Source organism: Sediminibacterium sp. (assembly GCF_051861365.1).
In the GTDB taxonomy this organism is placed as follows: Bacteria; Bacteroidota; Bacteroidia; order Chitinophagales; family Chitinophagaceae; genus Sediminibacterium.
This window is the reverse complement of record NZ_JBHYCW010000022.1, coordinates 1-57,209: the sequence shown is the minus strand read 5'-3', so window position 1 is coordinate 57,209 and position 57,209 is coordinate 1. Positions and strand designations below refer to the sequence as shown.

At 39.2% G+C, this 57,209-nt stretch carries 58 protein-coding genes, 1 tRNA gene and 1 other RNA gene (1 of these 60 running past the window's edge); 37 read left to right on the top strand and 23 right to left on the bottom strand.

Features of this window, described 5'->3' with window-relative positions; genetic code table 11:
• The 4 genes from ACTIEV_RS11015 to ACTIEV_RS11000 all read left to right on the top strand — a co-directional run.
• Positions 1-695, top strand: partial view of an endonuclease/exonuclease/phosphatase family protein gene (locus ACTIEV_RS11015; protein ID WP_178886827.1) — the 3' portion only. It extends 145 nt beyond the left edge of the window; the window shows 695 of its 840 coding nt (coding positions 146-840); the start codon falls outside the window, past its left edge; its stop codon occupies positions 693-695.
• Between the two features lie 80 nt (positions 696-775).
• The gene (locus tag ACTIEV_RS11010) at positions 776-1,702 is read left to right on the top strand and encodes an SPFH domain-containing protein (protein WP_439516464.1); all 927 of its coding nucleotides are present in this window, start codon (positions 776-778) and stop codon (positions 1,700-1,702) included.
• Positions 1,703-1,893: 191 nt separating this feature from the next.
• Positions 1,894-2,577 (top strand): MotA/TolQ/ExbB proton channel family protein, encoded by a 684-nt coding sequence (locus ACTIEV_RS11005; protein ID WP_250686139.1) that lies wholly within the window; start codon positions 1,894-1,896, stop codon positions 2,575-2,577.
• A 24-nt stretch (positions 2,578-2,601) separates the two neighbouring features.
• Entirely contained in the window at positions 2,602-3,003 is a 402-nt protein-coding gene (locus tag ACTIEV_RS11000) for an ExbD/TolR family protein (protein WP_178886824.1), read from the top strand.
• 1 nt (position 3,004) lies between these two features.
• Here ACTIEV_RS11000 and prmC read toward each other — a convergent pair whose 3' ends face one another.
• Positions 3,005-3,856, bottom strand: a complete 852-nt coding sequence (gene prmC / locus ACTIEV_RS10995; protein ID WP_439516463.1) for a peptide chain release factor N(5)-glutamine methyltransferase — start codon at positions 3,854-3,856, stop codon at positions 3,005-3,007.
• 67 nt (positions 3,857-3,923) lie between these two features.
• On the opposite strand from prmC, the gene ribD reads away from it, so the two are divergent.
• The 3 genes from ribD to ACTIEV_RS10980 are packed head-to-tail and all read left to right on the top strand — an operon-like array spanning position 3,924 to position 6,453.
• On the top strand, positions 3,924-4,961 hold the full coding sequence (gene ribD, locus ACTIEV_RS10990) for a bifunctional diaminohydroxyphosphoribosylaminopyrimidine deaminase/5-amino-6-(5-phosphoribosylamino)uracil reductase RibD (protein ID WP_416194687.1): 1,038 nt from the start codon (positions 3,924-3,926) through the stop codon (positions 4,959-4,961).
• Positions 4,958-5,842 (top strand): EamA family transporter, encoded by an 885-nt coding sequence (locus tag ACTIEV_RS10985; protein ID WP_322196789.1) that lies wholly within the window; start codon positions 4,958-4,960, stop codon positions 5,840-5,842. Before ribD ends, ACTIEV_RS10985 begins: the two co-directional genes overlap by 4 nt.
• A complete protein-coding gene (locus tag ACTIEV_RS10980; protein ID WP_439516462.1) occupies positions 5,839-6,453 on the top strand; it encodes an IMPACT family protein in 615 nt (204 codons plus the stop codon). The genes ACTIEV_RS10985 and ACTIEV_RS10980 overlap by 4 nt, the downstream gene beginning before the upstream one ends.
• On the opposite strand, the gene ACTIEV_RS10975 is transcribed toward ACTIEV_RS10980, so the two are convergent.
• The 3 genes from ACTIEV_RS10975 to ACTIEV_RS10965 form a co-directional block, all read right to left on the bottom strand.
• Entirely contained in the window at positions 6,454-7,212 is a 759-nt protein-coding gene (locus ACTIEV_RS10975; RefSeq protein ID WP_322196787.1) for a YdcF family protein, read from the bottom strand.
• Between the two features lie 50 nt (positions 7,213-7,262).
• Positions 7,263-8,159, bottom strand: coding sequence for a 3-hydroxybutyryl-CoA dehydrogenase (locus ACTIEV_RS10970; RefSeq protein WP_322196786.1), 897 nt, complete (start codon positions 8,157-8,159; stop codon positions 7,263-7,265).
• A gap of 89 nt (positions 8,160-8,248) precedes the next feature.
• Positions 8,249-8,896: a carboxypeptidase-like regulatory domain-containing protein gene (locus ACTIEV_RS10965; RefSeq protein ID WP_250686132.1), complete on the bottom strand. Its 648-nt coding sequence runs from the start codon at positions 8,894-8,896 to the stop codon at positions 8,249-8,251.
• Positions 8,897-9,039: 143 nt separating this feature from the next.
• Between ACTIEV_RS10965 and ACTIEV_RS10960 the strand changes: the two genes are divergently transcribed.
• The 7 genes from ACTIEV_RS10960 to ACTIEV_RS10930 all read left to right on the top strand — a co-directional run bounded on the left by ACTIEV_RS10960 (position 9,040) and on the right by ACTIEV_RS10930 (position 15,753).
• Positions 9,040-10,134, top strand: coding sequence for an Mrp/NBP35 family ATP-binding protein (locus ACTIEV_RS10960; RefSeq protein WP_322196785.1), 1,095 nt, complete (start codon positions 9,040-9,042; stop codon positions 10,132-10,134).
• Positions 10,135-10,221: 87 nt separating this feature from the next.
• Positions 10,222-10,854 carry an FMN-binding negative transcriptional regulator gene (locus tag ACTIEV_RS10955; RefSeq protein WP_322196784.1) on the top strand — a complete coding sequence of 211 codons (633 nt, stop codon included), beginning with the start codon at positions 10,222-10,224 and terminating at the stop codon, positions 10,852-10,854.
• A complete protein-coding gene (locus ACTIEV_RS10950) occupies positions 10,851-11,732 on the top strand; it encodes a glycerophosphodiester phosphodiesterase family protein (protein ID WP_439516461.1) in 882 nt (293 codons plus the stop codon). The genes ACTIEV_RS10955 and ACTIEV_RS10950 overlap by 4 nt, the downstream gene beginning before the upstream one ends.
• A 55-nt stretch (positions 11,733-11,787) precedes the next feature.
• Positions 11,788-12,354, top strand: coding sequence for a fasciclin domain-containing protein (locus ACTIEV_RS10945; protein WP_439516460.1), 567 nt, complete (start codon positions 11,788-11,790; stop codon positions 12,352-12,354).
• 122 nt (positions 12,355-12,476) lie between these two features.
• The gene (locus ACTIEV_RS10940; RefSeq protein WP_439516459.1) at positions 12,477-13,022 is read left to right on the top strand and encodes a fasciclin domain-containing protein; all 546 of its coding nucleotides are present in this window, start codon (positions 12,477-12,479) and stop codon (positions 13,020-13,022) included.
• Positions 13,023-13,212: 190 nt separating this feature from the next.
• The gene (gene cmk / locus ACTIEV_RS10935; protein WP_322196781.1) at positions 13,213-13,893 is read left to right on the top strand and encodes a (d)CMP kinase; all 681 of its coding nucleotides are present in this window, start codon (positions 13,213-13,215) and stop codon (positions 13,891-13,893) included.
• 309 nt (positions 13,894-14,202) lie between these two features.
• Positions 14,203-15,753 carry a hypothetical protein gene (locus tag ACTIEV_RS10930; RefSeq protein WP_322196780.1) on the top strand — a complete coding sequence of 517 codons (1,551 nt, stop codon included), beginning with the start codon at positions 14,203-14,205 and terminating at the stop codon, positions 15,751-15,753.
• Positions 15,754-15,755: 2 nt separating this feature from the next.
• Here the strand turns inward: ACTIEV_RS10930 and ACTIEV_RS10925 are convergent, their stop codons facing one another.
• From ACTIEV_RS10925 to ACTIEV_RS10905, 5 genes are all read right to left on the bottom strand, one after another.
• Positions 15,756-16,955, bottom strand: coding sequence for a hypothetical protein (locus ACTIEV_RS10925; RefSeq protein ID WP_322196779.1), 1,200 nt, complete (start codon positions 16,953-16,955; stop codon positions 15,756-15,758).
• A gap of 75 nt (positions 16,956-17,030) precedes the next feature.
• Positions 17,031-17,876, bottom strand: coding sequence for a type 1 glutamine amidotransferase (locus ACTIEV_RS10920; RefSeq protein WP_322196778.1), 846 nt, complete (start codon positions 17,874-17,876; stop codon positions 17,031-17,033).
• A gap of 86 nt (positions 17,877-17,962) precedes the next feature.
• Positions 17,963-19,084 carry a M42 family metallopeptidase gene (locus ACTIEV_RS10915; RefSeq protein WP_322196777.1) on the bottom strand — a complete coding sequence of 374 codons (1,122 nt, stop codon included), beginning with the start codon at positions 19,082-19,084 and terminating at the stop codon, positions 17,963-17,965.
• 30 nt (positions 19,085-19,114) lie between these two features.
• Positions 19,115-20,074, bottom strand: a complete 960-nt coding sequence (locus tag ACTIEV_RS10910) for a hypothetical protein (RefSeq protein ID WP_322196776.1) — start codon at positions 20,072-20,074, stop codon at positions 19,115-19,117.
• Positions 20,071-20,529 (bottom strand): hypothetical protein, encoded by a 459-nt coding sequence (locus ACTIEV_RS10905; protein ID WP_322196775.1) that lies wholly within the window; start codon positions 20,527-20,529, stop codon positions 20,071-20,073. The genes ACTIEV_RS10910 and ACTIEV_RS10905 overlap by 4 nt, the downstream gene beginning before the upstream one ends.
• A gap of 28 nt (positions 20,530-20,557) precedes the next feature.
• Between ACTIEV_RS10905 and ACTIEV_RS10900 the strand changes: the two genes are divergently transcribed.
• From ACTIEV_RS10900 to ACTIEV_RS10875, 6 genes are all read left to right on the top strand, one after another.
• The gene (locus ACTIEV_RS10900; RefSeq protein WP_322196774.1) at positions 20,558-21,541 is read left to right on the top strand and encodes an acyl transferase; all 984 of its coding nucleotides are present in this window, start codon (positions 20,558-20,560) and stop codon (positions 21,539-21,541) included.
• A 101-nt stretch (positions 21,542-21,642) separates the two neighbouring features.
• A tRNA-Leu gene (locus ACTIEV_RS10895) sits at positions 21,643-21,726 on the top strand.
• Positions 21,727-21,836: 110 nt separating this feature from the next.
• A complete protein-coding gene (locus ACTIEV_RS10890; protein WP_439516458.1) occupies positions 21,837-24,080 on the top strand; it encodes an ABC transporter substrate-binding protein in 2,244 nt (747 codons plus the stop codon).
• Positions 24,073-24,477: a response regulator gene (locus ACTIEV_RS10885; RefSeq protein ID WP_322196772.1), complete on the top strand. Its 405-nt coding sequence runs from the start codon at positions 24,073-24,075 to the stop codon at positions 24,475-24,477. Before ACTIEV_RS10890 ends, ACTIEV_RS10885 begins: the two co-directional genes overlap by 8 nt.
• Positions 24,478-25,074: 597 nt before the next feature.
• Positions 25,075-25,701: a response regulator transcription factor gene (locus tag ACTIEV_RS10880; protein ID WP_322196771.1), complete on the top strand. Its 627-nt coding sequence runs from the start codon at positions 25,075-25,077 to the stop codon at positions 25,699-25,701.
• Between the two features lie 273 nt (positions 25,702-25,974).
• Positions 25,975-26,394 (top strand): response regulator, encoded by a 420-nt coding sequence (locus ACTIEV_RS10875; RefSeq protein ID WP_322196770.1) that lies wholly within the window; start codon positions 25,975-25,977, stop codon positions 26,392-26,394.
• Between the two features lie 8 nt (positions 26,395-26,402).
• Here the strand turns inward: ACTIEV_RS10875 and ACTIEV_RS10870 are convergent, their stop codons facing one another.
• The 6 genes from ACTIEV_RS10870 to ACTIEV_RS10845 form a co-directional block, all read right to left on the bottom strand.
• Positions 26,403-27,140: a LytR/AlgR family response regulator transcription factor gene (locus tag ACTIEV_RS10870; protein WP_322196769.1), complete on the bottom strand. Its 738-nt coding sequence runs from the start codon at positions 27,138-27,140 to the stop codon at positions 26,403-26,405.
• A complete protein-coding gene (locus ACTIEV_RS10865; RefSeq protein WP_322196768.1) occupies positions 27,121-28,182 on the bottom strand; it encodes a sensor histidine kinase in 1,062 nt (353 codons plus the stop codon). The genes ACTIEV_RS10870 and ACTIEV_RS10865 overlap by 20 nt, the downstream gene beginning before the upstream one ends.
• 3 nt (positions 28,183-28,185) lie before the next feature.
• Positions 28,186-28,545 carry a DUF4288 domain-containing protein gene (locus ACTIEV_RS10860; RefSeq protein WP_322196767.1) on the bottom strand — a complete coding sequence of 120 codons (360 nt, stop codon included), beginning with the start codon at positions 28,543-28,545 and terminating at the stop codon, positions 28,186-28,188.
• 18 nt (positions 28,546-28,563) lie between these two features.
• Positions 28,564-29,322 (bottom strand): LiaF transmembrane domain-containing protein, encoded by a 759-nt coding sequence (locus ACTIEV_RS10855; protein ID WP_322196766.1) that lies wholly within the window; start codon positions 29,320-29,322, stop codon positions 28,564-28,566.
• A 117-nt stretch (positions 29,323-29,439) separates the two neighbouring features.
• Positions 29,440-30,369: a DMT family transporter gene (locus ACTIEV_RS10850; RefSeq protein ID WP_322196765.1), complete on the bottom strand. Its 930-nt coding sequence runs from the start codon at positions 30,367-30,369 to the stop codon at positions 29,440-29,442.
• A gap of 83 nt (positions 30,370-30,452) precedes the next feature.
• Positions 30,453-31,265 (bottom strand): 2,3,4,5-tetrahydropyridine-2,6-dicarboxylate N-succinyltransferase, encoded by an 813-nt coding sequence (locus ACTIEV_RS10845; protein ID WP_322196764.1) that lies wholly within the window; start codon positions 31,263-31,265, stop codon positions 30,453-30,455.
• 82 nt (positions 31,266-31,347) lie between these two features.
• Between ACTIEV_RS10845 and ACTIEV_RS10840 the strand changes: the two genes are divergently transcribed.
• The 6 genes from ACTIEV_RS10840 to miaA all read left to right on the top strand — a co-directional run bounded on the left by ACTIEV_RS10840 (position 31,348) and on the right by miaA (position 36,373).
• Positions 31,348-31,926 carry an L-threonylcarbamoyladenylate synthase gene (locus ACTIEV_RS10840; RefSeq protein WP_322196763.1) on the top strand — a complete coding sequence of 193 codons (579 nt, stop codon included), beginning with the start codon at positions 31,348-31,350 and terminating at the stop codon, positions 31,924-31,926.
• Positions 31,927-32,077: 151 nt separating this feature from the next.
• Entirely contained in the window at positions 32,078-32,293 is a 216-nt protein-coding gene (locus ACTIEV_RS10835; RefSeq protein WP_322196762.1) for a hypothetical protein, read from the top strand.
• Between the two features lie 37 nt (positions 32,294-32,330).
• On the top strand, positions 32,331-33,326 hold the full coding sequence (locus ACTIEV_RS10830) for a glycosyltransferase family 9 protein (protein ID WP_322196761.1): 996 nt from the start codon (positions 32,331-32,333) through the stop codon (positions 33,324-33,326).
• A 31-nt stretch (positions 33,327-33,357) separates the two neighbouring features.
• Positions 33,358-34,776, top strand: coding sequence for a CCA tRNA nucleotidyltransferase (locus tag ACTIEV_RS10825; RefSeq protein ID WP_322196760.1), 1,419 nt, complete (start codon positions 33,358-33,360; stop codon positions 34,774-34,776).
• A gap of 73 nt (positions 34,777-34,849) precedes the next feature.
• The gene (locus ACTIEV_RS10820; RefSeq protein ID WP_322196759.1) at positions 34,850-35,413 is read left to right on the top strand and encodes an IS1096 element passenger TnpR family protein; all 564 of its coding nucleotides are present in this window, start codon (positions 34,850-34,852) and stop codon (positions 35,411-35,413) included.
• Positions 35,414-35,458: 45 nt separating this feature from the next.
• On the top strand, positions 35,459-36,373 hold the full coding sequence (gene miaA, locus ACTIEV_RS10815) for a tRNA (adenosine(37)-N6)-dimethylallyltransferase MiaA (RefSeq protein WP_439516457.1): 915 nt from the start codon (positions 35,459-35,461) through the stop codon (positions 36,371-36,373).
• Between the two features lie 5 nt (positions 36,374-36,378).
• On the opposite strand, the gene ACTIEV_RS10810 is transcribed toward miaA, so the two are convergent.
• Both ACTIEV_RS10810 and ACTIEV_RS10805 read right to left on the bottom strand, forming a co-directional pair.
• Positions 36,379-37,908: an OmpP1/FadL family transporter gene (locus tag ACTIEV_RS10810; protein WP_322196757.1), complete on the bottom strand. Its 1,530-nt coding sequence runs from the start codon at positions 37,906-37,908 to the stop codon at positions 36,379-36,381.
• A 75-nt stretch (positions 37,909-37,983) separates the two neighbouring features.
• Positions 37,984-38,757 (bottom strand): hypothetical protein, encoded by a 774-nt coding sequence (locus ACTIEV_RS10805; protein WP_322196756.1) that lies wholly within the window; start codon positions 38,755-38,757, stop codon positions 37,984-37,986.
• A 139-nt stretch (positions 38,758-38,896) separates the two neighbouring features.
• On the opposite strand from ACTIEV_RS10805, the gene proS reads away from it, so the two are divergent.
• Both proS and truB read left to right on the top strand, forming a co-directional pair.
• Positions 38,897-40,375, top strand: a complete 1,479-nt coding sequence (gene proS, locus ACTIEV_RS10800; protein ID WP_322196755.1) for a proline--tRNA ligase — start codon at positions 38,897-38,899, stop codon at positions 40,373-40,375.
• Between the two features lie 36 nt (positions 40,376-40,411).
• Positions 40,412-41,125, top strand: a complete 714-nt coding sequence (truB, locus tag ACTIEV_RS10795) for a tRNA pseudouridine(55) synthase TruB (protein ID WP_322196754.1) — start codon at positions 40,412-40,414, stop codon at positions 41,123-41,125.
• Here truB and ACTIEV_RS10790 read toward each other — a convergent pair.
• Positions 41,114-43,504: a translocation and assembly module lipoprotein TamL gene (locus tag ACTIEV_RS10790; RefSeq protein WP_322196753.1), complete on the bottom strand. Its 2,391-nt coding sequence runs from the start codon at positions 43,502-43,504 to the stop codon at positions 41,114-41,116. The two genes, truB and ACTIEV_RS10790, sit on opposite strands and share 12 nt — an antisense overlap.
• 5 nt (positions 43,505-43,509) lie before the next feature.
• Between ACTIEV_RS10790 and ACTIEV_RS10785 the strand changes: the two genes are divergently transcribed.
• Positions 43,510-44,235 (top strand): TrmH family RNA methyltransferase, encoded by a 726-nt coding sequence (locus ACTIEV_RS10785; protein ID WP_439516456.1) that lies wholly within the window; start codon positions 43,510-43,512, stop codon positions 44,233-44,235.
• Here ACTIEV_RS10785 and ACTIEV_RS10780 read toward each other — a convergent pair whose 3' ends face one another.
• On the bottom strand, positions 44,236-45,513 hold the full coding sequence (locus ACTIEV_RS10780; RefSeq protein WP_439516455.1) for an ABC transporter permease: 1,278 nt from the start codon (positions 45,511-45,513) through the stop codon (positions 44,236-44,238).
• Between the two features lie 53 nt (positions 45,514-45,566).
• Here ACTIEV_RS10780 and ACTIEV_RS10775 point away from each other — a divergent pair, with 53 nt between their 5' ends.
• The 3 genes from ACTIEV_RS10775 (at position 45,567) to fsa (ending at position 47,706) form a co-directional block, all read left to right on the top strand.
• A complete protein-coding gene (locus tag ACTIEV_RS10775) occupies positions 45,567-46,850 on the top strand; it encodes a DUF5103 domain-containing protein (RefSeq protein ID WP_439516454.1) in 1,284 nt (427 codons plus the stop codon).
• 59 nt (positions 46,851-46,909) lie between these two features.
• Positions 46,910-47,009, top strand: an RNA gene (gene ffs / locus ACTIEV_RS10770) — signal recognition particle sRNA small type.
• A gap of 46 nt (positions 47,010-47,055) precedes the next feature.
• Positions 47,056-47,706, top strand: a complete 651-nt coding sequence (gene fsa, locus ACTIEV_RS10765) for a fructose-6-phosphate aldolase (RefSeq protein ID WP_439516453.1) — start codon at positions 47,056-47,058, stop codon at positions 47,704-47,706.
• A 154-nt stretch (positions 47,707-47,860) separates the two neighbouring features.
• Here fsa and ACTIEV_RS10760 read toward each other — a convergent pair whose 3' ends face one another.
• Entirely contained in the window at positions 47,861-48,904 is a 1,044-nt protein-coding gene (locus ACTIEV_RS10760; RefSeq protein ID WP_439516452.1) for a Gfo/Idh/MocA family oxidoreductase, read from the bottom strand.
• Positions 48,905-49,054: 150 nt separating this feature from the next.
• Here ACTIEV_RS10760 and ACTIEV_RS10755 point away from each other — a divergent pair, with 150 nt between their 5' ends.
• The 3 genes from ACTIEV_RS10755 (at position 49,055) to ACTIEV_RS10745 (ending at position 52,024) form a co-directional block, all read left to right on the top strand.
• Complete coding sequence (locus tag ACTIEV_RS10755; RefSeq protein ID WP_439516451.1) at positions 49,055-49,744, top strand: response regulator transcription factor; 690 nt, start codon at positions 49,055-49,057, stop codon at positions 49,742-49,744.
• Positions 49,741-51,105 carry a sensor histidine kinase gene (locus tag ACTIEV_RS10750; protein ID WP_439516450.1) on the top strand — a complete coding sequence of 455 codons (1,365 nt, stop codon included), beginning with the start codon at positions 49,741-49,743 and terminating at the stop codon, positions 51,103-51,105. The genes ACTIEV_RS10755 and ACTIEV_RS10750 overlap by 4 nt, the downstream gene beginning before the upstream one ends.
• A 193-nt stretch (positions 51,106-51,298) precedes the next feature.
• The gene (locus ACTIEV_RS10745; protein ID WP_439516449.1) at positions 51,299-52,024 is read left to right on the top strand and encodes a hypothetical protein; all 726 of its coding nucleotides are present in this window, start codon (positions 51,299-51,301) and stop codon (positions 52,022-52,024) included.
• 91 nt (positions 52,025-52,115) lie between these two features.
• Here ACTIEV_RS10745 and ACTIEV_RS10740 read toward each other — a convergent pair whose 3' ends face one another.
• Positions 52,116-52,604, bottom strand: coding sequence for a hypothetical protein (locus tag ACTIEV_RS10740; protein ID WP_439516448.1), 489 nt, complete (start codon positions 52,602-52,604; stop codon positions 52,116-52,118).
• Between the two features lie 148 nt (positions 52,605-52,752).
• On the opposite strand from ACTIEV_RS10740, the gene ACTIEV_RS10735 reads away from it, so the two are divergent.
• On the top strand, positions 52,753-53,181 hold the full coding sequence (locus ACTIEV_RS10735) for a hypothetical protein (RefSeq protein WP_322196747.1): 429 nt from the start codon (positions 52,753-52,755) through the stop codon (positions 53,179-53,181).
• Between the two features lie 73 nt (positions 53,182-53,254).
• Here the strand turns inward: ACTIEV_RS10735 and ACTIEV_RS10730 are convergent, their stop codons facing one another.
• Entirely contained in the window at positions 53,255-55,522 is a 2,268-nt protein-coding gene (locus ACTIEV_RS10730; RefSeq protein ID WP_322196746.1) for an aconitate hydratase, read from the bottom strand.
• 267 nt (positions 55,523-55,789) lie between these two features.
• Here ACTIEV_RS10730 and ACTIEV_RS10725 point away from each other — a divergent pair, with 267 nt between their 5' ends.
• Positions 55,790-56,011 carry a PspC domain-containing protein gene (locus ACTIEV_RS10725; protein WP_178886775.1) on the top strand — a complete coding sequence of 74 codons (222 nt, stop codon included), beginning with the start codon at positions 55,790-55,792 and terminating at the stop codon, positions 56,009-56,011.
• A gap of 132 nt (positions 56,012-56,143) precedes the next feature.
• Here the strand turns inward: ACTIEV_RS10725 and kdsA are convergent, their stop codons facing one another.
• On the bottom strand, positions 56,144-56,968 hold the full coding sequence (kdsA, locus tag ACTIEV_RS10720; protein ID WP_322196745.1) for a 3-deoxy-8-phosphooctulonate synthase: 825 nt from the start codon (positions 56,966-56,968) through the stop codon (positions 56,144-56,146).
• Positions 56,969-57,209: the final 241 nt, after the last annotated feature.

Genomic DNA, 57,209 nt, shown 5'->3' with positions numbered 1-57,209 from the left:
TTGCCTCTCTCATTCGTTTTCATGATTTTGATGTTTTCGGTACACAGGAAGGATTGAAACACCAACTGGATGACATACAACAACAGTTGCCCCAGTATGAACGATATGGTATTGGGAGAGATGATGGAGCAACCCAGGGAGAGTATTCAGCTATTTTTTATAAGAAAGATAAATATCAACTGATCAAAAGCGGTGATTTCTGGTTATCTGAAACACCCGATAAACCCGGCTTTGGATGGGATGCACGCATCAATCGTATTTGCTCATGGGTGCAGCTGAAAGACAAAGCAAGCGGACAATCTTTTTTCTGCTTCAATGTTCATTTTGATCATCAGGGTGTGGTAGCAAGAAAGGAGAGTAGTAAATTATTATTGTCAAAGATGCAATCAATCAGTGGTAAAGAACCTGTCATTATAACCGGCGACTTTAATGGTGATCATACCACTGAATGGTATCAAACCCTTGCCAACTCGGGAATCATAAGAGATAGTTTTCGTGAGGTGCAATATCCATATGTGAATAATGGTAGTTTTCAGAATTTCGGTCGAAATTTTAATACCAATGATATCATCGATCATATTTTCATCTCCTCTCATTTCAATACTAAACGATGGGGTGTATTGACGGATTCTTATTCCGGTAAGTTTCCTTCGGATCATTTTCCCATACTGACCGAATTACACTGGAAAAAATAAATCAACCTTTTCCATGTAATAAAGCGTCCAAACGCACTACTAATTGATTACATTAGTTGTGAAATCAAAATTGCTGAATTATGGAATTTCTTACCAATTACGGATGGATCATTGTAGTGATCCTTTTAGGATTTTTATCGCTGGTAACTGTTAATCAGGGTACCATCGCTGTACTTACCATGTTTGGTAAATACAGAAGAATACTGAGACCCGGTTTGAATATCAAAATACCGATTCTTGAACAGGTATTCAAAACAGTAAGTATCCAGAACCGTTCTGTTGAACTGGAGTTCCAGGCAGTAACCATTGATCAGGCAAATGTGAATTTCAAAAGCATGTTACTGTATTCTGTATTGAACCAGGATGAAGAAACCATCAAAAATGTGGCTTTCAAATTCATCAGTGATCGAGACCTGATGCAAGCTTTGATTAGAACTGTAGAAGGTAGTATTCGTTCTTATGTAGCTACCAAACGTCAGGCTGAAATATTATTACTCCGTAGAGAAATCGTGGAATTCGTAAAAGAACAGATTGATATTTCACTCGAAGATTGGGGTTATCATTTACAGGATCTTCAAATCAATGATATCACTTTTGATGCGCGTATCATGGAGAGTATGAGTAAAGTAGTAGCGAGTAATAACCTCAAGGCCGCAGCCGAAAATGAAGGTCAGGCTTTATTGATCACCAAAACCAAAGCTGCCGAGGCAGAAGGTAATGCCATTAAAATTGCAGCTGAAGCCGAAAGAGAAGCGGCTCGTCTCCGTGGTCAGGGTGTGGCATTGTTCAGACAAGAAGTAGCAAGGGGTATGAGTCAGGCCGCAGAACAAATGAAACAAGCCAATCTGGATACCAATGTCATTCTCTTCAGCATGTGGACAGAAGCTGTTAAAAACTTTGCTGAATATGGCAAAGGAAACGTCATCTTCCTCGATGGCAGCGCCAACGGTATGGACAGAACCATGCAACAGATCATGGCGATGATGAAGATGAAAGAGAGTTCTTAGTCAGTAGACCATAGTCCATAGACCATGGTCCATGGACTATGGTCTATTGTTAATGCCTCGTGAAATCAACCGCTTCGCCCTCACTGATGTGCAAAAGCTTTCCTAAAAAGCGCGAGAGAATTAATTTTATTCACATGCACACCTTTCTTTTGTGTTAGGGTCTAATTTTAGCCTAACCCAAATCATTAGGTATGTTCTATTTTCTGCAGATTGATAGTTTACAACAGGCAGCAGGTACGGTAGCAGCAGCAGCGGAAAAAATATCCATGTGGAGTTTATTACAGAAAGGCGGTTGGATCATGTATCCACTGTATGGCTTGCTGGTAGCAGCCATTTTTGTATTTGTAGAAAGACTCATGGCTATTCGCAAAGCTTCACGTATTGAACCCAATTTCATGAATATTATCCGTGACAATATCATGTCGGGTAATGTGCAGGCTGCCAGAAATCTTGCGAAGAATACCAATAATCCGGTTGCTAGGATGATCGATAAAGGAATTCAGCGTATTGGCAAACCGTTGGATGCTATCGAAAAGAGCATGGAAAACGTAGGTAAGCTCGAAATGTATAGCATGGAGCGCAACCTGAATATTTTGTCTTTGATTGCTGGTATTGCACCTATGTTTGGTTTCTTGGGAACCATTGTAGGGATGGTTCAACTGTTTTATGGCATTGCTTCTACCGGAGAATATACACTGAATACCATCGCCGGTGGTATCTATACCAAGATGATCACTTCAGCCACAGGTTTGATTATTGGATTGATTGCTTATGTGGGACATAATTTCCTGAGTACACAGATCGATAAAACAGCCAATAAAATGGAAGCTGCCAGTGCAGAATTCATCGACATTCTTCAGGAGCCTACACGTTAATTTGAACATCGGTAAAGTCAGTATATGAACATCAGAAAAAGATTAAGAACACATCCCGAAATGCATACAGGTGCACTGAATGATATCCTGTTCATTCTGTTATTGTTCTTTCTGATCGTTTCCACACTTGCCAATCCGAATGTGATCAAAGTTTCTAACCCTAAAGCCAAGAGCGATACCAAGTCTAAGCAAACGGTAGTCATCACCGTTGATAAAGATCAGAATCTGTATATCGGTTCTCAAAGAACAACTTTGGAACAACTAGAGCCTGAGTTGAAAGCCTTTTTATCTAAGGAGACAGAAAAACCTTCTGTAGTCATCAATGGCGATAGCACTTCGCATTTGGGTACAGCTATTAAAGTCATGCAAGTGATCAAAAAATTGGGTGCAACGCCGGTAATGGCCGTGGATAATTCCGGACAGTAATCTATTGTACTAAAGTTGCCATGATCATGCGATCATTGCCATGTAGATCCTTTCTTAAAATAGGTTGATATCCCATTTCTTCTAATAACGTACATACTTCTTTTCCGAGTAGTTGATTGATTTCAAAGAATAGTTGACCATTCTTTTTTAGATGTGAAAGTCCAAATGATGCAATTTTCCGATAAAAAATCAATGCATCTTCATCCGGAACAAACAAAGCAACATGTGGTTCGTGATCTACTACGTTCGCCGACATGCTGTCCTTTTCTGATTTTTTGATATAAGGTGGATTGCTAATAATGATATGGTAGTCTGGTAGATTAGACCACAATGATTCATTCAAAAAATCCATCCTCATAAATTCAATAGCTACCTGATTCAACGTAGCATTTTGTTGGGCTACTTCTAACGTATCATCACTCACATCAATTGCTGTTAGCTGCCAAAGTGGAAACTCTTTTTTCAAAGTGATGGGAATACAAGCGCTACCTGTTCCAATATCTAGGACTTTTTGAGGCTCGGGGTTGGCAGTAGCTTTGATCCATTCAATAAGTTCTTCGGTTTCCGGACGGGGTATGAGGGTGTGTTCATTCACGATAAACTTCATTCCCCCAAACCAGGCTTCCCCTAATGCATATTGAATAGGTCTATTATTCAGTAATGAAGTGACCATGCTCAAAAGACGATCTTCTTGCTCAACAGAAAGTTCTTGATGTTTATGAATCATCCTATCCGTCTTATTCATACCCGTAAGATGCTCTAACACCATATGAGTGATGCTGGCAGCTTCCCTTGGCTCATACAGCGCAGCCAATTGCTGAATAAGTTGATCTTTGGCCGATTCAATGGTCATGCTGCAATGTTAAGCACCATTTGGCTATTTTTGTCTATTCCTTATGTCTGATCTTCATCAAGAGTACATGTTTCGTTGTCTGGAGTTGGCTCGCCATGGTGCCGGCTTTGTATCACCGAATCCAATGGTTGGGGCCGTACTCGTGTACCAGAACAGGATCATAGGTGAAGGCTGGCATCAAATCTATGGAGGTCCTCATGCCGAAGTCAATTGTATTCGTTCCGTAAACCAAGCAGATGAATACCTCATACCCGACTCAACACTCTATGTGTCTTTAGAACCTTGTGCTCATTTTGGTAAAACACCACCCTGTAGCCACCTGATCATTGAAAAAAAGATCCGTAAAGTAGTGGTGGCCTGTAGTGATCCTTTTGAAGCGGTAAATGGAAAAGGGATTCAGTTACTACAACAAGCCGGTATTGAAGTGTTGACCGGTGTATTGGAAAAAGAAGCAATGGATTTGAACAATCGATTTTTTTGTTTCCATCAACGAAAACGTCCTTATATCATTCTGAAGTGGGCGCAAAGCAGCGATGGTTTTATCGCCGGCATTTCAGATGATCGATTATTGATAACCCATGAACAAACCAATCGTCTTGTTCATCGATGGAGAAGCGAAGAAGCTGCTATTTTAATTGGTACAGAAACAGCGATCAAGGATAACCCTTCACTTACCAACAGGTATTGGTTAGGTAGATCACCTTTGCGATTGGTTATTGACAAACATTTACGATTACCTGATAATCTTATCATGTTTCGTGATGGTAATCCGGTGATTATTTTCAATGAGCAAAAGAATGATCAACAAGGGGAGCTTAGATTTGTGAAAATCAATACTGATCAGTCTTTTATTGATCAACTATTTGTTTACTGTTATCAAAACGGTATTCAAAGTATTTTAGTTGAAGGTGGAGCAAAGTTGTTACAATCATTTATAGATGCAGATCAATGGGACGAAGCTCGTATCATTACGAATACAACTTTACAAGTAGGTTCCGGGCTGGCAGCTCCAATGATCAAAAACCCTACTATGTTCCATTCTTTTAGAAGTATGACCGATCAGATCAATATGTTTATCCACCCAAAAAACAAGAAAACGAAATGATCTATTTGATCGGAAGTATAGTGTTAACCAGTTATCTCACGCTTTCCTTTAAAGCTTGTGAAAAATATGGGGTGAATGTTTTTCAAGCCATTGTATTCAATTATATCACTTGTGTGATTACAGGGAGTATCATAAATGGGGCTTTTCCTATACATATGGAAAATATACAAACCCCTTGGTTTGGTTGGGCCATGATTATGGGAGTGATGTTTGTGAGCATATTTAATATTGTGGCCATCACTGCACAAAAAAATGGAGTGGCTGTGGCTTCTGTAGCCAATAAACTGTCGCTTATTATCCCCGTAATCTTATCGGTATATCTTTACCAAGAAACCGTAGCGGGCTGGAAAGCAGTGGGAGTGGGGCTTGCATTAGTAGCAGTAGTATTGACCTGTTATACAAATGCTGAAAAGGGGCATACTGCTCAAAAAAATAAATGGGTGTACTTGCTTCCATTGGTATTATTCATCAGTAGTGGTTTATTGGATGCATTGATCAATCATGTTCAATTGACTTATGTGACTGCAGAAAATAATAATGACTACCTAGTCAGTTCTTTCTTCTCAGCAGCTACGATTGGATCATTGCTTTTACTCATCCAGTTGATTCGAAGAAAGCAAGTATTTGTTTGGAAAAATCTGCTAGCCGGAATGCTGATTGGTATACCCAATTATTTTTCTATCTGGTGTTTGGTTCATTTTTTACAAGAAAGTCCTTGGCAAACCAGTGCCAGTATTCCAGTCAACAACATGGGTATTGTATTGTTTAGTGCAGTGGTTGCTTGGATTTTATTTAAAGAACGATTGACAAAGATCAACTGGTTAGGAATATTATTATCATTAGTGGCTATTTATTTAATTGCATTTGGAGATCAGTTATGACAATGATGGAAAACGAATATTATCAAACCATTGATAGACAAGGATTCGCTGAGTTCAAGGATCGTGGCAGCCGTTTCCTGGCTTATGCTTTTCCCATGAGTACGCCGGATGATTTTAAACAACAATTGCAATTACTGAAAAAAGAACATCCCAAAGCCGTACATCATTGTTTTGCTTATCGATTGGGGTTAGATGGTAATCAGTTCAGGGTAAGTGATGATGGTGAACCCTCCGGCTCTGCGGGAAAACCTATTTTAGGTCAAATCGATAGTAAAGAATTAACAGATACGGGGGTTATTGTGGTGAGGTATTTTGGAGGTACTTTATTGGGTGTGCCCGGACTCATCAATGCTTACAAATCGTCGGCTTCCATGGCTTTGCAGATGATTCCGGTGATACAAAAGCCCATTGAAATCATCTATGATGTGAATTTTGATTATACGACCATGAATGAAGTCATGATGGTTGTCAAACAATTCAATTGTACTGTGATTCATCAGGAGATGCAGTTGTTTTGTTTACTCAAAATCGGGATACCGAAAAGTAGATTGGAAGAAGTGTTATACAGATTTAAAGAGCTGCATACGGTAACAATACAACAATCAAAATAGTCAGGCTTTTCCTGTTAATTGATAGACCCAAAGCCCTATTACTTCTTTGATTAAGTGAGTCCAATCTTTTAAAAGTTTGGCATCAGGAATCAATGTATCGTCAATTGAAAAATACTCATCTACTACTTTAAAGTCGGCAGCGTAACTATCAAACCGGATCCCCGCTTTTTTAAATACAGCCTCAGATCTTCTCATGTGTAAGGCAGATGTGATAAGTAATGAAGGAGTGCTTATGTTTAAGGAATCTACTATTCGTTTACTGAATATCGCATTCTCATAAGTATTTCTGGAATCAGGCTCCACGATGATATCCTGCTCAGGAATATTATTATTAACCAGCATTTCTTTTAAGAATACCGCTTCGGGTTTGTAGGTATGCAGCAATGATCCACTACCTCCGGTCACAAGAATTTTTTTGATTTTTCCGGTATGATAAAGTGTTGCAGTTTGTATGAATCGATCTGCTGCTGATCCAAAGAAACCTTGATCTCTAGTATCAAAATTGACCATACCGGTTAGAAGAATACCCAATTCATAATTTTTCATTTGTGATAACGCTTTGGAGTCTGCTTGCCAGCATTTGTTGGCTTTTTTATACAACCATGGATTGCTAAAGACCAAAGTAATCAAAACAGTCATCAAGATTAATCTGCGTTTGAGTCTTGCTGATTTCACAAAATAAATACTGATCAATAAGAGGATGATCCAATTGAAGGGTATTAAAAGAAAATAAAGCAGTTTCGAGAGGATGAAAAACATAGGCAACATTAAAAGACCGATTGAGGAATATCAATCGGTCTTTATTTCGTTTATTTTTTAAAACGATCACTAACGATCAGTTCCTTGCTTCCGGTTGTGTATTTGTAAAATCCTTCTCCGGATTTTACGCCTAGTTTACCTGCAGTCACCATATTCACCAAAAGTGGACAAGGTGCATATTTCGGATTGCCGAATCCTTCATGCAGTACCTGAAGAATGCTTAAGCAAACATCTAATCCAATAAAGTCTGCGAGTTGTAGAGGTCCCATTGGATGTGCCATTCCTAGTTTCATGATGGTATCAATGGCTTCTACATCTGCAATGCCTTCATACAAACTACAGATTGCTTCATTGATCATGGGCATTAAAATCTTGTTGGCGATAAATCCCGGATAATCATTCACCACACAAGGAACTTTACCCAATGTTTTACTAAGTGTTACAATCGTATCCGTGATATCTGTTGTAGTAGCATAACCGTTAATGATCTCTACCAATTTCATCACCGGAACAGGATTCATAAAATGCATTCCGATTACCTTTTCGGGTCTCTTAGTAACAGCAGCAATTTTGGTAATAGAGATAGAAGAAGTATTGGATGCAAGAATGGTATGTGCAGGAGCTGCTTCATCAATCATTTTGAAAATATTCAGTTTCAATTCCACATTTTCGGTAGCGGCTTCTACTACCAGATCAGCTTGTGAAACTCCTTTTTTCAAATCTGTTGCTGTTTGAAGTCTTGCTAGTGTTGCTGTCTTTTGTTCTTCCGTTAAAGTGCCCTTAGCGATTTGGCGGTCTAGATTCTTTGAAATGGTTTGTACTGCTTTTTCCAATTGAGCTGCATTCACATCGATGAGCTGAACAGAAAACCCATTTTGAGCAAATACGTGCGCTATTCCATTACCCATGGTTCCGGCACCGATCACACTAACATTCGTAACTGGCATATTCAATCGTTTTAAGTATGCGCAAAAGTAAAGCCGCTATCCGTAACGAAAGAAAATCTGTTGAAAAAACAAGCAATAAAGCTGAAATATTAGTCTTTGCGTTTAAAATCCCCTCTTTTCCAGGCCTTAATAAAATCAGCCCAAGCCGCAGGATTTAGGATATTCATCGGAGGTAATTGTCCGGAATAGTAGTATTTATTCGCCTGCTGTCTCAATTGGTAATTGATGGCTTCTCTTCCATCGGCAGGCAAGCTATTGATCAGAATTCGACGTTGAGCCTCATCCGTATTCTTTCTGGCGATCTCATATGCGTCGTCAGCGATCTTCATGTTCACAAAATCACGTTCAAATTGCTCTCTGGTGGGGCGAGGTTTTAGGATGGTTGCAGGCAAATAAGCCGTATCACTCACCAATAATTGGATCACACTGTACTGATTATCGGGCAGATCGCGGGGAATCTCAATGCTTCTATTCTTGAATCCAACACAGGAAAATGTAATACGATCGCCTTTGAGTACAGCAATAGAGAAAACCCCGTCAGGATTGGTAATGGTACCTCTTCCTTTTCCTTCTACAATAATGCTAGCGGATGGAATCGCCATTAAACTATCAGCTGTCATTACCACGCCATACAGTTGTACCACTGAATCTCGGTATTCATTTCGCTGTGACATCGCTTTTCCGATGGTCAGCAAAAAGAAGGCAGTAACAACAGATAATCGTAGAAATATTTTCATCACGGTAAAAATACAAATGGTTTTCCCAAAATCGACAACAACCAGCCATGCAGATTGTTGAAAACTCACCTTAATTCTGACAAAGTAAGGTTGCGAGCGGTTAACTTTGCAGCCAAATTGATTTTTTAACAAAAACTTGCGTGATGACAGAAGCGGCTATACTGAGTGCACTGAGTAATGTACAAGAACCTGATCTGGGAAAAGATTTGGTGACTTTGAATATGGTGAAAGATATTCAGATCAAGGATAAAGAAGTGAGCTTTACGATTGTACTGACAACACCTGCTTGTCCGATGAAAGATATGATGCGTACAGCCAGTGAAAACGCTGTTAAATTGTTGGTAGACAAAGAAGCAAAAGTGACGGTGAATTTCACATCCAATACTTCATCTACCCGTAAGGATAATCAACAAGTGTTATCGGGTGTCAAAAATATTATTGCGGTAGTAAGTGGTAAAGGTGGTGTTGGGAAAAGTACAGTATCTGCTAACCTTGCACTTGCTTTAGCAGAAGGAGGTGCATCCGTAGGTTTGATGGATGCAGATATTTATGGACCAAGTGTACCCATTATGTTTGGCGTTCGCGGTGAGCGTCCAATGATGAAAGAAGTAAATGGAAAAGGAATGATCATTCCTTTGGAAAAATATGGGATCAAACTGATGAGTATTGGTTTATTGGTTGATGAAAAAAATGCAGTGGTTTGGCGCGGACCAATGGCGAGTAGCGCTATTCGTCAGTTTGTGACAGATGTAGATTGGGGAGAATTGGATTACCTCGTCATTGATATGCCACCAGGAACCGGAGATATTCATCTTACACTGATGCAAACCGTACCTGTGACAGGTGTGATCATTGTAACAACTCCACAAAATGTAGCATTGGCAGATGCGAAAAAGGGTATTGCTATGTTTGGACAGGCACAAATCAATGTTCCTATCATAGGTTTGGTAGAGAATATGGCTTATTTCACTCCGGCAGAATTGCCCCAAAACAAATATTATCTGTTTGGAAAAGATGGCGGTAAGAATTTAGCAGAAGAATATGATTTGCCTTTCCTCGGACAAATTCCTTTGGTACAGGAAATAAGAGAAGGGGGCGATTTGGGAACACCTGCTATGGTCGGAAATGAAGAGGTAAGTAAAAATGCACTTCGTCAATTTGCGGGCAATGCAGTTCGTAATATCGCGATCAGGAATGCCGGTGCCCCCAAAACGCAAACTGTTCAGGTAACTGAATGATGCTGATTCGTTCATAATGGTATGAATGGTACATCTGAACGGGTGAGGTGCAATAATTTTGTTTGAAACCTAAATCAGATCCGTCGTATGTACCATCTTCCCAGTTATCAGGAAAAGAATCAAGATGAAATCATTGCATTCATCAAAGCCCATCCTTTTGCAACTTTAATTGGAGTATCGGCTTCAAACGAGCCGGTAGCTACACAACTTCCAATCTTAATAAAGGAAAGAGAGGGTGTTCTTTACTTGCAAGGTCATTTCATGAAGCAAACGGATCATCACCAAGCTTTTTTGCAAAATGACCATGTACTGGTGTTGTTTTCAGGTCCACATGCATATGTTAGCGCAAGCTGGTATGAAAATAAGAAGCAGGCATCTACCTGGAATTATATGACCGTTCATGCTCGCGGGAAAATGCATTTACTCAGCGACGAAGCATTACCTACAATGTTGGAAGAGTTAACGGCTCATTTTGAACAAAACCCTTCTTCTCCTTCACAGTACAAAGAACTTCCTGAAGATTATATTAGTCGTTTATCAAAAGCGATTGTAGCATTTGAGATTAAATTATTGCAAACAGATGCTGTTTTTAAGTTGAGTCAGAATAGGGATGAGCAAAGTTTCGATAATATTGTGTCTAAACTCAGTTCTGGTAATTGGGAAGAGAAAGCAGTAGCAGAAGAAATGAGTAAACGCAAACAACAATTCTTTAGATCATGAATAAAGCTTGGATGCTGATACTGTTACTCTCTTGCTTTTCCGCAAAAAATAATCAAACGAAATTATCTTCATTCGATAAACAGGGACATCGCGGATGTAGAGGGCTCATGCCGGAAAATACCATTCCTGCCATGCTCAAGGCCATTGACTTGGGTGTTACAACTTTGGAAACAGATGTAGTGATTACAGCAGACCAACAAGTGATATTGAGCCATGAACCTTTTTTTAGTCATGATATCACCACAAAACCTGATGGAACTTATGTAACTGCTGAAGAAGAAAAAAAGCTGAATATTTTTCAAATGGATTATGCCACTGTTCGCAAGTATGATGTTGGATCAAAGACCTTCTCTCGTTTCCCAAAACAACAAAAAATAGCTGCCTATAAGCCTTTATTATCTGAGATGATTGATTCTGTACTGGCATATTGTACGAAAACAGGAAAACCTATACCGGCCTTTAATATTGAAACCAAATCTCAGCCTGCTACAGATGGTATATATCATCCTGCTCCAGCCTTATTTGTTGACCTGATCATGGAAGTGATCCAACGTAAACAAATACAAGAGAAAACCACCATTCAGTCTTTTGACATTCGTACACTCCAATACCTGCATCAAAAATATCCATCCATTCCAACCGCCTTATTGATTGAAGGAAATCATCCTCAAACATTTGCGCTTCAATTAAAGGAGCTAGGTTTTGTTCCTACTATTTATAGTCCTTCTTTTTCATTAGTGACACCTTTGTTGGTAAAGCAATGCAGGGATTTGGGTGTTAAGCTGATTCCATGGACTGTGAATGATCGAACCAAGATCCAGGAACTGCGTACATTGGGGGTTGATGGGATCATTACAGATTTTCCTGACCTTTTTTAGGCTGTGTGCATGCTCTTTGTAAAATTCTTATTAAGTTAGACGCAAATAATGCACCATGAAAAAATTAATATTTGCTCTTTTATTTGTTTTTAGCACATTAATAGTACAAGCACAATTGGTGGCATTTGGGATAGAGTCTAGAGGAGGTGGCAATGTTAATTCAGCTGCTTCAAGAATGTCGCCTCAGAAAAATATCGTTGAAAATTTAGGTTCATCAGGAGAACATACCAGTCTTGTAATGGCCATCCAATCAGCAGATTTAATTGAATTGTTACAAAAGCAAGGGCCCTATACTTTTTTCGCCCCTTCCAATGAATCTTTTACCAAACTGATGCAGGGAAACATCAGTTCAACGGATGAGGACAAGAAAAAATTAAACCGTTTGATCAAAAGTCATATCGTTTCAGGAAGACTTGATGCGAATGCATTGATAAAAATGATCAAAGAAGCAGATGGCACTGCATCACTTACAACATTATCGGGGGATGTCTTACAGGTAACCAAAAAAGGGAAAAAAATTCTTTTGACCAATCCACAAGGAAAGCAATCTGCCATTGTTTTGCGGGATAATGAACAAAACAATGGACTGATACATATCATAGATAAAGTACTTACGCAATAAAGAAACCAACATATTCAATGATAAGGCCTCATTTTTATGAGGCTTTTTTTATTCATAAAAACCAATTGATAACATGTGTCGTATATGGTCTGTACAACAAACAAAAATTAAATCAACAGATTATGAAAAAGATTTTTTTTATTCTTTGCACCATTCTAGGTACACAATTCGCAATGTCTCAGGAAAAAACAGTAGAAGTAGGTGGAGCACCCATGTATCCTTCCAAAAATATTGTTGAAAATGCTGTGAATTCAAAAGAGCATACCACATTAGTGGCTGCTGTAAAAGCTGCAGGTTTAGTTGAAACACTGCAAAGTGCTGGTCCATTTACCGTATTTGCACCTACCAATGCTGCTTTTGGAAAGTTGCCAGCAGGAACAGTAGAAACTTTGGTGAAACCAGAGAATAAAACAACCCTTACCAAAATTCTAACTTATCATGTGGTAGCCGGAAAATATGATGCCGCGGCCATTGCTCAGTTGATCAAAGAAGGAAAAGGTACAGCCGTATTGAAAACAGTTGCGGGTGGGTCATTAAAAGCTTCTATGAAGGGTAAAAAATTGATCTTAACAGATGAAAAAGGATCTACTGCTGAAGTAACTATCAGTAATGTATATCAAAGTAATGGGGTGATACATGTCATTGATAGCGTTGTTCTCCCAGGATAAAAATATCAATCAATTCAGTACAAAAAGAGGCTGTATCAAAAGTCCGATACAGCCTCTTTTTATTCGGGTACCTGATGGAGAAAGTTTTCATTTAGGCGATTCTCAAAGCCTTCTTTTTACTTTTGAGACTTCCTCTTTTTGTACTGAATAATCGGTTTTTTTACTGCAATTTTGCATGATATCAGCATGCATGAAGAAGATTATTATCACATTAGACGGTTACTCATCTTGTGGCAAAAGTACTTTAGCTCGACAACTGGCGAAGGAGTTGAATTATGTTTTTATTGATAGCGGTGCTATGTATCGTGCTATTACACTCTATTTTCTCAGAAAGCATATTAATTATGCTGATACCCAAAAAGTTGTAGAAGCTCTTTCTGAAATCTCATTATCCTTTGAATACAACCCATTAACAGGTCAAAGTGATATGTATCTAAATGATGAAAATGTTGAATCGCTGATTCGTGAGATGGTGGTAAGTGAGCATGTGAGTGAAGTGGCTGCATTAAAAGAAGTACGGGAGTTCGGTGTTGCGCAACAACAATTGATGGGAAAGAAAAAAGGTATTGTCATGGATGGAAGGGATATAGGCACTACGGTGTTTCCGGATGCCGAGCTGAAGATATTTGTAACAGCCGATCCGGCCGTAAGAGTTGAAAGAAGATTCAAAGAGTTATTTGAAAAAAATCCTTCTATCACTATCGAAGAAGTGAAGCGTAATTTGGAAATGAGGGATTATATGGATAGTAATAGAGAGTTCAGTCCACTCAGACAAGCTGCAGATGCTGTGGTACTAGACAATAGTGATTTGACCCGAGAAGAGCAGTTGCAAGTAGCCATGAATTGGGCTAAAGAAAAAATTGGTGGGTAATAATATTTAAAGATTTCAGTATATTGCAAAAAAAGGGTCCCTCCGTGGAAACGGAACGACCTCTACGATTGCTTGCCATACGAAAATTCTTTTGGGAGAAATTATCCCGATATTTTGAACGCTACCGCGTTAATTACGATTGTTTGTTATACTTCGATTGTCTTGCTATATGAAATATATCTTCTATTCGAAGGTAGTGCACCATTTTGGTGGTATGAAGACAAGTTTTTACTTCCTTTTTTATCTTAAAAATGAAATAGGCTGTCTGAAACACTTGATTTTATTGGTTTTTTGGTAAAAAATGATATGATGCCCAACCGTTCGCAGGACCCTTTATTTCAATTGATCAAATCGCTTCAAAAAGCGGAAAAAAGGCATTTTAAACTGTATATCAAACGTAATTCGGCCAAAGATGATCTGAAAGTCATACAGTTGTTTGATGCATTGGAAAAGCTCTCTGATTTCGATGAAAAAAACCTGTTTAAAAAAATACCCGGCATAGCGAAACCTCAATTGGCCAATCTCAAAAACCATTTGTACCGTCAATTGCTTTCCAGTTTACGATTATTGAAAAGTAATGACAGTATAGATATGCAATTGCATGAGCAGATTGACTATGCACGTATTCTGTATAATAAAGGATTGTATCATCAGAGTCTTAAAATTTTAGATAGGGCAAAAGAATTGGCACATCAGTATCATCAGGATAGTTTTTTGATTCAGATCATTTCACTGGAAAAAAAGATTGAGACCTTACATATTACGAGAAGCATGCAAGACAGGGCTGAGCAATTGACAGCCGAAGCCAATGTGGTCAATGAAAAAAGAAGGGTGATTACCCAATTATCCAATTTAGCGTTGCAGTTATATAGTTGGTATGTGAAAAATGGTCATGCCAGAAATGAAGCGGATGAAAAAGATATCAAAGATTTTTTCAAACAGCAGCTACCGCCCAATTCAGATATCATGAATGGGTTTTATGAGCAATTGTATCTGTACCAAAGCTATTGCTGGTATGCTTTTATTCGTCAGGATTTTCTGATGTATTACCGTTATAGTCAAAAATGGTTAAGCCTTTTTGAAAAAGAACCTTTTATGGTTGAGGTAGAAACCGGGCATTATATCAAAGGTTTACATAACCTACTCAATGCACATTTCGATTTGAGAAATTTTAAAGCTTTTAGCCACACACTCAAAAAGTTTGAACAATTTGCTGAAAGTGAAGCTGCGAATAAACATGACATTTTCCGGGTACATAGTTTTATTTATATCCATAGTGCTAAACTGAATCAGCATTTGATGCAAGGCACTTTTCGAGATGGATTGACATTGGTATCAGATTTGGAACAGCAGTTGTCTGATAATGCATTGTATATTGATCAGCATCGGGTTTTGGTATTCAATTATAAGATAGCATCCTTGTATTTCGGAAATGGTGATTATAATACCTGTATTGATTATTTACGGAGAATCATCAACGATCATGTTGACTTACGTAATGATCTGCAATGTTATGCTCGTCTATTACATTTGATGGCTCACTATGAATTGGGGAATGCAGAGTTGATCGAGAGTTCTTTGATCAAATCTGTTTACCGTTTCATGGCTAAGATGGATAATCTTACGATTGTAGAGGAAGAGATGTTTCGTTTTCTGAGACATTCATTTCAAATACCTGCCAAACAGGTTAAAACAGAATTGCGCTCATTTTTAGAAAAGATCAAGCAGTATGAAAAGAGTCGCTTTGAAACCCGATCCTTTGCTTATCTGGATGTGATTTCATGGGTAGAGAGTAAAGTATATGGGAAAACCATGAGTCAGGTAATACACGATAAATACCTTTTGAGTAAACACAAGTAGTTTTACTCTTCAAAATAAGCTAAACTTCCACCCACCCATTCTTTATCCTTGTTATAACGAACACCAATCATTTTTCCTTTACTTAAGCGAGCTAGATTGTTAGTGGCAATCGGTCTGCTCTCACCCTCTTTCCAAAAATAAAAAATACGGAGCTCTACTTTGGCAGGAGTATCAGGTGTGTCAATGACATCTGCATACTGCACTTTTTTCTGAAGTATCCAATTTTCTGGATCGGTTATTTTATCGATGTCTGCTTGTGTAACATCAATTACCACACCTTGACCTGCAAAAGAGAATAAAGGTTTTAAGACATATTGATCCAGGTGCTTGGGTACTTCGTCAAGTTCACTCAAAAAGACGGTTTTAGGAACATAAGGATGATCGATAAATGGAAGAGTATATTTACTGATACGATAAAACCAATTGGGATGCGGTACCCACTCTACATCCAGTTCTTCGAGCATTAATTTCCCTTTTTCACGGATATCTTCGCTTTGTTGCTGCAGGTCATCAAAAATGATGCGGTTATAAATTCGGTGAACCCTGATTTTTTTACCTGCTGCATTGCGATAGAACAATTGATTGCCTTCTTTTTGTAATTCAGTTAGACATACAATGGGGATACCGGTATATTCACTGGTACAATAAAAATCTATTTTCGTTTTTTGTTGATGGGGTAGTAGTTCCAACAATATCACATTTTCCGGTTGGTGTTTTCCCAGAATGATCTCTTTCAATAAGGATAAATAGCGATCACGGTCAAATCCATTCAGATAAGTGCTGTAGCCTTTGGGTACTTGAAAATGATTTCTGGTGACTTCGTCTTGCCATACCTGGTATCCAAATAAGGTGGGGAAGCCTTGCATTTCAATCAACTGGGGTTCATATTCTCCGTCTTCATTGACACAAACACCAAAATCAAAAGCAATAAAATGGGTGTGATCGTTTTCATTGGGGACTCTTAAATCAGCTGGAATGGCATGTGAACTCAATGTTTTAAAATTGAATTGAGTGATTACATCCACAATATGCTCGCAGGCAGATAATATCTTTTCCTTAAAATCCCGGTCAACGAATACCGGTGTTTCAGCAACCCGAAACTCAATGGCACCGGGAAACTTGCTATTTAATTCTTCCAAATAAGCCTTGTATTGCTCAGTAGTAAACTGTTGATTGAATGCCTGTCTGATAGAAGGTACCATACAAATGAAATTAGGTCTTTGAAAGTAAAAAAACCTTTTGATACCTGAAAGGGAATCAGTGAGATAAACTTTAATTTAACCTTGTTGTGAAAAGATTGCTTCCTGAACAGATTGATTCAAAAAATTAGGTAGAATGGTATGGTAAGTGAAGAGTATTTTTTCAGGATCCTGTAATTGCTCCACCATGCTTTGCCATTTGGCTTCTCCATGGTTATCAATCACCGTTTTCTTTTTATCCTCTCTCATTAAATACATGTGCATGCCCACAGCGTCAGCTTCCGGATGAAACTGAGTGCCAATAAAATGATCATTGAAACGGATAGCCATTATCGCGCGTTCATAAGGCACATGGGGTCTGTTTTTTTCTATAGCTAATATTGATGCCCCCATCGCTGTAAGCTTACGAATATCCGGTTCAATAACCTGATAGTCTCGGCTATCCACAGAATAAAAAGGATCTCTTAATCCATCAAAGACCGGCTCTTCAGTACCCGAATCCAACATATGAATAGGAAATACACCGAAAGCGGTGGATTTTCTTTTACATACATTGCCAATTCCATAATGCCTGCACACCAATTGAAAACTATGGCAGATGAAGAATACATTTTTCTTATCGGAATCAACAGCTGTTTTGTTGAAAGTTTCTATACTTTCCAGCCAATCAAAATAAGCGACTTCCCATGCAGAACCTTCTGTTTCTAAAGGTGAACCCGGACCCCCACTAGAGATATAGATATCAAATGAGGTATCGGGGACGGACAGTTTTTGTCTAACATCGAATTCCTCGTATATAAGATCAAAGCCTTTATCAGAAGCCCAATTGTGAACAATCTCTTTGATACAACGCATACCCTGATTGGCCTGACCTTCATACAGATCCAGTACGGCTACTCTTATTTGTTTTTTCTCAGACCACATGGGGGATGAAGTTTGATTTTTTGATTTTTTGATTCAAGACAAATTAAGAAATCAAACCTGCCAGTCGGCAGACAGGGATCAAAAAATCAAAGATAACTCAGGTTTGTTTTAGGTGTTAATGTTAAAAGTGTATGGTACATCAGTTTGATGGTTTCTTCAATATCATTTTTATGCAACATCTCTACAGTGGTGTGCATGTATCTTAATGGTATTGAAATCAAGACTGACGGACATCCATCATTGGCATAAGCAAAGCTATCCGTATCTGTTCCAGTACTTCTACTTAATGTTCTGAATTGAACAGGGATTTTGTTTTTCTCTGCTGCATCTTCAACAATTTTCAACAATTTGTTATGAATAGCAGGAGCGTAAGCCAGTGAAGGGCCTTTACCACATTGAATATCCCCTTCAATGATCTTGCTGATCATGGGAGTACTGGTGTCGTGTGTCACATCGGTTACAATGGCAATATCAGGTTTAATTCTTCTTGCGATCATCTCAGCACCTCTCAATCCAATCTCTTCTTGAACTGCATTCACCACATATAAACCAAAGGGTAGTTTCTTTTTGTTTTCATGTAGCAGTCGCGCAACTTCAGCAATCATGAAGCCTCCGATACGGTTATCAAAAGCACGACCGATATAAAAATCATTGGCCAGTTCATCAAAACCTTCTTGATACGTAACCACTGCGCCGATATGTATACCCAAAGCCTCTACTTCTTTTTTATTGCGTGCACCACAGTCTAGACAAAGGTTGTCTACTTTGGGTTGTGGTTCTTTTGCATCAGGATTACTGAGACGGGTATGGATAGCGGGCCAGCCAAAGACTGCTTTTACGGGTCCTTTTTTACCATGTATAAAGACACGCATTGCAGGTGCAATCTGATGATCAACACCGCCGTTTCTCTTCAAATAGATCAATCCCTTGTCATTGATATAATTAACAAACCAACTGATTTCATCAGCATGGGCTTCAATTACAACTTTGAAGGGTGCTGTTGGGTTGATAACACCCACCGCAGTTCCATAAGGATCTGTAAAGAAACTATCTGTGTAAGGTTTCACATAATCCAACCAAACTTTTTGACCGCCACTTTCAAAGCCAACAGGAGAGGGGGTGTTGATATATTTTTTAAGAAAATCAATGGATTTGTCTGTCAGGATAGATTTCGATTTTGTCTTTGAAACTGTTTTTACTTTTGCCATAGTGCTTCAATTAAGAATGAGGAGTGCTGTTCAAGTGTGCTGTATCCAACTTCCGCCAATACCACAAATTGCTTTTACCAGCATTAACCCGTCAATGATTGCAAGATAATAGAGAATGCTTTTACGACGGTGCATGTGATAGGTGACAATTATCAACAAAATAAAGGGGACAGTGTTGATGAGCATTCGAAACAGTGGAAAATGATGTACTGTACCATAGGTCAAAAAAGTGCCCAAACCAAAGGCTGTCAGTGGTATAATGATATAAAAAAGGGTTTTACGTAGCCCGAACCTTACTACAAATGTTTTCAGCTCTTCGTTATAGTCTGTCGCATAATCTTTGATGTCAAAAAGGATGCATAACATGGAGATAAACATGCCATTTTTGAGAAACAGCAAAAAGTGGAAGACATCGGGTTCATAACTACTCTTGTTTTCAATGACGGAAAGGATGGCAGGATAAATATTTACTACTCCGGCCCATATAAAACCGATGACAAAGGGTTTGATCCACCCTTTAGATCGTAAGCTTATTTTATGCAACCAGGGAATAGCGTCGCCATAATACCAAACTGCCAGTGTAGGAAATACAAGTATGATGATCCATTGCCAGGTTTTGACAAACTGAATACCTGAACCATATAGAAAAACTAAATAAGATCCAGTAATTACGGCTATGAGTAGGAGAAGCCATTGCGATTTTCTGATCCAAGCCTGATGTTCTTTGTACCAAATGGTTCTTGGATTGATACTGGTACTATTCTTTTCATGTAGGTAGGCGATGGTGTAATAAATAACCGTTCCGACAAAAAGTAGGATATACCAAAATGGGTGATTGAGTGAATAACCTTGTTGCAAAGAAGCCTCTATCGATAATGCTACAGCACAAATGCCATAAAAATAATTACCGAAGAAAAAAGTATGGAATAATTTTTCAAGTGTTTTCACCATAATATGTACAACCCATGCAGCTGATGAATGCACGATCATCTTCTGATGATAATATCAGGTGATACAACGGTATCACTTTTGTTTTTCGCAAGGTCACTGGCCCAAAAACGGAAAAAACAAGTATCGTTTCTGCTACAAATAGGAATTACAGTATAATTACTATTGGGAATATTACCGGTGCTGTAACCAATCTCGAAAGTACCTTTCAGGTTATTGGTAGGTGTGAAGGAAGGTATTTTCACACGATCACTGAAATTGGTACATCCATTTGTCTTGGTTACTTTCTGTACCCATATACTATCCTGAATATCACCTTCTTTATCTGTAAATTCAATAGAAAAGATAATGGCTGAATTGAGACCAAAACTGGTACCATTGACACTTTTAAAGGTCAACTGAGGCTTCGTGGTATAGGTATCTTTCTTGCAGGCAGCAACTGCCAGCAGAATTGTGCTTATTATCAATAATTTTGCCTTCATTCGTACTGCTTTCATATCAAATTTAGTTAAAACATCACAATAGATGACCGGTTTACCCTTCGATGTTAACAATATTTTCTCTCTTTCTGTTGACCATTTCGATGAAGTGTGCATGGATATTTTTCGGTTTCAGTACCAGTATAATCGGGTATATCATCAATGGTGTGCATTACTGGGTATCGATCCGCATAGAGTAAAGACACCGGAACAAATTCCCTCGTTGCCTGTATCTTTTTTTAAGCAAAAAAAGGTATTAACAGGTGAGGATGCTGCTTATTTCTTTGAAAGTAGTGGTACCACGCAAATACAAAATAGCCGGCATTGGGTAAGGGATTTGCATTTGTACCGACAAAGTTTCATCAACGGTTTTGAAAGGTTCTATGGTAAGATTGACGAGTGGTGTATACTGGCCTTATTACCCGCGTATCTTGAAAGACAACATTCTTCCTTGGTGATGATGGCGGAAGAATTGATACAAATGACCCAACACCCTCACAGCGGCTTTTATCTGTATAATCATCAGGAATTAGACCATACACTGAAAGCATTGGAGGCATCCGGACAAAAAACGCTTTTGCTAGGGGTTACTTTTGGTTTACTGGATTTTGCTGCCGCGTTTCCGCAACAACTCAAACATACCATCGTGATGGAGACCGGGGGTATGAAGGGGAGAAGAAAAGAAATGACCAGAGCAGAAGTACATGGCTTTTTAGCACAACAACTAGGGCTGTCTTATATCCATTCTGAATATGGTATGACTGAATTATTAAGTCAGGCCTATTCAACAGGTGATGGCATTTTTGAATGTCCACCCTGGTTAAAAGTTATGGCAAGAGATGAGGAAGATCCTTTAGGAATAGGACAAGCTGGTAAAGGAGTGCTACAATTGATTGATTTGGCTAATGTGTATAGCTGTTCTTTCATAACCACAGAAGATGTAGGTCGGGTATATGAAGATGGCAGGTTTGAAGTTTGGGGCCGATTAGACCATAGTGATATCAGAGGATGTAGTTTAATGGTGCTTTAGCTTCCTTCGATGGTTCATTTTCAAAATTTACTTTGTCAAAAGCACGCTTTGCTATTATATTTGCAGCCCTGAAACAACAGCTGTATAGCTGGTAAACACCTGCCCAGGTGGCGAAATTGGTAGACGCACTGTGTTCAGGTCGCAGCGCCTTCACGGGTGTGCTGGTTCGAATCCAGTCCTGGGCACATAAGAGACAATCACTATTGTCTCTTTTTTTTTATCTCTGTACCAAATTTTTTGTTCAATCACACGCAGAACTAAAAAAAAAGTATATTGAGTAAGTAATACGATCAAAGTGTTTGAAGGACACCCCACCCATTGTAAACATTGCATCATTTTTTTGCTGATTCTGATCAGTGTCTCCCAATTATTCGCAGCAGATGATTCCGTCCGCGTTCAATTGAAATGGTGGCATCAATTTCAGTTTGCGGGATATTATGCAGCAGAAAAAAAAGGATATTATCAGGAACAGGGAATCAAAGTAAAGCTGATGCCGGGAGATCCCATGCATGCACCCGTACCTCAGGTTTTGAATAATGAAGCAGATTTTGGTATTACGGGTTCTGATCTGGTAGTAGAGTATGCCAATGGAAAACCGCTGGTAGCTTTGGGTGCTATCTTTCAACATTCTCCTTATACTATCTTATCGCTCAAAAATAAAAATATCTATGTTCCTTCCGATCTGATTGGTAAGCGTTTGATGGCATCGCCGGATCAAGGTTGGACAGAATTGAAAGCAGTATTTCTTCGCGAGGGAATAGCGCCTGATTCATTGAAAATATTATCCCATAGTTGGAGAAATACAGATCTGATAGAGGATAAAGCAGATGCGATCACTGCTTATATTTCAGTAGAAGTCAATCAGCTTCGAAAAATGGGGGTAGACCCCTCTTATATACTCCCGATCAATTATGGAATTGATTTTTATGGGGATGTTTTATTTACCCAAAAGAAGCTGGCAGAATCAGAGCCACTATTGGTTCAGAAATTTACTACAGCAAGTTTTAAAGGCTGGGCGTACGCGATGAGTCATACCAGTGAGATGGCAGATTATATTCTCAGTTTACCGGGTGTAAAAGAGCGAGGTGTTACCAAAGATGATTTATTAGTAGAGGCAGAAGCCATGCGTAAATTGATATTACCGGATCTTGTTGAGATCGGTCATATGAATGAAGGTCGATGGAGACATATCATAGAAATTCATAGTCGGCTTGGCTTAATTCGAGATATACCAGATCTCACCGGGTTTTTATATGACGGCACGCAGAAAGTAAGTTCTAAGTTTTTCAAAAATGCAGTTTATATATCCATCATCGTTCTTTCTTTACTACTGATATCTGTATTGTATGGATTTTCGCTTCGTAAAGCGGTTAAAAAAAGAACAGAAGAATTGGAAGCGGAAATTATTGAAAGAGCCCATGCGCAACAATTACTCCGTATTAGCGAACAAAGACTGGAAATGGCTACTGTAGCAGCCGGTTTGGGTATATGGGATTGGGATATTACAAATAATGAAGTATACTTCAATGATCAATGGAAAATGATGTTGGGGTATGAACCCGATGAACTAGCGAATAGTTTTTCCACTTTTGAACAGCTACTACACCCCAATGAAAAAGCGGGTCTCATGCAATTGCTGAATGATCATTTGGAAGGGAAAAGTGAAATATATCAAGCAATGATCCGTATGCGTACAAAGGATCGGAGGTGGAAGTGGGTACTCACCATGAGTAAAGCCAGTAAGCGCGATGAAACCGGCAGGGCTATTCGATTATCAGGAATTCATTTAGACATTGATAATATCAAACAAAAAGAAATCGAGTTGAGGCAATTATCGCAAGAGTTGATGCATAGCAATCGAGAGTTACAGCAATTCGCCTATATCACTTCTCATAATTTACGTGCTCCTGTTGCGAATCTGATCAGTTTACTGAGTCTGTTTGATAAAGAACATTTATCAGAACGCAACCATGTTTTTCTCGAAAAAATGGAAATGAGTGTTGAAAGATTACATGCCACATTGAATGATCTCAATGAAATTCTATCGTCGCGGGCGAATATGGCAGAAAAAGATCAGGTTTTGTATTTTGATCAGGAGCTAAAAAAAGTATTGGAGTTAATTTCAGAGGAAATACGTATAAAAGAAGCAGTGATTCATGCTGACTTCTCAAGAGCCCCTTCCATTTTATTTTCCAGAAAAGTATTACATAGTATTTTATTAAATTTATTAACCAATGCCATCAAGTATCGAAAACCAGATCAGGCCCCTGAAATTACAGTCAGCACTGAAGAAGATGGAGAATTTGTGATCCTGTATGTGAAAGACAATGGCATGGGTATTGATTTAGAAAAATATGGCAACAAAATATTTGGCTTATATCAGCGTTTTCATGACAATAAAGACGGAAAAGGCTTGGGATTGTATATTATTAAGAACCAAATAGAAGCGTTGGAAGGAAAAATAGCCGTAGAAAGTATTGTGAATAAGGGTAGCATGTTTCATGTGTTCCTGAAAAAAAAAAAATTATCCTATGAGTAAACCTGCTCATCATATTTTGCTGGTTGATGATGATGATGTAACCAATTTTCTGAGTAGGGAAATGTTGAAGATATACTTGCCTTCTCCCCAAATTGATACGGTTTTGAATGGACAGGAAGCCATTGATTTTTTACATGCAAGAGCGGATCAGCCTGAACTTTTGCCTGATATCATTCTGTTGGATATCAATATGCCCGTTATGGATGGATGGGAGTTTTTAGCTGAATTTGAGAAGCTTAAAAGACCGGGTTTTGAAAAAATTCACATTATTATGTTTACATCTTCTGTATACTACGAGGATATTGATAAAGCCAAGACTTACGCAATTGTAACAGATATATTTTCTAAGCCTTTGGATGAAAGTAAAATCAACGATATTATCTCGCGTTGTAGTTGATCCCTGCAGTTTGTATATACAATTTATAGAATATTAGTATATTTTTCTTTATAAGATATTGATAATTAATATTTTAAAATATTTTTTGGAATATTGCTTCTTAAAGTTGTGACTAAAATTCCGTGTTTTAAACGGAATAAATCCGTGAAATAATCTCACTACTTCGCCATAGACGAACGTATCTTGCATATAGTAAATGATTCGAAAGAGTTATTTCGCCGATATCCAAAAAACCAAAAAAATGTAATAATCTCTTATTACATTTTTCTTTCGATCCAATCTCCTTTAGCATATTAATCCTATACCTCGTAGTAAAGACCAGAGAGTGGGGCAACCAGTTGCCCCACTCTCTTTTTTGTTTCAGCGGGTACAAATTTCTTTTCTTATTAAAAAAGAAGTATTTTTCTAGTAGCATTAACCGTTTTTTTACAAAGGATGATCCTTCAACCATTGTTTTTGATAAGATCTGATGGGGTGTTTATCAAAATAATTATGTGTATCAAAACAATAATCTCATTCAATAATCCGTGTATAGAACGAATAGATGTGTATTTTTGAAAATACAGACAACCATTACTTACTGAAAAGGAGATATCCATGAGAATTTTGATTGCAGATGATCACAGCTTAATCAGAGAAGGTTTGCGAAAGATTTTGATGGAAGCCATGCCATTGGCTGAAGTACAAGATGTGGCTGATTCTGCTGATCTTTTTAAAAAAGCAATCAGTGAAAAATGGGACATTATTATTTCCGATATCAGCATGCCGGGATATTCCGGTATTGAAATTCTCAAGCAAATCAAAGAACACGCTCCGAATACTCCCGTTTTAATGCTGAGTATGCATACACCTGAGCAATATGCGGTAAGGGCCATCAAAGCAGGAGCTTCCGGTTATCTCACAAAAGAAAGCGCTCCTTATGAATTGGTAAAAGCAGTACAACAAATTCTAAGTGGTCGTAAATACATTACCAGTGAAGTTGCGGAAGTACTGGCAGGTTCTTTAGAACAAAAAGACCAGCGAGCTCCCCACGAACAATTATCTGATCGAGAATTCGAAGTATTTAAAATGATTGTTATGGGAAAAAGTATCTCTGAAATCGGAGAAATACTATCCCTGAATGTGAATACCATCAGTACTTACAGAGCTAGGATCATGGATAAAATGAAACTGCATAACAATGCTGAATTGGTGAAGTATGCGATTCAAAATAACATCTTGTAACCGTGAAATAACAGATTTTGTGTAGTGGAATCACTACATTGATTTCACAGTTCATGGTATTGGAAGAACAGATGTATTGATTGTCCTTTGTATAGTCGAGCTTCCCCCACCAGTAGCCGATTATCTCTTTTTAAATTCCTCTATCCCTATCTAAATCCAAAACTGTCGCCTATATAGGTTGACTTTAACTTATTGTCCTGGAAAAACCTTACAGCTTAGGCTGTATGAGCTTTGCAGGTATTTTCCTGCAAAGCTCTTTAAAACTTTTGAACCATGTCTGTATCTGTTATGGTAGGGAAGATGCTGAAAATATTATTGGTGGATGATTCCGAATTTATTCTGCAACGTGTACAGCATTTATTGGCTGGCATGGAACAGATTCAAGAAGTAAGAACAGCCACAAGTGCCGAAGAGGCGAATCAATGGATTGAAGCATATAACCCCACATTAATTTTTCTGGATATTAATCTGCCCGGTAAAAACGGTTTGCAGATGTTGAAAGACATCCGTTCTAACAAATCTATTGATCCTATCGTTGTCATACTCACCAATAATACACTATCCGGCTATAGAAATGAATGTATGCAGGCAGGAGCTGATTATTTTTTAGATAAAGCCAAAGACTTCGCCAGTATTCCTGATATTATAGTTGAAACAGCTGAGAAATTTTCTTTCAAAGACAGGTCTAATTAAGGATTGAATTAAATCCCTAGTACATTTTTCAATTTTACATACCCGGTCTTACTTACCGGTAATCTAACGCCAATACTAAGAATGGCAAGATGACTATCTTTTTCATACGGCTCTATTCTACTGATCAGATGTATATTGACCAAGTAAGAGCGATGTATTCTCACAAAATTACCGGCATCCATTTTCTGCTCGAAAAATTGCATAGTCTTATTTTTTAGAAAAACACCATCTGCAGTATGGATTTTCACATAATCATCTGCTGCTTCAAAATATTGTACCTGCTGTGTTGGAATGATTTTGATCTTGCCATTATCCTTCAACACAATTCGATGCTGTTGTTGAGGTGATATGGCTGCGGCATCGATCAATTCATGGGTTATATTTTGTTGTGTTCCGCTTTCAGTCTGCTTCCATTTTTCTATTGCTTTTTGAAATCTTTCTTTACTGAATGGCTTCAAGAGATAATCGACAGCATGCGTTTCAAATGCTTTGATAGCAAATTCTTCAAATGCCGTTGCGAAAATAATCGCCGGCGGATTTTCAATCAGCTCCAGCATTTCAAAGCCATTGATTTTTGGCATTTGAATATCAAGGATTACAAGGTCGGGCTGGTATTGCTGAATGGCTTTTACACCTTCAAATCCATCGCCACATTCCTGTACTACCTGAAGATCAGTATAGGATTGTAAATATTCTTTTACGATGCCTCTTGCCAAGGGCTCGTCATCAATGATGATTACTTTCATGATTCAACTGTGGGATAACAATATGGGTTGAAAATAATTGTTCCTGTCTTTCCGTTTTGATCAGATCCTGACGTGCATACATGAGATATAATCTTCGGGCAATAGAAGCTAGTCCGAAACCGGTACCATGTGTATGAACAGATGTTAAAGGGTCAAATGGATTTTGGATCAGTATCTCTAATAACTGATCATCTTTTGCAGTAGCAATGATACGGATCAATACTTCTTCGGTTGTATCGTACAACCCGAATTTAATAGCATTCTCTACAACAGGTTGTAACAACAGAACCGGTATTAACATGTCTGATGCTTGGTCTTCGATCTCTAAAACTGTTTGCAAGCGATGACCGAAACGTACTTTTTCAATATCGAGGTATAATTGTAAATGATGTATTTCTTCACGTAATGTCACCAATTGATGTTCTTCTTTTTTCAAAGTGCCGCGTAAAAAATCCGATAATTGTTGAATCATATGTCTTGCTTTCTCTGGCTGGGTACCTGCAAGAGCGCTGATCGAGTTCAAACTATTGAATAAAAAATGCGGTTGTAATTGTTGTCTGAGTTTTAATAATTCAGCATCTTTTGCAATTTTTTCTGCTTCCTCTTTTCTTTGTTCGTTTTCTTGTTGCTCTTTCAGGGTATACCATAACAAACTGATCATTGACATACAACCAATCATCAAAAAGCCTGTGATATACCTGATATAAAATGATTGTTTGAGTAAGTTCAGGTACATATCATCTTCCTTGAAAATAAAACGAAGAATTAACCTGCTAATAAAAAGATACATACTGCTCAATACCAGACTCACAATGAGAATATACCAATACCGTTCTTTTCGGGGAAGATAGTATTGCATATTGTTGACAACTAGTAAGCAGAAAGAAGCCAACAAAAAATTGGAAATAAACGCATCGGCTAAGGCAGACAATAGTTTGATCTGGTATTCATCCAAAACCCATACATGAATGACAGTCCATACTATCCACCAAGAGGTAAAAGCAAGGTAGAAACTTCGCCCTTTTGTAATGGATGTAACCATGTGTTATCTGGATTGAAGGAATTGATCGGTACAGTTGGCTAACAAATATCCTGCTTTTAACCTGATATTTTTCTGAAATGCTTCCGGCTCATTTGTTTGGTGTGATTGGGAGAGTATTTCAGCACCATCCATCATGCTGTGCAATTTCAAGAGCTCTGTAACATCTATAAAATACCAATGAATGGGTAGTCCATCTTCATATTCCAGATGACATTCTTCCTGGCTACCTATTTGCTGTGCTCTGTGAAAAGCATGTAATTCATCTTCAGCCTCTACCAGTCTGATCTGTTCCTCAAAATGAACTGCAGCATTGGCTGTTTTAGGCTGAAAGCGATACACGAGTTTGGCAAGATACCATTCCATGATTGAAACAGGTTAGATTTAAAAACTTTTGATCTCAATACCACCAAATACAGAAGTACCTTTTATGATGAGTATTTTATTGGGATCAAATCTGCTGCCGGGCAATAAATTTCTTTTGTCTTCAATACCTGCAAACACAGCAACAGATTCAGATCTTACTTCCCAGTTAGGAGGTACCACTATTTTAGTGCCCCCAAATACAATAGTCACTTCTAAAAAAATGGGGCCATGTATATCTGCCTGTGTAAGATTGATTTGAGAACCTCCCATGAAACATACGATTTCTCCACCTTTGAAGCTTTTTGAGGTGACCATCTTTTTCACTTCACCAAAAACAGAGGTACAGTCGATGTAATCATCTATTGCCATATTCACTTCCGTATCATAGGGTTTTGTTTCCGTGATGACGGAAGGCAAACCCTCTTCCACATCTTGAATATTAATGGTTTTTCTTTTGGGTCTGAATAACAAAATGAGTCCGATGCCTATAATAAGAGCAGGCCAGATATATGGACGAATATTCTTGTCTTTCACTACTTCATCAAGCATAAAAAATACACCGATCGACATAAAGATGATCCATGACACACCTTTAAATCTTACTTTGATACCTGAGATCAGGCCAATCAAGATCACAATTGCCGACCAGTCATAGAGCCAACCCGGAAATGGTAAGCCTAATCTTTTTAAAAGGATAGCACCACCTACTATGATCATAACAATACCGGTAAAAAATCTATCGTTATAGTTTCTGATATCGTAACCATTATTTTTCATACCATCAATATTTAGGACGAAACTAATGCTGCTATGATCCTTTCAAAAGTGGAAATAGGTAATAAGAGGTGAAGGGGCGGTAAGTGGCGGAAAAATGTCGGTAAAAAATAAGGAACATCAACTGGGTTCAGTCGCAATCTTTGATTGCCATCCAATGAGTATAACACCTACAATTACCAATGCGGTACCCAATATTTGTTCAGGTATGATGGTTTCACCCAGGAAGAAATGCGCTTGTAGAATGGTTGACACAGGGCCAATACTGGTAATAATCGCCACATTATTGCTGCCTATTTTTTTCATGCCAACACTCATCATAAATGAGGGTAAAACGGTGGCAATAATGGCGAGTGCAATTCCATAACCCGCCAATGATGAAGTCATAACCACATTCTGAACAGGATGTGTGAGTAAGAAGTGTGTGAAAATGCCGGCACTGGCAGCCAGCATGGCATAAGCCGTATATCGGGTGGCGCCAACTGCGTTTACGAGTCTACCAGTACCCACCAAATAAAATGAATAAGTTACAGCACATACAAAGATCATGAATGATCCATAGAAGAATTGAGGTCCATATTGTGCTGATCTGATCTCACCCCAATAAGCAGTTCCAATACCAATATAGGTCAGCACTAATGCCAATACTTGTATGCGACTCAACTTTGTTTTGAAGTAAAAAGTATTGATCAGCACTGCAAACGTGGGGTAAAGAAAAAGAATCAATCGCTCTAAACCTGCTGATACATATTGTAATCCGATGAAATCAAATAAACTACTCAAGTAATAGCCGAATATTCCCATGGTTAATACCCATAGCCATTGCTTTCGAGTAAGTTGAACCACACCCTCTTTTCTATGTGCGATCCATGCGGCACCGATATAAAATGGAAGTGAAAAGAGCATTCGCAAACACAACAAAGTCACCGCATCCACTTTGGTATCCTGAAAAGCCAACTTTACAAAAATGGCCTTCGTAGAAAAGAAGATAGCACCGCTGATGGTGATCAGAAAGCCGAGTGTGTTGATTTTGTTTGATGATGGGTTCACTTTTTTGCAAATGGGTTATAGCATATGGTTGATAGCAAATCTTTACTTCGATACACTATAACCCATTTGCTATTGGCTAAGGACTAAACACTCACATTAAAATCTCTCAACGCATCATTCAGACTTGTTTTTAAATCGGTGCTGGCTTTGCGTTGTCCGATGATGAGTGCGCAGCTTACTTGGTATTCGCCGGCATTGAATTTTTTGGTATAGCTGCCCGGGATAACCACACTTCTGGCCGGAACTCTTCCTTTGTATTCAATGGGCTCATTACCGCTTACATCGATGATTTTAGTGGATTGTGTGAGTACCACATTGGCACCCAAAACCGCTTCTTTTTCAACGATTACACCTTCTACTACAATACATCTACTGCCAATAAAGCAACCGTCTTCGATGATCACCGGACTGGCCTGTAATGGTTCCAATACACCGCCAATGCCGACACCACCGCTCAAGTGTACACCTTTGCCTATTTGCGCACAACTACCTACTGTTGCCCAGGTATCTACCATCGAACCTTCATCTACATAAGCTCCAATATTTACGTAGCTGGGCATCAATACCACATTACGCGCCACATATGCGCCATATCGGGCAACAGCATGTGGAACGGCTCTCACCCCCAATTCTTTATAATTGCTTTTCAGCAACATTTTGTCATAGAACTCAAACGGCGGCAATGTCCAGGTTTGCATTTGTTGGATACCGAAATACATTAAAATAGCTTGCTTCACCCATTCATTCACCACCCACTTATCTTGTTCCGGTGATGCCACTCTTAATCTTCCTTTGTCTACTTCTTCAATGACAGCTCTCACTGCATCACTGTATGTATTGTTTTGTAATAACTCCCTGTTCGACCAGGCTTCTTCAATGAGTTTTTTCAGTTCCATTACCTAAAATTTTTGCAAACATACAAGTTCGTGAGAAAGTATGGGGCTTGAAAGTCATATTGGGCACAATTTGTACATTGCAATGACAATGCTGCCTTTTCAACATGATATTGATGCTTGTTTAGAGATCCTCGATACAGGTGGACTCATTCTCTATCCCACAGATACCATTTGGGGAATAGGATGTGATGCTACCAATGAAATGGCTGTAGAAAAGATCTATCGGTTGAAACAACGTCCGGATCATAAGCCGATGGTGGTTTTGATGGCAGATGAGAGAGAAATACTGCAGTATGTTACACAACCTGATTTGCAGGTGTTTGACTATATCAAAGGGGTGAGTAAACCGATAACAGTAGTGTATGAAGGTGGGGTGCGACTTGCTGATCAATTATTGGCAGATGATAGATCGGTTGCCATACGCATCACTTCAGACTCATTTTGTAAACACCTGATCAAAAGGTTTAAGAAGCCGATTGTCAGCACTTCTGCAAATCTTTCCGGTTATCCGGCACCTAGGTCTTTTCAGGATATCGACCCCTTAATCAAAGAAGGAGTGGATTATGTGGTTCGTTACCGACAATCAGATGATAACTACTATAAACCCTCTTCAGTGGTACGATGGGATAAAAATGGCGAATTGATCATCATTCGCTCCTAATTGTGCATAAACCTGTGTGAAAATCACAAAATCTGTTAATTAGCTGTAATTGAGCGCTTTAGCTTGTTTTTGAGCATTTTTGGCAAAAATTTTGTTGAACTTTTAATTGCTTTTCTTGTAATAAAATGCAAATTTAAAGTAAGCAAAAAATATGGCACGCGTAATACTCGATGTTCCTACTGAGAAAATGCAGCCTTTCCTGCAGGCTATCCTCAATCTGGGGCTAGAGCGTCATGCTATTAGCTCTGCTAAATTCAATCAGACCAAAGTTTCAGAAAGAAGAAGACGAAGAGGTCTCAGACAACTTATTTCTACCTATTTGTTGTTCGATTGGGAGTTCTTCAGCAATGAACTCGAATACGAGTAAACAATCGATACAAATTCCTTTGTATTAGCTTTGTGCCATGCAGCGCATTCTGGTTATTCAAACTGCTTTTATTGGAGATGTGGTATTGGCCACTGGTTTATTGGAAAAGCTTCATCAATATTATCCTGATGCAGCATTGGATATTTTGGTAAGAAAAGGCAATGAGTCATTATTTGATGGGCATCCTTTTTTGCACGAGGTATTGATCTGGAATAAAAAATCTGATAAGTATCGACATCTTTTTCAATTATTGAAGTCGATCCGACAAAATAGATATGATGCAGTCATCAATATACAACGTTATTTTGCTACCGGTTTCCTGACTGCTTTTTCCGGGGCTTCCAGAAAAATTGGGTTTGATAAAAACCCATTTCGTTTTTTCTTCACGGATATTGTTCCTCATCATTTCTCCGTACAAGCTGATGCCCATCATGAAATTCAAAGAAATCATGCATTGATTCGTTCATTGACAGATGCGAATGCAGCTAAACCCGTCTTATATCCTACAGCTGAAGCTTTTGAAAAAGTAAAAATATATCAGCAGCGGTCTTATATCTGTATTGCACCGGCATCTGTGTGGTTCACAAAGCAATATCCTGCAGACCAATGGGTGGACTTGATCCGCCAACTTCCAGACGACTATACCATTTATTTATTGGGGGCACCCGGTGATAAAAACCTTTGTGATCAGATACGGTTACAATCAGGGGATAAGGCAACCGATCTTAGTGGATATTTGTCTTTTCTTGAATCAGCTGCTTTGATGAAAAATGCAGTCATGAATTATGTCAATGATTCAGCACCTATGCATTTTGCTTCCGCCATGAATGCGCCTGTAACGGCAGTATATTGTTCAACGATACCCGGATTTGGTTATGGTCCACTTTCTGATAACAGCCATGTTATTCAGACGATCGAACCTCTTTCTTGTAGACCCTGCGGATTACATGGGCATCAAACTTGTCCGGAAAAACATTTCAAGTGTGCCCGTACGATTCAAACTGAACAGCTAGTGAATAGTCTCAGTTCCTGATAAATAAGGAAACAAGTTACCTTTGCACCGCATGGATATTGTTTGTACAGATAAAGAAGCACTTATTTTTCAACAGATAGGAAAAGCAGCGGCATCTCTCAATATGCCCTGTTACCTGATAGGCGGTTTTGTGCGTGATAAAATCATTGGCCGGGCTACCAAGGATATTGATATTGTTTGTATTGGGGATGGTATCAGTCTCGCTCATAAAGTGGCTGAGGCATTTCATCCCAAACCTTATGTTTCCTTTTTTAAAAATTTTGGAACAGCACAGATCAAAATCGATGATTTGGAAATTGAATTTGTGGGTGCACGCAAAGAAAGTTATGCGAAGAACAGTCGCAAACCTGAAGTGGTTCCCGGGACCATTGAAGATGATCAAAATAGACGTGATTTTACCATCAATGCAATGGCCATTAGTTTGAATGCTGCGGATTATGGTTCACTTATCGATCCTTTTAATGGGATACAGTCAATTCGTGACAAAATCATTGTAACACCATTAGAACCTTCACAAACATTCAGTGATGATCCTTTGCGCATGATGAGAGCCATTCGATTTGCGGCGCAACTGAACTATACCATTGTGCCTGAAACACTGGCTGCTATCGCTGCCAATGTGCATCGAATCAGTATTGTTTCACAAGAGCGGATTACTGATGAGCTAAACAAGATCATGCTCTGCGAAAAACCTTCGGTTGGATGGGATCTTTTATTTAAGACAGGTCTGTTACAAAAAATTTTCCCTCAAATGGTAGATCTTCATGGAGCGGAATATATCGATGGTCTGGGTCATAAAGATAATTTCTATCATACCCTGCAGGTGTTGGATAATATGGCAACATCCACTGACGATCTATGGTTGAGATGGGCAGCGCTTTTGCATGATATTGGGAAACCTGCTACTAAAAGATTTGAAGAAGGTCATGGTTTTACTTTTCATGGACATGAAGTGGTAGGCGCTAGGATGGTTCCTAAAATCTTCTCGAAATTGAAGTTGCCATTGAATGAAAAGATGAAGCAGGTACAGAAGTTGGTATTACTGCATTTACGTCCTATAAGTCTTACAAAAGAAAACATCACTGATAGTGCGATAAGAAGATTGTTGTTTGATGCGGGTGAAGATATTGATGCTTTAATGATGCTATGTTCTGCTGATATCACCAGTAAAAACAAGCATAAAGTAAAAAGGTATCTTCAAAATTTCGAACTGGTTAAAGAACGGTTATTGGAAGTGGAGGATGCAGATCGAATCCGAAACTGGCAACCACCAATTACCGGGGAAATCATCATGGCAACATTTGGGTTAACTCCCGGCAGACAAGTAGGTATTATCAAAGATGCTATACGTGAAGCCATATTAGATGGGGTTATTCCTAACGAATATGAAGCGGCAAAAAAGTTCATGTTAGAAAAGGGGAAAGAACTGGACTTGGAGGCCATTGAATAAATTGTATTTTAGCGTTTCTGATGACAACAAATACTGTTGTTTTTACTTATTATAAAAGACTTAAGCATTTAGAATGGCCATTCTGAAATTCAGGGTTTATTTGGAGGAAGATGATGCGGTGTACCGCGATATTGTGATCAAGCATACACAATACTTTATCGATTTGCATTTTGCGATCCTGAAAGCCTATGAGTTTGATCAGAAGCACCAGGCTACTTTTTTTAGGAGTAATGATAATTGGCAACGTGGTCGTGAGATCAGTTTTGAGCGATATGATAAATCATATGTAGCAGAGCCCTTGCTTATGAGTGATACCACGATTGGTAGCGAGATTCGTGATACCAATCAAAAATTTATTTATCTCTACGATTTTGCAAAAAACTGGACTTTTTTAGTGGAGTTGATCAATGTGAGTAAGGAAGAGAATAATAAACTCAGCTATCCGGTCACATCCAGGGTAGAAGGTATCGGTCCGCAACAATATGGAACAAAAAGTCTTTTAGGCGATAAATTCGCTGATATTGAAGAGAAATATGATCTTACAGAGGCATCGGATGGATTTGGTGAAGAAGGAGAAGAGGGCGAATCTGATGGGGATGATTTTGGCGCTGAAGAAAGTACAGAAGAAGATTTTTAATCCTTGCATCTTTTAAGTAGTTATCAAGATATATAACCCTAATCATTGTCTTCACATACAGCCATATTGATTGTTGGTCCAACGGCTGTAGGTAAAACCGCTGTTGCCATCGCATTGGCTCAGTTGTTCCAAACGGAAATTCTGTCTTCAGATTCCAGACAATGCTATCGTGAAATGAATATCGGTGTAGCTCGTCCTTCTGCCGAAGAACTGGCAACCGTACCTCATCATTTTATTGCGTCACATTCTATTGATGAAGAAGTAAATGCTGGTATCTATGAAACCTATGCGCTCGAAAAGGCAGCCATTATTTTTAAGCAACACTCCACATTAATTGTAACAGGCGGCACGGGTTTATATATCAAAGCATTTTGTGAGGGTATTGATGATATGCCCGAAATAGACCTCTCCATCAGACAAGAACTCAATCAGAGCTATGCTACAAATGGATTGGCATGGTTGCAACAGGAAGTGGCCAAGCGTGATCCAGTTTTCTGGCAAATTGCTGAACAGCAAAACCCCCACAGGTTATTACGAGCATTAGAAATACTGGAAGGGACAGGTAAATCGATAACCAGTTTTCGAATCGGCAAAAAAGTTGAAAGACCATTTCGAATTGTGAAGATCGGACTTGAAATGGAAAGGGCTGAATTGAATGCGCGCATTCATCTACGCGTTGAACAAATGATGGAGCAGGGATTATTGGATGAAGTCAAAGCATTGTATCCCTTTAAGCATTTGAATGCTTTACAAACCGTAGGTTATCAGGAATTGTTTGATCATTTAGATGGAAGTATTGCTTATGATAGAGCTGTTGAATTGATTCAACAGCATACGCGACAATACGCAAAAAGACAAATGACTTGGTTTAAAAAAGACAGCAGCATTCACTGGGTAAATGCTGCTGTTGATCCTGTATCGCAGATTCAAAAAATACTGCTTGAACAGGGTATTGATTAGATTATTTAGAACTTAAATCCAAGTGTAAGCATCACAGAACCTCTTGATCCGGTTTGCTCCGCGAATGTGTTGGGTTTATCATTGAGGCGATATGCAAACTGAACATCGCGATTGAATGCATGTGCATAGCTGAGGTCAATGAAAATACCTTTATCGCGATAACCCACACCTCCGGTCGCCAGAATACGATTGGCTTTTAGTTCTTCCTCTGCGTATGGACTTCCATAATAAGCTCCACCCAGTCGAAACATAAACGTATGATACTTTAGTTCACCACCTAAACGGAAATTGATGTTGCCTTTATAAGTGTCTTTAATAACATCGTTCAAAAGGTCATAATAATTCACGAGTGCTTGGTCTGTCTTATCTTCGGCAGAAAATCTTGAGCCTCGATAATTAACATATTCCAGATCAGCACTAATGAATGCTCTTTGTCTCCGTGTATCTTTGATTTCTCTGAAAACATAACTAGCGCTTACAATGGCTCTCCAGGGTGTAATTAAGTTATAATTGCTATTACCTGGATTACCGCTATTGAGATTGTCACTGTTTTCGGAACGAATACCTGCATAACTTTCAGTATTAGCAGTCATAGAAGCACGTACTCTGTCTTTAAAAGTGATGTACTGAGGTGTATGAAATGAAAAGCCAATTCTCCAATGTTCCTTTGGTTTATAAATGGTACCGATTTTCGCTCCAATACCAACTCCTTGAGAGGTAAAAGTTTCGCGAAATTCAAAACTGCTGAATTGGTTATTGGGATTGCTGGTAGCATCTGTTTCACGATACACCAGATCACGAGAATAACTAATAACAGGAATGGTAAGACTTCCACCAACATACATTTTATCTTCCATATTGCCTGCAACGCCAAGTGCTATTTCATGGTATCCACCTCTTGTAGTGGCATCATAAGATTGATTCACACCGGTTGAAATCGGCACCAAACTTTGATAACCGATAAAGTTACCACTGGCATTATTCGCTGTATCTACCAAGAAGGTTCTAAACGCGAGAGAAGAACCAAAGATATAATTGCTCAATGCAGCATTGGTATCAGCAAGATCTCGAGTCAATTCTTCCAGATACTGTTCTGAGAATGAACTCATGTTATTGAATCCTTTGAATTGAATTCGATTGTTATAGCTGGCTAATTGGTTTACTGAAAGGGCAAACGCACTACTGGTCCATTTACTTTTTCTGTTAACGCCCGTACTCAAAATAACGCCGGACGCACCATAACCAAAACTGTTCTTATTATTAAGGGTATCAGAACCGCGATATTTGAATTTGTTGTTGTTCAATAAGAATCCGGGTGATAAAACGAATTCATTGGTTTTGAATAATCCAATACCTGCAGGATTCACGTGGCTGGCTGTGATTTCGCCTCCTAAAGATCCCATCACACCACCGGTTGCAATATTTCTCGCAGAACCATTTTGTGTGAACCAGGCAGTTCGTAATGAATAATCTGGGTTTTGTGAAGATGCTATTAAGGTGAGCATCAATGTCAGGGATAGTAAATATATTTTCATGTTACAATCTGTTTGGGTATAGGTTTAGTATGAGGTGTACAACACCCGAATCTATTATTGCCTGAAGTGTAAGAATTAATTACCCCTGCCTCCGCGACCAGAACTGGAACTGCTACCTGTGCTTTTCACGCCGCCACTATTACCACCCGCAGAACTGCTAGGGGTTGCAGAAGAACTGCTGCTATTTGAAAAACTTCTTACAGGTCTATCAAAACTTGAGCTAGAATTACCGGGACTGGTAGTAAACACGCGTTTCAACAAACTTCCAAAACTGTTGGATGACGTATTATTGGAATTCATGAATGATCCTATTTTCGGATTGTAGTAGCCGCCATTGTTGTTACTAAAGCCCTTTATATTGCGGTAGGCGGAAAGATTGCTTCCGGAAGTTCGTCCGCCAGCATAAAATTTAGGGGAAGCATAAGCAATCAATGTATACATCGGATTGTTCCATCCCCATCCAAATCCTAGTCCGGGCTGCATTCTCCATAATCCATAGCTGAAGGAAGGATTCAATGGATTATTCCAGGTATAGAAACTATTCCAATTACTGAAGTGGTTATACCTGCAAAAGTCATAGCGACTGTCGTACCAATAATCAAAGTCATCAATACCAGACCAACGGTTTCTGTTCGCTACTTTCATACGTAAGTAACGATCATCCTGGCTGCTGGCATATTCTTCATAACGCTCTTGCTGTTCTCTTACCTTCTCCTCTTCACGTCTGCTGCCGCCATCCCTGCCGGGTGAGTAATAAACATCATCAGGTGTTTGTCCGCTCTGATATGCCGTAGAACATCCTGAAAGGAGTCCGATGGTGAGCAATGAACCAAGTATCATTCTTTTCATAACATCAGGATTGAGAAGGTTAGATAATGTGAAGTTACATACATTTGCGCTGTTATGGACTTCCTGTAAACAGCGGCAATTAGTTTGCCAACTAACAACTGTAAGCAATCTATTTTGTTAAGAGAATTATAATATTATTATGAGTAAGGAAATCACTTCCAGAGCGCAAGATTATTCTCAGTGGTACAATGACCTCATTATTAAAGGTGGTTTGGCAGATTATAGTGCCGTGAGAGGTTGCATGGTCATCAAACCTTATGGTTTCGCACTTTGGGAGAACATGCGTGATGTATTGGATCGAATGTTCAAAGAAACTGGTCATCAGAATGCTTATTTCCCGCTCTTTATTCCCAAAAGTTTATTTGAAGCAGAGGAAAAGAATGCAGAAGGTTTCGCAAAGGAATGTGCAGTTGTTACGCACTATCGCTTAAAAACCGATCCTACTAATAAAGGAAAACTCATTGTAGATCCTGAAGCAAAGCTGGAAGAAGAACTGGTGGTTCGTCCAACCAGTGAAGCCATTATTTGGAATACTTATAAAACATGGATTCAATCTTATCGTGATCTTCCGATTCTGGTGAACCAGTGGGCGAATGTGGTAAGATGGGAAATGAGAACAAGATTATTTCTTCGTACTGCAGAGTTTCTCTGGCAGGAAGGTCATACGGCACATGCTACCAAAGAAGAAGCGGTTGACGAAACCGTCAAAATGCTAAACGTATACGCCGATTTTGTGGAGAATTGGATGGCTGTTCCGGTAATCAAGGGTGTGAAAACACCCAACGAACGTTTTGCAGGTGCTGAAGACACTTATTGTATTGAAGCAATGATGCAGGATGGAAAAGCATTACAGGCAGGTACTTCCCATTTTCTTGGTCAGAATTTTGCAAAAGCATTTGATGTAAAATTCAGTGATAAGAATAATCAACTGGAATATGTTTGGGCTACAAGCTGGGGTGTAAGTACCCGTTTGATTGGTGCATTGGTGATGGCGCATAGTGATGATAGTGGATTGGTATTACCTCCGCGTATCGCACCATTACAAGTGGTGATTGTTCCCATTTTCAAAGGAGAGGAACAAAAAGCACAGATTGATGAGCGGGTTCATCAGCTAATGAAAGAACTCAAGACCTTAGGTATATCTGTGAAGTATGACGACAGTGATAATGCCAGACCGGGATGGAAATTTGCAGAATATGAATTGAAAGGTGTTCCTGTACGTGTGGCTATCGGTGCACGTGATCTTGAAAATAATGTAGCAGAAATAGCTAGAAGAGATACTAAGGAAAAGAATACGGTTTCTTTGAATGGACTTTCCACCTATATACAAAACCTGTTAGAAGAGATTCAGCAAAATATTTTCAACAGAGCCAAACAGTATCGAGACGAGCATATTACTCTGGCGAATAGTTGGGATGAATTTGTTCAGCTACTGGATACTAAAGGTGGATTTATTGCCGCTCATTGGGATGGCACCGGTGAAACAGAAGACAAGATCAAAGAATTGACCAAGGCTACGATACGTTGTATCCCATTGGACAACCAGGCGGAAGAAGGTGTTTGTATACTTAGTGGAAAGCCTTCTGCTCAAAGGGTTTTATTTGCAAGAGCTTACTAGTATTCACAGCATCCGTGCAAATACATTATCCCTCCAATGCGACAAAAAGAAATACATCCTGCATTACAACCTTACCTTGAAGGCAAAGTCATTTTGCTGGATAAACCATTGGAGTGGACTTCCTTCGATGCTGTTAAGAAAGTACGTATACTCACACGTATTGCAAAAGTTGGACATGCCGGTACGCTTGATCCTTTGGCTACAGGTTTATTGATTATCTGTACAGGTAAGTTTACAAAGAAGATCAATGAGTATATGGGAATGGAGAAAGAGTACACGGGTACTTTTACCTTGGGTGCCACAACGCCAACCTATGATTTAGAATCGCCACCTGAAAATATTAAAGACGTCACTCATCTTACAGAAGAACAAATACACAACGCTACAATATCATTTATGGGGCCTATTATGCAGGTTCCTCCTGCCCATTCGGCGATTAAGAAAGATGGTAAGCCGGTTTATCTCGCGGCTAGAAAGGGTGAGCATGTTGTATTAGAGCCGCGTCCTGTTACGATCCATCAGTTTGCGATTGAAAAAATTGAATTGCCGGTTGTTCATTTTAGAGTGGTGTGTTCAACAGGTACTTATATCAGAAGTTTGGCCAATGATTTTGGTGCGGCATTAGGTGTGGGCGGGTATATGAGTAGTTTGCGGAGAACCAGAATAGGTATTTTCTCTGTGGAAGATGCGCACAGTATTGAATCCTTTGAACAAGAAATAACAAAGCTCAAAGAGAACTTAGAAGGGTAGACCAATACCAAATTGTAAAGCCATATTGTTGATCTTGAGTCCGGAAGCTCTTGTTTCAGACCATACAAAATCTTTGATACTCATCCATCCTCCATTTTTATTTCTGGCAGGATCTTTTACACGGTAAGCAAAATCAAATCGAATCAAGAAATAAGAAAAATCAAATCTCAATCCCGTACCTACACCTATAGCTAAGTCTCGAGTCAGATTACTGAAAGAAAATTTTGAGTCGGGATCTTGATCATTTCTTTTGATATTCCAGATATTGCCGATGTCAGCAAAAAAAGCGCTGCCTACTTTGAATGATCCTAGTGATAACAAGGTGAATCGATATTCGATATTACCCTCTAACTGAACATCTCCAAAACGATCGCGATAAGAACTATTAACAGTATCACTAAATACAGAACTACCTAAGCCTAATTGCCTCAGGCCCCATGCACGCATGCTGTATGGACCACCGGCGATAAACTGTTTAAAGAAAGGTAAGGTTCTTCCGATACGCGGGTCATTACCATAATTATATCCTACGCCTGCAAATGCACGATATGCCAATTCTGATTGATCATACTTTGTTACTTGACGATATTCAGTTTCAGTTTTGATATACCGGTAAATATTATTTCTCAATCCGGGTAATAATCCAAATAATCCGCCAGCTTCTTCAATACCTACCCTGAAATAGTGACTTCTGTTTCTATTCAATCTACCGGTACTGGTGCTAATGAATGATAAACTTTGACTTACAATATTACCCTCGTTGAAGGATGCTTGTAAAAATGGGTTTTTCTGAATCAAATCAATAAGTCCTGCTAATCGGGTGATGCCATACAATTCCACATTTAGGGGTTTGTACAACCATAAATGATCTCCATTTCTTTTCCTGCTTCTCCATTCATAGCCAATACTGGCTGTAAAAGAATTCACTTTATAAAAATTTCTTCTATCAATATAGGATCCGTTAAGGGTGAGTGAGGTTTTTTTGTTCTCTATTTTTTTTGAACTACCCCAACTGCGAAACGGTGTGAGAATACGAGGGAAAGCATAGGTATGACTTGCACTTACTAAAAAAGTTTGAAAGAGCGGATTATTGGCCTGATTCAATAAATTTAATTCTACCCCAGTTCTCAAAACAGTTTGTTGCTGTATGGCTTGTTTCCATCTATTCTTATTGTTGTAGCTAAGGTTCATGGAGATACCAAGTGTATTACCGGTAATCACATCACCCGAATTTCGGCTGCCTTCCAACTCTGCTGCTACAGATTGTTTGGTAGCGGGAACCAAGAATACATGAACATCCAATGAATCTTTATTCCTAGGTTCCAAAATAGCGTCTACCTGTTGCCAAGCACCCAATTGTCCGAGCGTATTAATAGTTTTAAAATAATCAGCTTCATTGTATTTATCTCCCCGCTTGAAGTAAGTATGTTCTCGCATGGGTCTAAATCGAAATATACCCTGCTTATATTTCATGATACCGCTCCTGAAAGTATCTACAATAAAATCAGTTCTCCTTTTTACACTATCCGGGATATCATAAAGTTTCGTTTCCGGATAATAATAAATATTTCCAAAGCTGAATTGATGCAAACCTGTTGAGTCAGTTAAGTTTCTGGTAGTGGTAATATTGATATCCCAACTAGGATTTTCGTTTCTCTTCTTTGCAACATCAGCAATGAGCTGGGCTTGTTTGAAAGGATCTAGTGTTAGTTGAAGTAGTTCTTTATCCAGTGTATCTACCACTGCTCTTAGGTCATCTCTGCTAAAATTATAGTAGCCGTTCTGACGGAATAAGTTGGTAAGTCTGTCCAGTTCGTCACCAATCACTTGTTTGGTATAGCGTCCTCCTTTTTTTAGCAGGCTTTTTGAAATTTCAGATTGCACCAATGCATTCAATGCGGAGTCTTGGAAACTGTAGGAAACAGAATCAATGGTAATATTTTTTCCTGTTGATATGTCCATGATCACATTTGTACGTAATTGATCTTTGACAGTATCAATAAAAACAGAGTCTTTGAAATTTGGATAGAAATAACCTTGACTATTCAGATAAGCTCTCATGAAATTGATCGAGCGATCAAGATTAGTGCTGTCAAATACAGGAGGCTTGTTTAGACGATACCACGCTAAATATCTCTGTGCTAGTCTGACCTGTAAGCTATCATCCCAATAATTCTCTAGTTCATAAGTTAGCCGTTTTTTCTCATCTTTGGGAAGGTCATTAAGAATATTGATCTTGTTGCTGTAAACAAAAGGTTTATGGGTAGGGTAATTTTTTACTGTTGTACGTTGTTGAACGGAACAGGAATGAAGTAGGATCATTAACAATACAGTCAAGATGCCATATTCTAAAACAACTCTTTTTCCGATCAAAAGCATAATCAATGTTAAGCAAGAATGAGCTCAAATATATTCAATCTTTATGCCACAAAAAACAAAGAACGGCTGAGCGGCTATTTATCGTTGAAGGCGTGAAATTGGTTCAGGAGCTTATTAGCGAAGGTTATCCTGTTAAAAATATCTATGCAACAGACCAATGGGTGATGCCCGAGGGGAATTATCCGGTTACCATTATTTCAGAACAGGAATTAGAGAAGATTAGTTCCCTGCAAACCCCCAATCAGGTGCTGGCCATCGTTCAGCAGCCGGAACTTACGTATGAACCTCAATGGGATCATAAGTTAACATTGGTATTGGATGGTATACAAGACCCGGGTAATATGGGTACCATCATTCGTATTGCAGACTGGTTTGGGATTGATCAAATCATTGCCAGTGAGGATACAGTTGAATTGTACAATCCTAAAGTGATTCAGTCTACGATGGGAAGTTTTATGCGGGTGAAAGTTTGGTATCGCGATATCGTTTCTCTACTTAGTAAGCAAAAGGTACCGATATACGGTGCTGTACTGGATGGACAATCGATGTATGAAATTCAGCCCCCTCGTACAGGCATATTAATGATCGGGAATGAATCCAAAGGAATTCGGGAGGATCTACAGTCTTTGATCAATCATCGTATCACGATACCCAGAATCGGACAAGCGGAATCTTTGAATGCTGCTGTGGCATTGGGCATCTTATTGTCGCAATTCAAACGGCCTCATTAATTACCTGAACTGTATGGCTTTTACCGGATTAACTTTTCGTATCAACAACGAAGGAATGATCAGTGAAGCATAACATACAATAGCGGTTCCCACAGTTATAGCTAAGACCTGCCACCATACAATGATCATAGGTGCTTCACGAACATAATAGGAAGTTTCGTCCAACCTGATAAAGCCTGTTAGCTGTTGTAACCAACAGATGCCAACACCCAGTATCAGTCCCAGCACAATACCTGTAATTGTGATTACTGAAGCATGATAGAGGAATATTTTCTGGATGGTCCAGTTATCAGCACCCAATGCTTTGAGAATACCTACCATTCTTGTTCTTTCCAAAATAAGAATCAGTAAGCAGGTGATGAGATTAATAATGGCTACTGCCGACATCACAATAAAAATCACATCGCGGTTCACATCCTGAATATTTAGCCAGTCAAATATATTCGGGTATACTTCACGAATGGTTCGGCTCATCCATTCGACAGGCAGCTGTTCTGATAGTTGCCGACTCGCAGCATCCATTTTTGTATAGTCTTTTACAAACACTTCATACCCGCCTATCTGATCGTTCCTCCATTCATTGATACGTCTGATCAGTTGGATGTCACCGATCACAAATAGTTTATCATATTCTTCAATCCCCGTTTTATAAATACCTGTTACTTGTAGCTTGCGATAGGTGCGACTATCATCAATGGAGGAGACAAAATGTACTTTTAAGGTATCATTCAATCCGATATTTAGTTGATCAGCCAAGGCTTTTGAAACAATGATCTGCTTACTGTAATTACTATCTTCAAACTGCAGCCAATTACCTGCTGTAAAAAATGATTTCAATTCTGAACCGTCATAATCCCGATCAATACCTTTTAACAAAACACCTTCAATCTCACCTTTTGATTCAATAACGGCTGATTTGGTAGCAAAAGCCTGTACGCGCAGAACATTATTGTTAGTCTGAATGATATGGCTGATGCTACTATCGTAGGTAAAAGGTGTTTCTTCTGCGATGAGTGATTTTCCTGCTTCATAGTGCTGTACCCTGATATGTCCCCAGAAGCTGAAAATTTTAGCAGCCACTGTTTGTTGGAAACCATTGACAAATGCCAAGGTGAGGATCATAGCCGCTACACTTAATGTGGTGGCAGCAATGGATAAACGTATAATAAACCTAGAAAAAGATCGCTGTTTGTTAAATGCAATACGTTTGGCTATGTCAAATGAAAATCCCAATGGCATGATTTTGGTAAAAATACGAATGGCAGGGCAATCCCGCATGTTTCCTTATTGCTAATAAAAGTCTTTGTATTATTACATCATCATCTTGTCACATGAAACAGCCTTATTTGCTTCTTCTTTTCTTACTCATTACCTATGCTGTAACAGCACAGCGTGAACCCGATCGTATTTATATGGAAGGGATACAAACGGTAAAACTGTTTCAGCAAAATGATCAGCAATCTGTTCCACTCATTCGCTTGGGTACTAGCGATTTACTGGAATTGCATTTTGATGATCTCAGTGGTACGGTAAAAAATTTTTTTTATACCTATGAGTTGTGTAATGCGGACTGGAAGCCGGCTCTATTGAATCCATTTGATTATTTAAAAGGGTTTACACAGAATCGTTTAACACAGTATCGGATGTCGTCTATTGCTATGACCAAGTACATGCATTATCAGGCATTGCTTCCGGAAAGAAATTGTATGCCATTTAAAAGTGGTAATTATCTGTTAAAGGTTTTTTTGAATGGAGACACTTCAAAACTGGCTTTTACAAAAAGAATCATGGTGGTGGATGACAGGGTGAATATTGGAGCCAGAATATCGCAGCCATTCAATAGTTCACAGATCAGAACGCATCAGAAAATACAAATAACGGTTGGTACCAAAGATCTCAATATCATGAGTCCACAGCAGCAAACCAAGCTGGTGATTTTGCAGAACAATCGTTGGGCTGATGCTGCTTTTAATTTACAACCGAGTTTTATTCGTGGAAATGCATTGGAATACAATGGTGAGCAGGATGCAGTTTTTCCTGCCGGGAAAGAATTTCGATGGGCAGATCTCAGAAGTTTTCGTTTTGAAAGTGACAGGGTGGAAAGTGTAGATCGCTCTGCATTTCCGTATCATATATATATCAGACACGATTTACAAAGAAATGATCTCCGATATGCATTTTTTAGTGATCGCAATGGATGGAATGAAATATCCACCACAGAATCCATTAATCCCTGGTGGCAGGGTGATTATGCAAAAGTGGATTTTACACTCGTACCATCCGGCGGCAAACCCTATGTGGGTAAAGATGTTTTTTTGGTAGGAGAGATGACAGGTAATCAGGCCAGTGATAGTTCAAAAATGGAATTCGATACAGAAAAAGCAGTCTATAAAAAAACACTTTTTTTAAAGCAGGGCTATTACAGTTATCAATATCTGACAAAAGATATAGGAGATCGTTTCGCAAAAGCTGATCCCTCACTTGCGGAAGGCAATTACTGGGAGACAGAGAATGAATACCTGATCCTATTTTATTTTCGCCCATTCAGTGGTCGGCATGATGAATTGTTGGGTGTAACCCGACTCAACTCTCGAAATTTCGGCAGTGGTTTTTGAGTATCGGTTTAATGGTTCAAAAAATTAGGGAAAATAGGTCTCAACCCTTACTTTTGCACCGGCAGGTCTTACACGACCAGCTCCTGCTGAACCTCCCCAGGGCAGGAATGCAGCAAGGATAGGCGGTTGTAGCGGTGCGATGTGAGTAGCCTGCCATTTTTTCTTTCTCCCCGAAGTAGTCACTGAGGGGTTTAATACAGCTTATATGAAATTTTTCATCGACACCGGTAATCTTGCGCAAATTAAGGAAGCCCATGATTTAGGAATCTTAGATGGCGTTACAACCAATCCTTCTTTAATGGCCAAAGAAGGCATTAAAGGAGAAGAAGCTATCGCCAACCATTACAAAAATATTTGCGAATTGGTGGATGGTGATGTAAGTGCGGAAGTATTATCTACTGATTTTGCTACCATGGTTGAAGAAGGTAAAAAGCTTGCTGCCATTCATCCAAACATTGTAGTGAAAGTTCCAATGATCAAAGACGGTGTTAAAGCCATCAAATGGTTTACAGATAATGGAATTCGTACCAATTGTACATTGGTATTCTCTGCCGGACAAGCTATTTTGGCTGCCAAGGCTGGGGCTACTTATGTTTCACCTTTTATTGGTCGTATTGATGATAGTGGTTGGGATGGGATGGATCTGATCGGTCAAATCCGACACATCTATGATATACAAGGATTTAAGACTGAGATATTGGCAGCATCTATTCGTAATGCTTTACATATTACAAAAGCCGCTGAATTGGGCGCAGATGTTTGTACTTGTCCGTTAGACTCCATTCTTGGTTTATTGAAACATCCGTTAACCGATATCGGATTGGCTAAGTTCTTGGAAGACGCTAAAAAAATGTAATGATACGCTAGATATTGAAAGAGGAAGTCTCAAAAGTAAAAAGAAGGCTTTGAGAATCGCCTAAATGAAAACTTTCTCCATCATGTACCCGAATAAAAAGAGGCTGTATCGGACTTTTGATACAGCCTCTTTTTTATGTCTTACCAATACGTGTTTACAAGGTTACGACTGTTTGTGTTTCATGACTTTTGACTGCAGCTTCTAATATTTGCATGACGCGAATGCCTTCATCAGCCGTTACTGGTGGCATTGCGCTATGAATCATAGACTGGTGCAGTTTCTCATAATACATACCATAATTACCGGGTAAGGTACTCACTGTTTGTTTGCTGTCTTTTCCATTCATCAGGATATGCAATAGTCCATCATTGCTTTCGGGTTCAATACCCCAGTTGAAAGTGCCGGGTTGTTTTCCGGCAATCAGGTCTGCTTCTTGAATATCACCACGCGTTTTTATGAAAGATCCGTTGCTTCCATGCAATACAAAAGCTGGTAAAGGTTCTTTCACCAATAAACTAGAAGTCAATCGAACCCGTAAGGAAGGATAATATAACAACAGATCGAAATAATCATCTACCAAAGAATTGGGTCGAAGTATTCTGATATCAGCAAATAGTTTTTCGGGCATTCCGAATAGCACCAATGCCTGATCAATCAGATGCGGTCCTAAATCATTCAACAGGCCTGCACCCGGTCCGGGTTGTTCCTTATGTAATTTATTGCCAACTGTGTTTTTGAAACGATCAAAACGAACAGTTACTTCTTGCAATTCGCCTAATATACCGTCCAGAACAACTTTTTGAACCGTTTGAAAATCGCTATCCCATCGTCTGTTTTGATAGACAGATAAGTGTAGTTTTTTTTCCTGTGCTAAAGATGCAAGTGTCTTGGCTTCTGAAACGGTTGTTGTAAAAGCCTTTTCAACAATGGCTGATTTTCCGGCTTCCAATACTTTTTTGGCATAGTCATAATGGGTATTGGTAGGTGTATTTACCACTACCAGGTCAATGCTACTATCTTGGAGGATGGCATCGAGTGATCTAACAATGGTAATATCCGGATAGATTTCAATGGATTCAGATTTGGTACGTTCCCAAACAGCATACAGTTCAAAACCGTGATGTTGTTGAAGAAAAGGGGCGTGAAATACTTTACCCGACATCCCAAACGACAATAAGGCAACTCTGATTTTTTTCATGATGATATGTCAATTAGCGATTGTTCATACTTGGTATTTGTTCGAGATGTTAAAAGTTCAACAAGATTCGAACAGTTATCAATATAAAGTGTTTCAAGGTTTTCTTTTAAAAATTCTTATTTTGTTGGTGTGCAATAAGCATATAAACAAATGAAGATACTGTTGATAGAAGATGAAGCTGCTGTTATTTCATTGATTGAGAGGGGCTTGAAGGAGATTGGATTTGAAGTAAGTGTGGCAATGGATGGGCATACCGGCTTGCAGATGGTGCGAAGCCATGATTTCGACATGGTGGTACTGGATATCATGTTACCCGGTGTTAATGGTATTCAGGTGTGTAAGGAAATGCGGTCTCAGGGTATTTCTATTCCTGTATTGATGTTGACAGCATTGGGAAGTACTGAAAATATTGTCACCGGTCTTGATAGCGGTGCAGATGATTATATGGTGAAACCTTTTAAGATTACAGAACTGGTGGCAAGGGTCAATGCTTTGGGACGACGCATGACGCGAAATACCATTGTGTCGGATGCTCATATCTTAAAAATATCTGATCTGCGTTTGGATACAGATGCTAAAACAGCTTTCAGAGGCGATGAAGCCATTTCCTTGACTTCCACAGAATATAAATTGTTGGAGTTCTTTATGAAAAATCAATCCAGGGTGTTGTCTAGAATGGAGATCCTGGAAAATGTATGGGATATTGATTTTAATCTGGGTACCAATGTGGTGGATGTATATGTCAATTACCTTCGTAAGAAGATTGATAAAAACAAAAATGATAAACTCATACATACCATGATTGGTATGGGGTACATGATGAAAGAGAATGCTTCATGAACATCCGTAATAAGATTACCACCTTATTTACCTTACTGACAGGTGTCATTATCTTGATGCTCAGTGTTTTTATTTATCATTTCTCTAAACGTTCCATAGATCGGGAGTTTTTTCATCGCTTAACTGTTCGTGGCGGTATTGCTGCGCAGGCGCATTATGAAGAAGGAATTCTGGGTCCTGATGTATACAATGAGATCCGTCAAAAACATTTGCAGCGTTTACCTGATGAGAAAGAATACTTTTTTGACAAGATCCCCGACTCATCATTTCTTACTTCGCATCATATCACACTGCCACCCAATTTTGAGGAACAATTGAATGCCGGTAAAACAGTTCAATTCATTCGTGGATTGACCTATTATTCTTTCATACCGTATAAATATAGTGGGAAACGATACATCGTGATGATGTCTGCTCGTAATGATTATGGTGAGGAAGGATTAAGGGATATGCGTCAAAACTTGGTACTGGGAATCATATTAGCAGTTATCATTGTATTTGTAGTAGGGATGCTTTTTTCTGCAGAGATTGTTAATCCCATTTCTAATATTATTCAAAGGGTGAAGCGAATCAGTGTCACCAATCTAGATATGCGATTACCGGAACAGCCATCAAAAGGAGAGATCAGTGATCTCACACAAACCTTTAATGATATGCTGGATCGTTTAGAGACTTCTTTTGAAACCCAAAGAAATTTTGTGAATAAGCTGTCTCACGAGTTGAGAACACCACTAACAGCCATACTTGGCGAAGCAGAGTTGGCACTCAGTAAGGAAAGAGACCCTCAGGAATATCGTGCTGCATTATCAGTTATTGCACGTGAAGCTGACCAATTACATCATCTCACTACCAGCTTATTGGAATTGGCACAAGCTGGCAATAGCGTGAAAGAGGAATTCATGGGATCCATTCGCTTAGATGAACTGATTTTGTCAGTTAAAAAATTGGTGGATTTTACTGATCCGGGTAATCATATACAGATCAATTTCGAGAGTTTGCCTGAAGACATCGAATACATTACCATTTACGGGAATCAAAATTTATTAAAGCTTGCGATTACCAATGTGGTACAAAATGCTTGTAAATACTCAGATAATGGAAAAGTAACCATTTCGCTACACGCCTCAGAATCACAATGTATCGTGGTGGTGGAAGATAGGGGCATTGGAATTCCTGAAAAGGAACTGCGCTATATTTTTGATCCATTCTTTAGGGCATCCAATACTTCTGCCTATAAGGGTTATGGCGTAGGTCTGCCATTGGCACAGAAAATCATCCGCATACATCGAGGCGAGATTCGCTTTACTTCTATGGAAGGTGCCGGTACCAGGGCTGAAATGCGTTTCCCTATTCGTTCATAGCCTATTTTGAAGGAGCGGACAGACTTTTTAAAAAGGTTGTTAGAGCCGCATTAGAATTTCTGCAATTTTCTAATCCTGCTCTTAAAAACTTCTAACTGTCTCTTAATCTATTTCTTAGATCATCCCAATGCCTGCAGTGTAGGTTTGTATTTGATACAGTATTATCTGTTATCATCACTTAAAAACTACAGGTATGAAAAAGATTATTATCCCAACAAGATGTACTGAACATGCGGTAAATCTGTTCCGTTTGGCTACACGATTGTATAAAACAGAAGGGTTTTATTGCACTTTTCTACAGGTAGTGCCTATACCTGATAATGAGAGTGATTTAATGACTTTGAGCAGACAAGCTTACGGGTATAAGTTCTCTGCTACTGCTCTTGAATCCATTCGCAAGATTGAAGAGACGAATCCGGAGGTAGTGAAAGGATATAGTATTGATAGAATTTTTGGCGACTCACCGGCTGTTTTCAAACAATATATTGAAGAGTTTGGATGTGATATTGTTTTTTATTCAAGAGAAGAATGGTATGAAACAGGCAAATCAACCGGATTGGATGTTTTCAGAATGTTATGTCGTTCACGTTGTGCAGTGATGTACATTGCGAAATCTGATCTTGCGAATATTTCTGAGGAATTATTACAGCCGGAAACAAGAGCATTTCATACTGCAAGAGAAATGTCAGAGGCTGTTTCTTTATTGGATGCCCCTACATCCAATCAGCAGGTTCCCTCTTCATTGGTATACCAGTTCAATGCCGTAGAGAAAAAGTTATCCAACTTTTCAGAAATGATGCAGTCGCAGAATATTCCGACTGTCAAAATGGGTGCTTTATCCAGCTATTTCATGCGCGAGCAAAGACTGGAAAGAATTTTGATGCAGTCTAATATGTCTTTGTTATTGTTGACGATTTAGGCCATAGCAAATAGTTCATGGCGTATGGTTCAGTAGTTTATGGTAGAGAGTTTCTGCTATAGGCAATGAACCATACGCCATTTGCCATGGACTAAAACAACTTAAGCCCGTAATACCCAATCGCCGTAAACAAAGCGCAGCGGGTAATTACGCCAATACAGCACCATACTAGTAGTTTTTGTAAAGGAATATTGAAGCCTACTCCAACACCTATACTTACAGGGGCACCCACAGTCATGGTACCAAAGAATCCCAATCCAATAATGCCATATTTTTCCCAAAGGGTGTAGATCAGTCCGGTTTTGGGCTTTTCAGGCTTGGGTTTACGATATTTTGCTAGAAATTGTTTGATCTTATCTCCCAAAAATGTGGCAATAAACACACCTGCCAGCCCACCCGACATACTGGAAAGAAAAATAGTCCAGGCCGGAAGCCCAAAAGCGAAACCGGCGGGTATTGCTGCATATACTTCAAAAGTAGCCAATCCTGCAACGGTCAATATTTCCCAAATCATAGTTCTAAATAATAGATTTTCAATAGACTCGGTGAAAATAAGTACAGTTGCTGTTGTAACATTCATTTAAATGGTAATAGTTTGTGAATGCTTGAAAGTTCTGGTTATCCCCTGTTTATGAACAGTTCTTTTTTTGTAGGGGCAAGGCACTTGCATTTGCGGAAAGTGATGTCTATTTTGTTTAGCAAAATTTTTCCCCTTAAAACGATTGCTTATGAACACCACAAAAATGTTGATCTCCGGCATTGCCGGAGGAATTGTTGCCTTCTTTGCAGGATGGCTTATTTATGGAATGTTATTAATGGATTTTATGGCTGAAAACAGCGGTACAGCTACCGGTGTGATGCGCCCCGATGCCGAAATGGTATGGTGGGCATTGATATTGGGAAATATTTGTACAGGTATCCTGTACTCTTATATTTTCAATCGCTGGGCAAATATCAGTACCCTTTCAGCCGGACTTTCAGCAGGCGCAGTTATTGGTTTAATCATGGGAGCGTCTTTTGATCTCACCATGTATGGAACCAGTAATATTTTGGCCATGAAAGCAATTTGGGTTGATATTGCTGCATCGGCTGTTTTAGGTGCCATTGTTGGCGGTGTAGTGGGATGGGTCAATGGTATGGGCAAAAAAGCCGCATGATGGAAGCTGATCTTCCATAAAAAAAGCTCCGAAATTTTCGGAGCTTTTTTTATAAGAATAGCATATTGATTGATTATCCTGCTACTTGTTTACGAATAATATTCAAAGCACCACCCGCTTTAAACCATTCGATCTGTTGCTGATTATATGTGTGGTTCACGCTGATTTTATCAACGCTTCCATCAGCATGATGCAACACAATGGTAAGTGGTTGACCCGGTGCGAAATGGGTCAATCCTTCGATATCAATGGTATCATCTTCTTGAATCTTATCGTAATCACTTTTATCATTGAAAGTGAGTGCCAACATACCCTGCTTCTTCAGGTTGGTTTCATGGATACGGGCAAATGATTTTACCAATATCGCACGAACGCCTAAATGACGTGGTTCCATAGCTGCATGCTCTCTTGATGACCCTTCACCGTAATTCTCATCACCCACAACGATGGATCCAATGCCTTTTGCTTTGTAAGCACGCTGTGTAGCAGGTACAGGACCATATTCTCCGGTGAGTTGATTTTTTACCAGATCCGTTTTCTCATTAAAGAAATTCAATGCACCAATCAGCATGTTATTACTGATATTGTCGAGGTGTCCACGGAACTTCAACCATGGACCAGCCATTGAAATATGATCGGTTGTACATTTTCCTTTTGCTTTGATGAGCAGTTTCAATCCTTTAAGATCTGTTCCTTCCCAAGGCGCAAAGGGATCTAACAACTGCAAACGTTTGGATGCAGGATCTACGGCCACTTGTACACCACTTCCATCAGCAGCAGGAGCCTGATAACCTGCATCTTCTACTGCAAAACCACGTTGCGGTAATTCTTGTCCACTAGGTTCATCCAGTTTCACTTGTTCACCCTTTTCATTGGTCAAGGTATCTGTGATAGGGTTGAAAGTAAGATCACCTGCAATAGCAAGTGCGGTTACCAATTCCGGTGACGCAACAAATGCCATTGTATTCGGATTACCATCAGCACGCTTTGCAAAGTTTCTGTTGAAGGAATGAACGATGGTATTTCTTTCGGCTTTCTCCGCACCCACGCGATCCCACATACCAATACAAGGTCCACAAGCATTGGCGAAAACGGTAGCACCGATTTCAGAGAATATCTCCAAAAAGCCATCACGTTCAATCGTATAACGTACTTGCTCACTACCCGGTGTAATTGTGTACTGCGCTTTGGTTTTTAGTCCTTTTTCTTTTACCTGACGCGCCAGACTAACTGCACGGCTAATATCTTCATAAGAACTGTTGGTACAGCTTCCGATCAAACCCACTTCTACTTTGGTAGGCCATCCATTAGCGGCAGCCACTTCTTTCATTTTAGAAATAGGAGTAGCCAAATCCGGAGTGAATGGACCGTTCAAATGGGGTTCCAATTCACTAAGATTGATTTCAATGACTTGATCAAAATATTTTTCAGGAGAAGCATACACTTCAGGGTCTGCGTTTAAATAAGCTTTCACGCCATCTGCCATCGTAGCTACTTCTTCGCGACCGGTAGCTTTGAGGTAACGACTCATGCTATCATCATAACCAAATGTAGAAGTAGTGGCTCCTATCTCTGCACCCATATTACAGATGGTTCCTTTACCTGTGCAACTCATTGCTGTAGCACCTTCACCAAAATATTCCACAATGGCGCCGGTTCCACCTTTAACGGTAAGAATACCTGCCACTTTCAGGATCACATCTTTAGGGGCAGTCCATCCACTCAACTTACCCGTCAGTTTCACACCGATCAGTTTTGGCCATTTCAGTTCCCATGGTAAACCTGCCATAACATCACAGGCATCGGCGCCGCCCACACCAATGGCAATCATTCCTAAACCACCGGCATTTACGGTATGAGAATCGGTACCGATCATCATACCACCCGGAAACGCATAATTTTCCAAAACTACTTGGTGAATGATGCCGGCACCGGGTTTCCAGAATCCGATACCATATTTATTGGAAACAGAAGCCAAAAAGTCATATACCTCTTTGCTTTCTGCATTGGCTACTTCCAAGTCTTTTTTAGCTTCTAATTTGGCAGTGATGAGGTGATCACAGTGTACAGTTGAAGGAACCGCTACTTTCGGACGACCCGCCTGCATGAACTGCAAGAGCGCCATTTGTGCGGTAGCATCCTGCATAGCAACCCGGTCCGGTGCAAAATCTACATAAGATTTACCTCTTTCAAAATTACTGAGTTGCTGATCCTGATGCAGGTGTGCAAAAAGGATTTTCTCAGAGAGTGTCAAAGGGCGACCGAGCGCCTTGCGTGCAGCATCTACCTTGGCAGGCATCTCAGCATACACTTTCTTGATCATTTCAATGTCAAATGCCATGGGTCTACGATTTAAAGATGTATGGTTTCTGATATCTGGTTTGAAAACTCATTATGGAAAACTTCCAGAGAATAGTTGATTCAAACAGATGTATTGTTGACTAAAATCTGCGCGAATTTACGGAAAAATAGGGTGGGGGCAAAGACAGAAATCAGTGGTCTTTGACTACTTCGTTCAGACTTACGACTTACTGGCTACATTCTTAAACTTTTTTCACTAAAATTTGTCTAATTTGCCATATAAAGCCCCCGTTCAACTGTCAGATATATGCAAAAGATCAGAGAATTTCTTGAAGTAAGGGCGTTTGGTGTATGTACCGCTATTGGAGAAAAACTAGGTATCGCCAGCTCCCGTATCAGGATGTGGTTTATTTATATCTCTTTTTTAACCATGGGATCTCCTGTCATTATCTACATGATCCTTGCCTTTTGGATCAATATCAAAAATTATATCCTCGCCGGAAGAAGAAACCCGTTGCGTAATTGGTGAGCGAGGAAAGAAACAAGAATAAAGGCACAGGATTCAAGGAAGTTACAAGCTGCAAGCCACAAGCATCAAGCGTTGGATTGTTTTTATAACTTGTCGCTTTCTTGTACCTTGATTCTTCATTCTTGTTTCTTCCTACACCACTGCTTTTTTCAAGCGAACCAGTTCTTGTAGCAATGGTTCCAAGAGATCAAGTCGTAACATATTGGCACCATCGCTTTTCGCGATGGCGGGATTGGGATGTGTTTCTATGAAAAGTCCATCTGCTCCGGCTGCAATCGCAGCTTTTGCGATGGTACCGATCAGTTGTGGATTGCCACCGGTGACACCGGTTGTTTGGTTGGGTTGCTGTAAGGAATGGGTACAGTCCATGATCACGGGACAACCATGTTCTTGCATCCAGGGAATATTTCTATAATCAACCACCAAATCCTGGTAACCAAAAGTTGTTCCGCGTTCGGTTAACATGATTTTATCATTACCGGCAAGTTTGATTTTGTCTACTGCAAATTTCATAGAGGGCCCGCTAAGGAATTGCCCTTTCTTTACGTTGACAACTTTTCCTGTGTCAGCGGCAGCTAATAATAAATCTGTTTGTCGACATAAGAAAGCGGGTATCTGAAGTATATCTATAAAAGGAGCAGCCATAGCTGCTTCATCATGTGCATGAATATCAGAAGTGGTGGGTAGTTGATAAGTGTCACCTACTTTTTTAATTAATGATAAACCATTGTCATCGCCGATTCCTGTAAATGAACTGGCACTGGTTCTATTGGCTTTTCTATAACTGGCTTTGAAGACATAAGGAATGCCCAGGTTCTTACAAATACCCGAAACTTTTTCACCAATTTCCATCACCAATTCCTCACTTTCCACCACACATGGACCTGCAATCAGAAAAAAGTTATTACTGTCGTATTGCTGGTGCTTAAAAAGTTCTGTCAAATAGCCTGGAATCATAACATGTTTGTTTGAATGGCGAAATTAGGGATTTGTTGGGTTAGTAGTCGATGGTCGATGGTGGATAGTCCATAGTCCATCGTGTATGGCTTTGCAATTATCAGTAGACTATGGACTATTAGCTATCAACCATAAGCCATCAGCTATGAAACATTTGCTATGGACTTGTCCGTATATAAAAAAGGTTGACCAAAAAAGGAGGTCAACGTTATGAAAAAGGGCAAGAAAATCGCACCGAAAA

Excerpts from the sequence above, each read along its gene's own strand:
- ACTIEV_RS11010 (WP_439516464.1), top strand. The coding sequence starts at position 776 with ATGGAATTTCTTACCAATTACGGATGGATCATTGTAGTGATCCTTTTA.
- ACTIEV_RS11005 (WP_250686139.1), top strand. The coding sequence starts at position 1,894 with ATGTTCTATTTTCTGCAGATTGATAGTTTACAACAGGCAGCAGGTACG.
- ACTIEV_RS11000 (WP_178886824.1), top strand. The coding sequence starts at position 2,602 with ATGAACATCAGAAAAAGATTAAGAACACATCCCGAAATGCATACAGGT.
- prmC (WP_439516463.1), bottom strand. The coding sequence starts at position 3,856 with ATGACCATTGAATCGGCCAAAGATCAACTTATTCAGCAATTGGCTGCG.
- ribD (WP_416194687.1), top strand. The coding sequence starts at position 3,924 with ATGTTTCGTTGTCTGGAGTTGGCTCGCCATGGTGCCGGCTTTGTATCA.
- ACTIEV_RS10985 (WP_322196789.1), top strand. The coding sequence starts at position 4,958 with ATGATCTATTTGATCGGAAGTATAGTGTTAACCAGTTATCTCACGCTT.
- ACTIEV_RS10980 (WP_439516462.1), top strand. The coding sequence starts at position 5,839 with ATGACAATGATGGAAAACGAATATTATCAAACCATTGATAGACAAGGA.
- ACTIEV_RS10975 (WP_322196787.1), bottom strand. The coding sequence starts at position 7,212 with ATGTTTTTCATCCTCTCGAAACTGCTTTATTTTCTTTTAATACCCTTC.
- ACTIEV_RS10970 (WP_322196786.1), bottom strand. The coding sequence starts at position 8,159 with ATGCCAGTTACGAATGTTAGTGTGATCGGTGCCGGAACCATGGGTAAT.
- ACTIEV_RS10965 (WP_250686132.1), bottom strand. The coding sequence starts at position 8,896 with ATGAAAATATTTCTACGATTATCTGTTGTTACTGCCTTCTTTTTGCTG.
- ACTIEV_RS10960 (WP_322196785.1), top strand. The coding sequence starts at position 9,040 with ATGACAGAAGCGGCTATACTGAGTGCACTGAGTAATGTACAAGAACCT.
- ACTIEV_RS10955 (WP_322196784.1), top strand. The coding sequence starts at position 10,222 with ATGTACCATCTTCCCAGTTATCAGGAAAAGAATCAAGATGAAATCATT.
- ACTIEV_RS10950 (WP_439516461.1), top strand. The coding sequence starts at position 10,851 with ATGAATAAAGCTTGGATGCTGATACTGTTACTCTCTTGCTTTTCCGCA.
- ACTIEV_RS10945 (WP_439516460.1), top strand. The coding sequence starts at position 11,788 with ATGAAAAAATTAATATTTGCTCTTTTATTTGTTTTTAGCACATTAATA.
- ACTIEV_RS10940 (WP_439516459.1), top strand. The coding sequence starts at position 12,477 with ATGAAAAAGATTTTTTTTATTCTTTGCACCATTCTAGGTACACAATTC.
- cmk (WP_322196781.1), top strand. The coding sequence starts at position 13,213 with ATGAAGAAGATTATTATCACATTAGACGGTTACTCATCTTGTGGCAAA.
- ACTIEV_RS10930 (WP_322196780.1), top strand. The coding sequence starts at position 14,203 with ATGCCCAACCGTTCGCAGGACCCTTTATTTCAATTGATCAAATCGCTT.
- ACTIEV_RS10925 (WP_322196779.1), bottom strand. The coding sequence starts at position 16,955 with ATGGTACCTTCTATCAGACAGGCATTCAATCAACAGTTTACTACTGAG.
- ACTIEV_RS10920 (WP_322196778.1), bottom strand. The coding sequence starts at position 17,876 with ATGTGGTCTGAGAAAAAACAAATAAGAGTAGCCGTACTGGATCTGTAT.
- ACTIEV_RS10915 (WP_322196777.1), bottom strand. The coding sequence starts at position 19,084 with ATGGCAAAAGTAAAAACAGTTTCAAAGACAAAATCGAAATCTATCCTG.
- ACTIEV_RS10910 (WP_322196776.1), bottom strand. The coding sequence starts at position 20,074 with ATGATCGTGCATTCATCAGCTGCATGGGTTGTACATATTATGGTGAAA.
- ACTIEV_RS10905 (WP_322196775.1), bottom strand. The coding sequence starts at position 20,529 with ATGAAAGCAGTACGAATGAAGGCAAAATTATTGATAATAAGCACAATT.
- ACTIEV_RS10900 (WP_322196774.1), top strand. The coding sequence starts at position 20,558 with ATGACCGGTTTACCCTTCGATGTTAACAATATTTTCTCTCTTTCTGTT.
- ACTIEV_RS10885 (WP_322196772.1), top strand. The coding sequence starts at position 24,073 with ATGAGTAAACCTGCTCATCATATTTTGCTGGTTGATGATGATGATGTA.
- ACTIEV_RS10880 (WP_322196771.1), top strand. The coding sequence starts at position 25,075 with ATGAGAATTTTGATTGCAGATGATCACAGCTTAATCAGAGAAGGTTTG.
- ACTIEV_RS10875 (WP_322196770.1), top strand. The coding sequence starts at position 25,975 with ATGTCTGTATCTGTTATGGTAGGGAAGATGCTGAAAATATTATTGGTG.
- ACTIEV_RS10870 (WP_322196769.1), bottom strand. The coding sequence starts at position 27,140 with ATGAAAGTAATCATCATTGATGACGAGCCCTTGGCAAGAGGCATCGTA.
- ACTIEV_RS10865 (WP_322196768.1), bottom strand. The coding sequence starts at position 28,182 with ATGGTTACATCCATTACAAAAGGGCGAAGTTTCTACCTTGCTTTTACC.
- ACTIEV_RS10860 (WP_322196767.1), bottom strand. The coding sequence starts at position 28,545 with ATGGAATGGTATCTTGCCAAACTCGTGTATCGCTTTCAGCCTAAAACA.
- ACTIEV_RS10855 (WP_322196766.1), bottom strand. The coding sequence starts at position 29,322 with ATGAAAAATAATGGTTACGATATCAGAAACTATAACGATAGATTTTTT.
- ACTIEV_RS10845 (WP_322196764.1), bottom strand. The coding sequence starts at position 31,265 with ATGGAACTGAAAAAACTCATTGAAGAAGCCTGGTCGAACAGGGAGTTA.
- ACTIEV_RS10840 (WP_322196763.1), top strand. The coding sequence starts at position 31,348 with ATGACAATGCTGCCTTTTCAACATGATATTGATGCTTGTTTAGAGATC.
- ACTIEV_RS10835 (WP_322196762.1), top strand. The coding sequence starts at position 32,078 with ATGGCACGCGTAATACTCGATGTTCCTACTGAGAAAATGCAGCCTTTC.
- ACTIEV_RS10830 (WP_322196761.1), top strand. The coding sequence starts at position 32,331 with ATGCAGCGCATTCTGGTTATTCAAACTGCTTTTATTGGAGATGTGGTA.
- ACTIEV_RS10825 (WP_322196760.1), top strand. The coding sequence starts at position 33,358 with ATGGATATTGTTTGTACAGATAAAGAAGCACTTATTTTTCAACAGATA.
- ACTIEV_RS10820 (WP_322196759.1), top strand. The coding sequence starts at position 34,850 with ATGGCCATTCTGAAATTCAGGGTTTATTTGGAGGAAGATGATGCGGTG.
- ACTIEV_RS10810 (WP_322196757.1), bottom strand. The coding sequence starts at position 37,908 with ATGAAAATATATTTACTATCCCTGACATTGATGCTCACCTTAATAGCA.
- ACTIEV_RS10805 (WP_322196756.1), bottom strand. The coding sequence starts at position 38,757 with ATGAAAAGAATGATACTTGGTTCATTGCTCACCATCGGACTCCTTTCA.
- proS (WP_322196755.1), top strand. The coding sequence starts at position 38,897 with ATGAGTAAGGAAATCACTTCCAGAGCGCAAGATTATTCTCAGTGGTAC.
- truB (WP_322196754.1), top strand. The coding sequence starts at position 40,412 with ATGCGACAAAAAGAAATACATCCTGCATTACAACCTTACCTTGAAGGC.
- ACTIEV_RS10790 (WP_322196753.1), bottom strand. The coding sequence starts at position 43,504 with ATGCTTTTGATCGGAAAAAGAGTTGTTTTAGAATATGGCATCTTGACT.
- ACTIEV_RS10785 (WP_439516456.1), top strand. The coding sequence starts at position 43,510 with ATGTTAAGCAAGAATGAGCTCAAATATATTCAATCTTTATGCCACAAA.
- ACTIEV_RS10780 (WP_439516455.1), bottom strand. The coding sequence starts at position 45,513 with ATGCGGGATTGCCCTGCCATTCGTATTTTTACCAAAATCATGCCATTG.
- ACTIEV_RS10775 (WP_439516454.1), top strand. The coding sequence starts at position 45,567 with ATGAAACAGCCTTATTTGCTTCTTCTTTTCTTACTCATTACCTATGCT.
- fsa (WP_439516453.1), top strand. The coding sequence starts at position 47,056 with ATGAAATTTTTCATCGACACCGGTAATCTTGCGCAAATTAAGGAAGCC.
- ACTIEV_RS10760 (WP_439516452.1), bottom strand. The coding sequence starts at position 48,904 with ATGAAAAAAATCAGAGTTGCCTTATTGTCGTTTGGGATGTCGGGTAAA.
- ACTIEV_RS10755 (WP_439516451.1), top strand. The coding sequence starts at position 49,055 with ATGAAGATACTGTTGATAGAAGATGAAGCTGCTGTTATTTCATTGATT.
- ACTIEV_RS10750 (WP_439516450.1), top strand. The coding sequence starts at position 49,741 with ATGAACATCCGTAATAAGATTACCACCTTATTTACCTTACTGACAGGT.
- ACTIEV_RS10745 (WP_439516449.1), top strand. The coding sequence starts at position 51,299 with ATGAAAAAGATTATTATCCCAACAAGATGTACTGAACATGCGGTAAAT.
- ACTIEV_RS10740 (WP_439516448.1), bottom strand. The coding sequence starts at position 52,604 with ATGAATGTTACAACAGCAACTGTACTTATTTTCACCGAGTCTATTGAA.
- ACTIEV_RS10735 (WP_322196747.1), top strand. The coding sequence starts at position 52,753 with ATGAACACCACAAAAATGTTGATCTCCGGCATTGCCGGAGGAATTGTT.
- ACTIEV_RS10730 (WP_322196746.1), bottom strand. The coding sequence starts at position 55,522 with ATGGCATTTGACATTGAAATGATCAAGAAAGTGTATGCTGAGATGCCT.
- ACTIEV_RS10725 (WP_178886775.1), top strand. The coding sequence starts at position 55,790 with ATGCAAAAGATCAGAGAATTTCTTGAAGTAAGGGCGTTTGGTGTATGT.
- kdsA (WP_322196745.1), bottom strand. The coding sequence starts at position 56,968 with ATGATTCCAGGCTATTTGACAGAACTTTTTAAGCACCAGCAATACGAC.